Raw genomic sequence first — 40878 nt, 5'->3', positions numbered from 1 at the left:
CCTATCGAATTTCTTAATAATAGTGTCCAATATGATTGACAAACCTACATTTTGCGCCGTCAGTCTTTCTTCTCAGGGTAAGTAACAGTTATCTCTGACCCTGCTTCCTGCGACCAAACAACATAATCAAGCTTTCCTTCATCAATAAAAACAGTGAAATATGTGTCTTTAAGCTCCTCAGGAAGCTGTTCCTTTATCTTTTCTATGAACTTGTCCGTCTCTGTGGAAATGTAGTTCATGTACTCAAACTTGTAGCTCTTGTCTTTTGAAAGTTCCTTGACCGCCTTTTCTGCCGCCTCATATACCGCCTGAGCGTTAGCCTCTGCCTTTTCCGAGTTTTCGTCAGTGATTATGCCGTCAGCGTAAGCCTGTGCCTTAGAGCCTGCAAAGCAAACTTTCCAATCATTGTCCTTGTCAAGCACCATAAGAATATACTGCGATGACGTGACCTCTCCCTCAGAGCTGTCATAAGCTATGGTCACATAAAGCTCCGCCGCCTTTGAATACTCCTCCGAGATGTTCACCTTGTCAATAAAGCCGCACTTATCCTTGTCAAAGCTATATCTTACTCCGCTTATCTGCTCGTCCTCACCGTATTCATTGTCGCCGCCCATGTTCTTTTTCATATATTCATAGTCAGCGGCATAATCGTCTGTCATAAGCTTTACCATTGATTGGTCAAACTCAGCGTTTGCGGCTTTAAGATACATTGCCGCAACGTCCTTTGCCTCTTCAAGCGGGTCAGCGGCTTCTTCGCTTTCCGTATCAGTTTCCTGCGTTGTCACAGCGTTCTCACTGCCCTGAACATTTTCCGCAGGCTGAGAGCTATCTGTGCCGTCAAAGCTCAGCGAACAGCCTGTCATGATACCCGCACTCAGTATAGCCGCCGCAAAAATGATCTTTTTCATTCTTTGCTCCTTTATTCGTCGCCGTACTCCTGTTTTATGTCAGCAAGCACCTCTTTTATTATGTCGTATGAATACCCCAAACGCACAAGGGCGTTTTTTACCTTTATGTCACCCTTTTCTCCGTCAAGATATCTGAGATACTTTCGCTCCACAAGCTCATACAGCCGTTCATATGTACCCTCGCTGTATTCCTCCAGAGCTTCCTCTATTATAGGCTTTGTCAGCCCTTTCTGTCTCATCTGCTGATAAGCACGGTAATAGCCGTATTTACGCACTTCCACATAAGTCCTCGCAAGCCCCTGAGCATACCGCCTGTCATTGACCGTCCCAAGCTCCAGCATCTTATCCATTACAGCGTCGCATATCTCCTCACTGTAATTCTTTTCAAGCTTCTTATAAAGCTCCACATAGGAATAGTCCCTGTAGTCAAGGAGATACAAAGCCCTTTCCTTTGCCTTTCTGAACTCGTTGTCAAAAACTATCTTCTCCCAAGCAGACTCAGGCATATCAAGCCCTGCTCTCAGACCATAGGCAGACACTATCTCGTAGTTGAGGAAAGCCGTTTCGCCCTCCTCAAACTCTATCATGTATGTGCTGCCCTTGTATTTTGAAACGCCCGTTATTTTAAGCATTTATCAGTCACCAAGCTCGCTTATGTCAACAGGAGCGAACTCCTCGAAGTCCTCCTCAGGCTTTGCCACAACAGACTTGTCGCTTGCCGCCTTGCGTATCTTCTTCTCAGGCTTATCAACAGCCATGTCCTCATTTGCACTCTGAGCTGCCGCACCTGCGTTAGCCTTTTCTTCAAGCTTCTTGGCTTTTTTATCTTTCTGCGCCGCAAGCACAAGCTCCGCCTGATGTTCCTTTATCTTGGCTTCTATCTCGCCCATGATATCAGGATTGTTCAGCAGGAACTCCTTAGCGTTGTCACGTCCCTGACCAAGCTTCATATCGTTGTAGCTGAACCAAGCTCCGCCCTTCTTCACCACATCAAGATCGACCGCCATGTCAAGCACCTCGCCCACACGGGAGATACCCTTGCCATACATGATATCGAACTCGCACTCCTTGAACGGCGGTGCCACTTTGTTCTTTACCACCTTGCACTTTGTTCTGTTACCAATGACCTCAGAGCCGTTCTTTATCTGCTCTCCACGTCTGACCTCTATTCTTACAGAAGCGTAGAACTTCAAAGCACGTCCACCAGGAGTAGTTTCAGGGTTTCCGTACATAACGCCTATCTTCTCACGTACCTGATTGATAAATATAGCCGTTGTATTGGACTTTGCGATAACAGATGTGAGCTTTCTCATAGCCTGAGACATAAGTCTTGCAAGCTGACCAACGTGAGTGTCACCCATTTCGCCGTCTATCTCAGATTTTGTTACCATTGCCGCAACCGAGTCGATAACGATACAGTCGATAGCACCGGAACGAGCCAGAGCCTCGGCTATCTCCAAAGCCTGCTCACCACTGTCAGGCTGTGATACCAGCATATTGTCGATATCAACGCCAAGTTGACCTGCATAAACAGGGTCAAGAGCATGCTCAACGTCGATAAAAGCTACCTCGCCGCCCATTTTCTGCGTTTCTGCGATAACATGAAGTGCGACCGTTGTCTTACCTGATGACTCAGGCCCGTATATCTCGATGATCCTTCCTCTCGGCACGCCGCCAATACCAAGCGCCATATCAAGAGTCATAGAGCCTGTCGGTATAGCCTCGATATCCATAGCCTTAGCCTCGCCAAGCTTCATGATCGCACCCTTGCCGAACTGCTTTTCAATATATGCTATCGCTGTGTCAAGAGCCTTTTTCTTTTCCTCTGCGTCAGTTATTTTTACTACCGTCTTAACGGCTTCTTTTTTCTTCTTGTCTATCGCCATTTTATATGACCTCCCTATCTTATCGGTGTTTTATCCGTATCTATATCATATCACACTAACTGTCCGTTTGTCTGTACAGTAACCGCAATTTATCTATCTGTACAAATTTTCGTACTATTTCTCATAAATGCCCGAAACACATCGGTAAACATCGCACAAGTCTTTCCTGCATCTCACGTTCTTAAAGCCGTGCTGTATCATCAGCCGCATTACTTCGTCCTCCTGACCGATACCGATCTCAAAGAGCATAACGCCGCCGCTTTTAAGCTTTTTCTTCCACTTGCGAACTATCTCACGATAGAAGTCCAAGCCGTCCTCACCGCCGAAAAGAGCTTCCGCAGGCTCAAAAGTGACCTCACGCTGTAAAGCGTCCATGTCCTCTGTTGTGAGATAAGGGGGATTGCACACTATAAGGTCAGCCTCAGGCATATCCTCCACAAGCTTTTCGTCTGTAACGTCACCCATGACTATCTCAGCCCCCGAGCCGTTCAGACTTATATTCTCACGGAGATACTCTGCCGCCTTTTCAGACTTCTCCACACACACTGCCCGACCGCAGTTAAGCTTCCTTTCAAGGGTGATACCAATGCACCCCGAGCCTGAACAAAGGTCTATAACAGTGATATCCTTCTTGCCTGCAAACATCTTCAAAGCCGTGTCAACGATAGTTTCCGTGTCCTGACGTGGTATCAGTACGCCCTCGCCCACCTTGAAAGGCAGACCATAAAACTCCCACTGTCCAAGGAGATACTGCAAAGGATAGCCCTCACAGCGACGTGTGACAATGTCGCTTATACGCTTTTCCTGCTCAGGAGTGATATCCTCCCCCTCAGCCACATCTTCAAACACCCATGTGACCTCGCAGACAGCGTTCTCGCCAAGACCGCTTTCTTCAAGCAGTCCCACGCATTTATCGAACAGTTCCTTTTTTACCATTTGTCATCTTCCTTATTTTCAGGTATGCAAGCCTTTAGTGCTGCGATCGCACACTCTATCTGACTTTCATCAGGCTCACTTGTAGTTATCCTCTGTATCCACAGACCCGGTGCAGAGATTATCTTAGTGAAAATATTGTCATATCTTCCTGCAAGCCTTATAAGCTCGTAAGCAATGCCCGTAACGATAGGCAGAAGCGCTATCTTTATAACAACTCTCAGCAAAATGCTTGCCCATGATACTCTGAATATTGTGTTTACAAAAATGCTTATGAACAGCACAAGGAAAATAAAGCTCGTTCCGCAACGAGGGTGAAAACGTGTGTATTTCTTCACATTCTCAACCGTCAGCTCTTCTTCATGCTCATAGCAAGCGATAGTCTTGTGTTCAGCACCGTGATACTCATACGTCCGCCTGATATCCTTAGTAAGAGCAGTCAAAGCCGTGTAGCCAATGAAAATAGCTATCTTCAGTATTCCCTCGATAAGATTCTTTCCAAAAGCCGACAGGTCAATGAACTTGCTTATGAATTTAGACACCAGCGACGGCAGATACATAAATAGCAATATCGCCAGACCCACACCCAGCACCATAGATATCGCCGTGATAATAGGTCCGAGCTTGTCCCCAAGCTTATCGTCCAGCCACTGTTCAAACTTGGTCTGCTCCTCCTCATCGTCCTCCGTCATCTGCTTCTCGGCCGACCTTGTAAGGCACTTGTAGCCGTCTATAAGAGAAGTAAGGAAGCTGAAAATGCCCCTCACAAAAGGCGTTTTCCTGTACCAAGGCGTATCTTTTCCGCCTTTTATAGCCCACTCCTCCAGGTCTATGGTGCCGTCAGGCAGGCGGCAAGCCATAGCCGCCTTGTGGATGCCACGCATCATAACGCCCTCGATAACAGCCTGTCCACCGATCTTTGACTTGAATTTTTCCTTGCTTTGTGCTTTACTGCTCATTTTCTTTCCTTTCAAGGCGGTGTGTGCGTCTACTGCACGTTGTCGTTGTTTTCGATAGGCTCAGAAGAAATAAGCTCCACGTCTACAGTTGCCTGATTGTCAGGCTTTTTCTTCTGCTCGATACAAGGGAGCGTTATCATCACTGTTGTACCTACTCCCTGCTCACTGTTTATCTCCAGCGTACCGCCATGCCGCTGAATGATCTCGTCTGCCACCGCAAGACCTATTCCTGAACCACGTCTTGTATGGTTCGCCTTAAAGAATTTCGTCTTGACCTTTGGCAGGTCTTCCTTTGATATACCCATACCCGTGTCGGAAATGGAAATACATACCTCATTGTCCTCCTCATAAGCCTCCACCGATACAGTGTCGCCCTTGTTGGAGTATTTGATAGCGTTGTCCACAATATTTATGAACACCTGACGAAGCCTGTTCTTGTCGCCGTAAACAAACGGCAGCATTTTCGGCTCGTAGTAATTGAGTGTTATACCAAGCGCCTTGGCCCTCTCCTGATAGATAAGCACAGTTTCCCCAAGCTCCGCAAGAATATCTATAGTATCCATAATAAGCGTGAGTCTGTTGTCCTGTATCCTCGAAAAGTCAAGAAGCTCCTCGACCATTTGCGAAAGCCTCTCCGTCTCACTTGTGATGACCCTCATACCCTTCTTGAAGGTTTCCTTGTCCTCATACATACTGGTAACAGTTTCCGTCCAGCCCCTTATAGCGGTAAGCGGAGTTCTCAGCTCATGAGATACAGAGGATATGAACTCGTTCTTCATCTGTTCTGTATTAGAAAGCTCCTGCGCCATGTAGTTGATAGAGTCGCAAAGCTCGCCAAGCTCGTCATTTCGTTTCTTTTCAAGACGTTCGCTGAAATCTCCCGTAGCATACCGCCTTGTTATGCTGTTTATGCTTCTTATAGGCAAAACAATAGATTTGATAAAAAACATTCCCGAGAAAAACATGAGCATTATGACAGCCACAACGATAGCCGTGATTATCATAGACATAATAAAGATCTGATGGTCGATATTTTTCATGGAAGACAACATTCTCAGCGCCTCATATTCGCTCCCCTTCGGAGATATGACCGACGTTATCGCCATGACCTTTTCCCCTGTTGACAGCTCATATATCTGTGTGCCTATTCCCGTGTCGGACTTCTTTGCGTCCTCATAATCGGCCATGTTGTCATTCTCCGAGGGAGAGAAGCCTGATGATGTAACATCGACCTCACCGTCGGTCTTGATAGCCATAAGCTCTATCTTGTCTTTCTCGTCATAGCTTTCCACAAGGGAGCGTATCTGAGAATTATAGTTAGTCTGCTCGTCACCTGAAGCGTTCACTACCGCCGTGGTGACTATCTTCATTTTAGATGTAAGATACTGCCTTGTGGAGCTGTAGTAATAATTCCTCACCGCCACTATAAGCAGTATTTCAAGCACCACAAGTATTCCCACGACCACCCCGAGATTGTTCCTCAGCCAGTGCTGTGTGATACTGAGTCTGCCGCTTTTTCTTTTTTTTCCGCTCAACTGATAAAAACTCCGTTCATCATGTTTTCACAGCTCAGTTAGAGCCGCCTGCCCACTTGTAGCCAAAGCCCCATATAGTAAGGATATACTTAGGATTAGAAGGCTCGTCCTCTATCTTCATTCTTATTCTTCTGATATTCACGTCCACTATCTTATCGTCGCCGTAATAGCTCTCGCCCCATATGTGATTGAGTATACTTGAACGGTCAAGTGCAGTGTTCTGATTTTTGAAGAAATACTCCATTATCTGATACTCCACCTGTGTAAGGTCTATCTGCTCACCGTTCTTGAAAACAGTTCTGCTCTTAAGATTAAGCGTAAATGGACCTGAAACTATCTGTGAAGCCTCCTCAGGCTTAGAGCCTGAACGATTTACACGCCTGCAAACAGCGTCAACTCTTGCAATAAGTTCAGAAATAGAGAACGGCTTTGTGATATAATCGTCAGCACCGCTCATAAGGCATGATATCTTATCCATTTCCTGTGATTTTGCCGAAAGCATGATAATGCCGATAGTGTTGCTTTTCTCTCTTATCTTCTTGCACACCTGCATTCCGTCGATGCCGGGCATCATAATATCAAGCAGAGCAACGTCAAAGCCGCCGTCCTTTTCGTCATAGGCTTTGAGAGCGTCCTCTCCGCAGTTTACGTCAACTACCTCGTAACCGCTTCTTACAAGGTTTATGACCACAAATTCTCTAATTGAATCTTCGTCCTCGCAAACCAAAACTCTTTTCATTACATTTACTCCTCTCCAAGATCAGTTTATTATGTAAAAATTATTCTGAATTTCGTCAATAGTCGGTATGAGCTTTTCACGCCTGTCAAGAGGAAGCTTCACAAAATAATCAAGCTGACCCTTGCTGTCGATAAGCTCATATCCGTCAGAGATATGATCCTCCGAATCATTCTTTGAAGACACAGCGATACGCATTATCTCCTCGTTGCTCTCGTTTATATCTCCCGTGTATTTATAGAAAACAAGCTCGTTTGTGTCGCTGTCCTTTTTCACCGTAACAGAACTGTTCCAGCGTTTTGGGAACGTTACAAAATATCCGTCAGATATGGCATAATAGCCTGTGTATTTTGTTTTCAGATCATAAAAATCCTCGTAAACGCTCCATGTAGTCATATAGAGCATTTCGTCTGCCACAGCGTTTTCATAACCCACCATAGGCGAAGTTGACGGTATCTCCACATCACCGTCGCCGTCCATGTCCTCACTGTAGTAGCCCGCTGGTCTTGTGCATAAAGGCAGCAGCTTTTCGCTTCTAAGCTGCATAGGATTTTGAAGTCCCGAATATCTGTAGTATATTATCTCCGTCTGCAATTTTCCGTCAGCAGTCAGTCCGTCAATAAAAATAGCACGCCTGCCGCTGTCAAGCATTCCCGTCTTTGATGACACATAAGAAGTCACATTATCGCACATATCAACGTTCTCGCCGCGGGTTATCTCATTGTTTTTCATGTTGAGCATAGAAGCCTTTGCCGTCACCGCACCTGTATCATTATTGGTGCTTCTCTGAATGGTGATAAGCTCTATATAACCATCATTGTTTATATCCAAAGGCTCCAGCACCGAATAAGTATCAAGCGCCACACGCTTGAAATCTCCGTCGGTATAGCTGTATATCTCCATGGTCTTTTCATCATTAGTAAGATTTTGATATCCCACAAAAACGTCCGTCTGGTTATTACTTCCCATAGGCGAGATAATGACCTGATCTATGTCAGTGCCTGCGCCTGCAAGCTCTTTCACAGAATACCACTTGCCTTTCTCGTCCTTGTCGAGAATGTTCACCCTCAAGCCGTCCTCCTCAGATCCGTTTGAAGTGTACTCATAGAAGACCATAGCCTCGTCCGTAGGCTCATCGTCGATATTTGCGATAACATAAGCCGAGCGGTATTCACCGTTTTTAGGATATTTCAGAGTTATATTGCTGCCCACGCTCTCGATAAGCGCCTGATGTATCTCGCTTTGCTCAGAGGTAAGCTTCGGGGCGTTTATAAGTCCCTCAACAGAAAAATTCAGTGCCGAACAGCCTGTCATAGTAAGACACGAAAGACAAACAGCAGCCAATTTAAGATTTTTCAAGCGATCCCTCCTGATACACCAAACAAAAAATAGAACCGGGCATATACCCGATTCTATTATATCATATACACAAAAATATTTCAAGCCTTTTTCCGCCCATTAGGAACAGGTAAAAAATTATTTTGCTTATCTTTCGTCCAATGGGATATACTTCTTCTCACCTGAGATAGCCTTGTATGCAGGACGGATTATCCTCTTGCCTGTTACAAGCTCTTCAAATCTGTGTGCACACCAGCCTGCCATTCTTGAAACGGCAAACATAGGAGTATAAAGATCCTCAGGAATACCCAGCATACTGTAAACAAAGCCCGAGTACATATCAACATTAGCGCACATTGCCTTGTCACTGCCCTTGACCTTCTTGAACAGCTCAGGAGTAAGTCTTTCCACCGCTTCAAGAAGCTTGTATTCTCTCTCAAACTCAGTGTTCTCAGCCATTTTCTTGGCATTCTCTCTGAGTATGACAGCTCTAGGGTCAGACAATGTGTAAACAGCGTGACCCATGCCATAAACAAGACCAGTGTGGTCAAAAGCTTCCTTGTTGAGTATCTTTGTGAGGAAATCAGCGATCTCGCCCTCGTCCTCCCAGTTCTGAACGTTGTCCTTTATGCACTGGTGCATTGCCGCCACTTTCAGGTTAGCGCCACCATGACGTGGACCTTTCAGCGAACCGATAGCCGCAGAGTATGCAGAATAAGGATCCGTTCCGGAAGATGTAAGCACACGGCAGGCAAAAGTCGAGTTATTTCCTCCGCCATGTTCAGCGTGGAGCATAAGAAGCAGATCAAGTATCTTAGCCTCTTCCTCAGTGAACTGTCTGTCCGGACGCAGTGCCGACAGTATCATCTCCGCAGTAGAATGTGTAGGTATCAGAGGGTGCATGAACAAGCTTTCACCGTCATAACAGCGCTTCTTTACCTGATAAGCCGAAACCATGATGTTAGGCAATTTAGAGATTATAGAGATAGCCGTAGCCATTTCATACTCAGGAGAACGGTTCTCAGGATTATCGTCATAAGAGTAAAGAGCCAGAATTGCTCTCGCCATCTTATTCATGATGTTCTTTGACGGAGCTTTAAGTATCATGTCCTCAAAGAAGTTGTCAGGGAGAGGTCTGTTTTCAGCCATCATTTCTCTGAACGCATCAAGCTCCACCCTGTTAGGCAGATCGCCCATGAGCAGCAGATACACTATCTCCTCATAGCCGAAACGTCCCTCTTTCTGAGCGTTGGACACCAGATCATTGATGTTGTATCCACGGAAGATAAGCTGACCTTGAATAGGAGATTTCTCACCCTCGTTTACCACATATCCGTGTACGTTACAGATATTAGTAAGACCTGCCATAACACCTGTACCGTCAGAGTTTCTCAAGCCTCTTTTTACCACATATCTGTCATAAAGCTTAGGGTCAATAGTATTGTTTGCTATAAACTGTTCGCATAAAAGCGACCTTGCTGCATTATTTATCATTGAATAGATCATCTCACTTTCAAGTATATTATAAATATAAGTTATATTATACACCTTTTTCAGATTTTTGTCAAGTATTAAGATAACCTGTCAAATTAAAACCGCATATCTCCGCCATTGAAAAATTTGCAGTACAAAAATTCGCCCTGTATGAATATTTGCTACACTGCATGAATATAATATAGTACCCCAAAAAAGAAAGGACAAACCATATGAAAGACCTGATACAGATAATGGCAGTATTTGCTGTTATCCTTATAATAATACCGACCATAGTATTTCTTCGTCCAAACGAGTCCGCATCGAAACCTGCATTTGCAGAAAAAGAAAAAATAGCCGTATATTTCACCGAAAGCGGCAAGACCGAAGACTTCACCCTTGAAGAATATATGATAGGCTCAGTGCTTGCACAAATGCCTGCGGACTTTGACGAAGAAGCCCTGAAAGCGCAAGCCGTCCTCGCCCATACCTACATATGCCGCCGACAGCTCTCCGAAGCCCAGTCGCCTACTCCCGCCTTAAAAGGCGCACTCATCAGCGATGACAGCACCCTCTACCAAAGCTTTTTTACCGAAAAGGCAGCCAAAGAATACTACGGCAGCGACTATGAAAAAGCCTACAAAAAAGTTAGATCTGCCGTCAACGCCGTCAAAGACGATATCCTCACCTATGAAGGCGAACCCATAATCGTCGCCTTCCACTCCGCCTCAAGCGGTCATACCCAATCCGCCAAAAACGCATGGGGAGAGGATATCCCATATCTTCTGTCAGTAGACAGCTCCGCTGATAAAGACCTTGTCACCACAGAATGTACCCAGACGCTCACCGCCAAGGAATTTCAAGACAAGCTTCTTGACCGCTTCCCCGATATTAATTTCACTCCCCTCGCCAATGCTGATAGTTGGCTCAAAACAAAAACAGACGGCACAGGTTATGTAACGAGCCTGACCGTCTGTGGTTATGATATACAGCCCAACACCTTCTGCGATATCCTTGATATCTCCTCGCCATGTTTCGAGTTCACCTTTGCCAACACAAAATTCACTTTCACCTCTCACGGCTTCGGACACCTCGTAGGAATGAGCCAGTATGGTGCAAACGCCATGGCAGAAAAAGGCTCAGACTACAGAGCCATTTTGACCCACTATTTCACAGATACAAAACTGCAAAAATCTACTGAGCTGGCACAACTGCAATAAACACAAGGTCGCTGTCGCCGTCATTGATAAAGCTATGCTCATGACCTTCGGGGCAGTAATGGAAATCTCCTGCCGACAGTCTTTCCTCACCGCCGTCATAAAGCATTTTGCCACTGCCCTCAAGAACATATATCATCTCGCAGTTGCCCTCATGTCTGTGCAGACCGATAGAAGCCCCCGGCACGAGCCTGCCTTTCATCATCTTGTTCTTTCCGTCAGAATAAGCCCTGCTTGCAAAGCTTTTCTCGCCGCCCTTGAAATTCGGTGCAAGGCACTCTTTAATATCATCAAAAACTATACGCATAAAAAACACCTCCGCAGTTTATAGATCAATTATACCACTACCTCGATAAAAAAGCAATAAAAAAAGACCCGTCCCGAAAGACAGGTCTTTAATTATTCTAAGTAAGAATTATCTGAATTACAGATTACTTTCTCTTCTTAGTAGCAACTACAGCAGCACCAGCAAGTGCAACACCTACAGCAGCAAGAGCAGCAGCGCCTGTGCTTGGGTTTGTGTTAGATGCGTTGTTAGCAGCCTTAGAAGATGTAGCAGCAGAGTTAGTCTTAGAGTCTGAAGAATCTGTAAGAATAACCTTTGACTCGTCAGAATCTGTTGAATCAGCTGTTGACTCAGAAGAATCTGCTGGCTCAGCATCACTCTTGTTGAGAACTACAACCTTCTTAACAGCCATCTTAACAGCAGGATCTTCGCCGTCTGTACCAGCGAGGTCTGTAGCAATGTCAAAGAACATATTATTTGCGTCCATTTCAAGAGCTGAAGGGAACTTAACGATAAATGTGTATGTGCCGTCAGCGTTTACTGTAACAGCAGGGTTGTTATCAGAAGCTTCCCAATAACCAATACCGTTCTCAATACCATTTGTGAAGCATGGATAAGCTGTGAAAGCGTCAGTTACATTTGAGATATCAACTGTAACAGCAATAGCGTCAGCACCTGCAAATACGCTCCAATCATCAACAAGGTTGAAATCAGCCTTGTGTGCATCGTCACACCATGGGTGCTTAATGTTGATTCTTACCTTATTACCGTCAGATGTAGACTTACCCTCACCGTTAAGTGTAACCTCAGTCTGCTTCTTGTATTCGCTAAGGTCAACAGTGTTTCCGCCCTGTGCCTTGTCAGACTCTACAACAAGGATAGGATTGCCGTCCTTGTCAAGAAGTGTGAACGCATTGAATGTGAAGTCCTTTGTAGACCAGTTCTGGAGCCATACCTGAGCATATGTATCTGTATCAGCAAATACAGGATCTGTTCCCTTCAGAACAAAATCATAAGAACCGTCAGCAGCCTTAACGCCTGTTACGTCCTTAGCACCCTCCTGGAATGACCACTCTTTTGAAGCCCAACCAGTTGACTCAGAGTTGTAACCAAGTCCACCGCCTATCCAGTCTCCAGCCTCGATCTTTGCAGCTGAGTCTGCACCAACTGTTACATTAACATCAATACCGCAAACATCTGCAAGCTTAACGTTTGTTCCTGTAAGAACACCTGTCTTTGTAACAACACCGTCATCGTCCTTCTCATCAATGAGAGAAACAGTACCTCCAGTGAGGTCTGCCTTAACAGTAGCTGTTTCATCAGCAAATGCTGCGAGTGACATCATTGATGCAGCAAGAGCAGCAGCTGACATACCAGCGAGAATCTTAGAGATTTTCATTTGTTTTTCCTCCATCTTTGTTAATAATTTTTAGATACATATTGAGCGATATCTCCTCAACATACATCTTGACTATATTGTAACACACATTTACAAGTATTTCAATAAACGTTTTTCACAAATTAACCACATATCTTTAGCCATTTTTCACAAATCTGTATATTATTTTTGCTATATATCACCAGATATATTACCACAGTATGTACAAGCATTCTACATAACATTAATATTTTTATATTTATTCAGATTTTTATGTAATCGTATTCAGTCTTTCATGCTCTCTTTTTGAAAAGATACAACCGCAATAATCCTGCCTGTAAAGCCCATATTCTGCTGAAAGCTGAATGGAACGCTTGTAGCCCTCACGCTTTTTGAAATCCGCAGGAAGTGCCTTTACATCATATATCTCCCCAAGCTCCTCCGATATCTCGTTGAGTTTCTGAGCATTCTTGTATGGTGAAATAGACAGCGTTGTGGTAAAATAATCTGTGCCAAGCTCCCTGGCAAGCTGAGCCGTCCGTTCAAGCCTGAGCCTGTAACATCGAAAGCATCTCTCCCCGCCCTCAGGTATATCCTCAAAGCCCTTAACAGCCTGAAAAAACTCACCCTCGTCATACCCACGCTCCACGAACGTAACAGGATTTTTCATAGGCATTTGTGCAATAAGCCTTTGAAGCTCCGCCACACGCTTATCGTACTCCTCACGGGGATAAATGTTCGGATTGTAGTAAAACACCGTTATCTTAAAATACTGCGACAGATATTCAAGCACATAAGAAGAACACGGCGCACAACAGCTATGCAAAAGCAAAGTCGGCACTTCGCCCTTTTCCTCGTGTTTTTTTATAATGCCCTCCAGCATTTTCTGATAATTTACTTTCTGCATTCCTGCCGCTCCCTTTTCGCAAAAAAAATCGTACCTGACACACTCCCGTAGGGGCCGGCGTCCTAGACAGCCCATTCCCATTGTCTTTGCACCCCTACAGTATCATACTATATTATATAGTATAGCACATTTCCGAAAATTCCGCAACAGGTCAGATCTTCACCTTGAACTTATTTGCACAGTTAGGGCATTTCACAGTATGTTCACCCTTTACCTTTGGAAGCCTTAACGTCTTTTTGCATACACCGCACTTTATATAAACATGGGTCTTTCTGTCAGCGAACTTTCTCTTCCAGAATGAAAATTTCCTGCCAATTCCCCCGAAAGCCCTCTCAAACTTCATGTTCTCCTCGTATCGCTTCTGGCAGTTTCTCGACATCGCCCTCACCACCGCCAGCACCAGCACAGCGTATACCATAAGCTGTAAAATAAGCGACCTTACAAACAAATTCGCCGCACTAAGCACCACAGCCACACCGCAAATGCCGTAAAAAAGCTTGTCTATACCATATCTGCCCTGAAAAAATCTCGCTACCTTATACATAAATCCGTTCATAAGCTTTTACCTCTTTCCTTTTTTATATTATAAATAGTACACCCGAAATTTAAACTGACTATTAACTTTTATCAAATTTCACCTACCTTTCACAAAACTTTCAGCGTTCACCCTCAAACAACGAACGGCATATACTGAAGTGTATTCGTAAAAGCGTATACGGACAAGTACAGCATAAAGGAGCAACAAAAATGAAAAAGAGTCTTATAGCCATGACTTCCATAACCTATGCAATGAAAGCAAAAAACTTGCTGAACGGTTTAAAATACTATTGTGAGATACAGAGAACGCCCAAAAACCTCGGAACAGGCTGCGGCTACTCCATATCAGTCACCGCCCCCGCCGAGGAGATAACCGCAATACTTGATAACGAACGCATACCACATAAGGGTATCATATCATAGCAAAAGAGGTGAGAAAAATAAACACCCGAAGCATAATAAACTTTGACAATTCCGCCACTACCTACCCAAAGCCCCCTGCCGTGGCAAAAGCCGTCGCTCAGGCAGTGGAACGCTATGGCGGCAACCCGGGCAGAAGCGGTCACAAGCTTTCCATGCGAGTGTCTGAAAAAATATTCACCGTCAGACAGCAGGCGGCAGAAATGTTTGGTGCGCAGACCGAAAACGTGGCTTTCACCGCCAACTGTACCCACGCCCTTAACATGGCGATAAAAGGCATCATGCAGTACGGTGGCCATATGATAATCTCAGACCACGAGCATAACGCAGTAGCAAGACCCGTCTATGCCCTTTCAAAAACAAGGGGCGTAAAATATTCTATTGCCCGAACAGGTGAAACAGACAGCGAAACAGTAGAAAACTTCCGCCGCCTTATCACCCCCGAAACTAAGTGTATCTGCTGTACAGTGGCTTCAAACGTCACAGGCAGGCTCATGCCATACCGTGAATTAGCCGCCCTTTGCAAAGCCAACGGCATATGCTTTATAGCCGACGGCGCACAAGCCTGCGGTCTTGTGGAGCTTTCCCTCTCAGACGGCTTCAACTTTCTCTGTGCCGCAGGTCACAAAGCCCTCTACGGACCAACAGGCACAGGGCTTCTTATTTCAGACGGCGAATATTCTCTGTCTACCATAATCGAGGGCGGCACAGGTGCGACCTCCGCACTTCTTGAACAGACTCCTTTCCTCCCCGAAAAGCTTGAAAGCGGCACAATCAACACAGTGGGCATAATCGGTCTTGGGGAGGGACTAATGTTCGTCCGCCAAAAGACCCCTGCCGTAATAAAAGCCCACGAAGAAAAACTCTGCAAACAGCTCTGCGAACAGCTTTCAGACATAGACAAAATAAAGTTCTATGAAGCAGACCAAAAGAAAGTCCCCATACTTTCATTTAACATCGGTGATATCCCTTCCGCTGAGATCGCCTCCTATCTCAGCGAAAAAGGCTTCGCCCTCCGTGGAGGACTTCAGTGTGCCGCCGTCACCCATACCACCCTCGGCACAATAGAGCAAGGAACAGTGCGTTTCTCACCCTCTGCATTCAGTACCCCTCAGCAGGTAACAGCACTTTCACGAACGATAAAAATATTTGCCGCAAATAACTAAGCATAAGTGGCAGGTCTGATGTAAAATATCACGTCCTGCCGCTCATTCTATTGCAAAAAGCACCTTTAGGTGCTATAATAAAGCATAAGCAAACAATTTTTCACGAAAGAAAGTGGTATTATGTGGTTCGTGTTTGCGCTTCTCTCCGCTGTTTTCGCAGCGCTCACCTCTGTCCTTGCAAAGGTCGGCATTGAAGGAGTAAACTCAAATCTTGCCACCGCACTGCGCACCTGCGTTGTGCTTGCTATGGCATGGCTCATGGTGTTCATCACTCACGCACAAAGCGGCATAGGCTCTATTGGCAGAAAAAGCTGGGTATTCCTTATCCTTTCAGGACTTGCAACAGGCGCTTCGTGGCTATGCTATTATAAGGCTATCCAGATGGGCAGCGTTTCAAAAGTCGCCCCCATAGACAAGCTCAGCGTTGTCATCACCCTTATCCTTGCAGTGATATTTCTCCACGAGGACTTCACAGTAAAATCAGCCATAGGTGCGGTGCTTATCACTGCAGGCACAGTATTAATGGTACTATAAGGAGAACGCTATGACAATAAGAACAGTTACCGAGAAGGACGCTCACGAGCTTCTTGAAATATACCGTCCCTATGTTGAAGACACCGCCATAACATTCGAGTATGACGTCCCAACAGTGAGGAGTTTTCCGACCGGATCCGCCGCATATCCGCAAATTATCCCTACATAGCCGCAGTAGAAAACGGCAAAATAGCAGGCTACGCCTATGCAGGCGTATTCAAAAACAGAGCCGCCTATGATTGGTCGGTCGAAGTCACAGTTTATGTAAAAAAAGGGCTTCACCGCAAAGGCATAGGTGCAAAACTCTACTCCGCCCTTGAAAAGCTCCTTGCGGCACAGCATATAACAAACCTCTACGCCTGCGTCGCATATCCCGAAAAAGAAGACGAGTATCTCACCTTTGACAGCGTGAAGTTCCATGAAAAAATGGGCTATACCATAACAGGTACGTTCCATAGATGTGCCTTTAAGTTCAACAAGTGCTATCATATGGTTTGGCTTGAAAAAATACTCACCCAGACCGATATCACCCCTCTGCCCGTTATCCCGTTTTCCAAACTCGATAAAGCCTTAATTAACAAAATAGTTCTTGAATAAAGGCAGAAAATATGGTAAAATAATATCATTCTGTCTGTTAAGGAGCGTAAAAATGGATCTTCAGGAATTAAGAAATGAAATAAACGATATAGACAGCCAGCTTCAGGAGCTTTTCAATAAGCGTATGCAGATAAGCTTCAAGGTGGCTGAGTATAAGATAGCAAACAATATGCCTGTTTTTCAGAGCAAGCGTGAAAACGAGATACTTGACCATGTAACAGAAAGCTCACCAAAGGGCTTGGAAAGTGCGTCAAGAGTGTTCTTCCAAAACATCATGGATATTTCAAAGTGCCGTCAGTACCAGGAGTTTTTTGCAGACTCAGATAAGATAGAGTACAAAAAGTTGGACTTGACAGGTCATAAAAAAGTTGCCGTACCGGGTACCACAGGCTCATATTCACATATAGCCTGCAAGCAAATATTCAGCGACTTTGAGCCAATGTTCTTTGAAGATTTTGAGGACGTTTTTTCATCAGTTGAAAACGGCTCAGCGGATTTCGGCATACTTCCCATAGCAAATTCCACCGCAGGCTCGGTCGGTCAGACCTATGAGCTTATGAAAAAGCATGACTTCAAGATATGCGCAGCAACTAAGGTAAAGATCTCCCACTGTCTTGCCGTAAAAAAAGGCACACGCTTTGGGGATATCAAAATAATCTATTCCCACGAGCAGGCGCTCAGCCAGTGTTCTGAGTTTCTTTCTCAGAACGGACTTAAAAGCCATAAATACGCAAATACTGCCCTTGCGGCGTGCTACATAAAAGAAAGCAATGAACCGTATGCCGCTATCTGCTCAGAAGCCTGCGCACAGCAGAACGATCTTGAGATACTCAGGCATAATATAGCCAACGCCGCCGAGAATTACACAAAATTTATTCTCATTTCAAAGGAAACTCTCTGCTCGGAAAATGCTGATATCGTGTCAGTGTCCTTGGCACTGCCGCATACCTCATCTGCACTATACAGACTTCTCACCAAGTTCTCCGTGGCAGGCCTTAACCTTTCCATGATAGAGAGCCGTCCTATCGCCAACACCGATTTTGACGTTGTTTTCTATCTCGATTTTGAGGGAGCAATAACCTCTCCGGACGTGGCAAAGCTCATAAGCGAGCTTAATTCAGAACTTTCATATTTCAAATTTTTAGGCAACTACGAGGAAATATAGCAGTACAATTTTTAGGACAGGAGGAACAAAAAAATGCGTATAGGACACGGCTATGACGTTCACAGGCTCACCGAGGGCAGAAAGCTCATTCTCGGCGGCGTGGATATTCCATATGAAAAGGGACTTTTAGGACATTCCGATGCAGACGTCCTTGCCCACGCCATAATGGATTCCATACTTGGTGCATTGGCACTGGGCGATATCGGCAAGCTTTTCCCCGATAACGACCCCAACTATGAGGGTGCAGACAGTATGAAGCTCATGGAAAAAGTCATAAGCGTTATGACCGAAAAAGGCTGGAAAATAGGCAATATAGACTCCACCATCTGCGCACAGAAGCCAAAGCTTGCCCCATATATCACCTCCATGCGGGAGCGTATAGCAGAAGCCTGCGGCTGCGATATTTCACAAATATCAGTTAAAGCGACCACCGAAGAAAAACTAGGCTTCACAGGCATGGAACTAGGCATATCCGCCACAGCGGTCTGCCTGCTTGAAAAAATTTGATACAAAACCAAAAGGACTGCTGTCTTAAACCACAGCAGTCCTTTTTATTGCTATTTTGCCTTATGCGCAACTCCGTCATTGTTAATGTTATATCCGTCAACAGTAGTGTTTATGAGCATCATGCCATAATCATTGAAATAATATCGCTTTCCGCCTATCTTCTTCCAACCTGTCACAACAGTGCCGTTCTTGTTGTTGTAGAACTTCTGCCCACGCCAGCTTACCCAGCCGGACTTTAGATATCCGTCCTCACCGAAGTTGTAATACTTGTCGTCAATGTATACAGGACCTCTCAACGCAACACCATTCTGCAGGAAATATTTCTTTCCGTCAATAGTCGTCCATTCATTCTGCAAAACATGATCGCTGTCAAAATAAAACTCCGTTCCGTCTATTTCTCTCCAGCCTGAAACTGCCTTGCCATCGCCGTCAAAATAATAGGTCTTGTCGCCGGCTGTTACCCACTTGTCTTTCTGAGCGCCGTTCTTGTCAATGTAGTAAAGCCCTGAATCATCACTGAACAGCCCCTTTGAAAGCTTGCCGTCATTGTCAAAATGATACAGCTTGTCTTCAATAGTGTGCCAACCTGTAAGTGCAGCCTCGTCCTCACCAATATAGTAGGTTTCTCCCTTTGAAGTAACAAACTCCGACTTAGCCCAAGAGCCGTCCTCTTTCTTGAACTTCCATTCAGCGTCTATCTTAACGATCCCGTCTGCAAGCACGCCCTCGTTTGAGAAGGTGTATTTCTTGTCCCCGTCCTCCTCAAATTCGCCAACAGCCGCCGCACCTGTCAAACCAAAATAATATCTCTTTCCGTCAATGGTCTTCCAGCCCGTAGCTTTCTTACCCGTCTCCTCATCGAAGTAGAAGTAATAACCGTTTATTTTATGAAATCCAGTGCAAAGAGTGTGATCAGAGTAGAAATAATACTGATAGAACACCGCCCCTCCGAACTTCTCATAAACCTTTCTGTCATAAGCATTGAATGTCTTTTCGCCGAATTTGTCCGCAAGCTCCTCAAGCTTTTGGGTCTCTTTTTCGTCAGGCTTCTCGTCCTTTTTGTAATCGTCCTTCTCAAACTTCACAAGCTTTGAAACATTGGATTTGAACTCTTTTATTTTCTTTTTCTCATCATCAGTGTACTGATCCGTATTTGTCCAACCTGTCGCTGCCACATGGGTCTTTTTATCAAAATAGTAAGTATCTTCGTCAATATCCTCCCAGCCGTCAGCCACAACGCCGCCTCTGCCGAAGTAATAAACATTTCCGCCTATCTCGTTCCAGCCGGATAGGAGCCTATTTTTCTTATCAAAGTAATAATACTTGTCCTTGATCTTGGTAAAGCCCTTGCCTGCCGAGCCGTCGCCCTTGAAATAATACTTCTCAGGCGGTTCTTCATACCAGCCTTTAGTCATTTTACCGTCACCGGCAAAATGATATCTGTTCTTGTCAATTGTTATCCAGCCCTTGACCATTTCACAGCTATCATTGAAATAATAGCTCTCACCGTCTATCTCCGCAAAGCCCTGAGCGCAAGCCCCTGTAGCTTCATCAGAATAATAATACTTCTTTTCAAGCTCCATCCAGCCCTTGTGAACAGCACCGCTCTCAGAAAAATAATACTTCTTTCCGTCAATGTCCTGCCAGCCTGTGGCCATGTGACCGTCGTCATCATCAAAATAGTATATCTTGTCCTCTATCTCAACAAAGCCCTTAGCCATCTCACCGCTCTTGAGAAAATAATACTGAACATTGTTTATCTTTGCCCAGCCTGTCACACGCTTGCCGCTCTCGTCATAGTAATAACCGCCGTCGCTGTCAAAACCCGTGTCAGGGAAGCCGTGATCGTCAAAGTAGTATTCACCGCCGTTTATCTCGCAAAGACCCGTCCTGAAAATGCCCGACTCCTCAGAGAAATAGTATTCCTCTCCCTTTATTTTCAATTTTCCACGCTGAACAACGCCGTCTTTGACATAGTAAGTGTCCCCACGATACTTATGCCAGCCGTCAGCCATAGCGTTTCCCTTGTCGTCAAAAAGATAGCAGGTGTTGTCTATTATCTGATAGCCAAGCGCCTTTTCTCCCGTCTCCTTGACAATATAATAAGTCGAGCCGTCATGGGTGTGCCAGCCCGAAGCATAATAAGCGCCGTAGTATAAATATCCCCCAAAGCCTGCTCCCATAACTATAGTGCAGGCAGCAGCCGCAGCGATCATTTTTTTCTTATCGCTTTTCAGCACCTCATTATATCTGTTGCAAAAATCATTGCCCTCATTGCTGTTTATACTCATAAAGATCCTTCCTGAATTTACACAGTTCTAGTTAGTACAATTATATCACAACAAAATAATAATTTCAATACCGCCGCCCCAATTTTCACATCCCTCACACATAAAAAGCTGTACAGTCCAAATAACTGTACAGCCCGATCTGTCGCAAAAGTATCAAACCAACGGGCGACCTCAGGTCGCCCCTACATACGAATAACGCATTTACGCAAATTGTAGGGGCGAACATCGTTCGCCCCCACAGCATCAAATTTTACCCAACATCATGGCTCACCGAATCAGCCTCAGCGATAAGCCCCATTATCTCCCCTATCATCTCCTGCGGCAGCTCGTATCTTTTAGTTTCGCCGTCCTCATCGGTGAAAGAGAAATTGTGAACTTCCCTGCCGTCAGCGTCTCCCCATGAGTATTGTGAAATATCTATTATGCATATAGAATCATGTGCCTTGCCGGCCTCTACTTTTTCAGTAGAAATGCCGTAAGCGTCTGCACCGCCATATTCCAATCCCTCAATATAAGGATAATCCTCACAAACCGCCTTAGCCTTGTCTATCCACTGGTCTATAAGTTCTATAGTTTCTGGGTTCGATATCTCATTAGGCTCTTGACCATACCAGTGATAAATATAATATGGCTGAACGTCACTTTCCACAGCAGATTCACCGCTCGGATAACTATCTCCCACAGAACCGACCTTCAAGTTGCATATCATGATATCCTGAACATTGTTGTAATCAACAGGCGATTGTGCCGTGTCATAATACGCCGTATATGTTCCGTCATCATTGTCCATGATACCAAAGATCGTGTGAACAAAAGCAATGTCGCTGCCGTCCGAACCCGTCAGCTTAACAGGCTCATAGTTCTTGTCCGGGTCATAATCCTTAAACCAAGACTTTCTGTCAGCCTCATCAAATAGTATGACATCAGGGTCAAGTGCCTTTCTCAGCGTGTCAATATCCGCCTTAGAGCTAAAGGTAAAGTTCAGCCCCGATGCGTTAAAGCTGACCTCCTGTATATCCAATTCAAAAGGCTCAACACCGCAGGTGTACCAACTCGTCTTGCCATTTTCGATCGTTGTGCCTGTATACTCACCCTCGCCGTATAAGGTCAGATCAGCGGAATAATTAAGCTCATATTCCTTTTCACCAACACGAAAACTTGTGGCATAAACATCATAATGTGTATCTTCCACATATCGGTCTACCATATTGCCCTTATCATCTGTGTAAAGGAATGAACAGCTCAGAAAAGCAATAGCATGATCGCCATAGTTGTAAGCATTGCCCCACGCCGTATCATACCAATCATCTGAAAAATAATCAGGTGCGTCACGGTATGGCGAGTTAAAATCCACCGTCAGTTCTTTATCATCTGCACCCTCAAGCTCCCCGTTTTTCGGTATAAACACCACCGCCACAGTAGCAAACGGGTCATGATCTATCACTCCGGCCACACGCACATCAAAATGCTCAGTGTCATAAGCATATCCCACCGCCGTGTCAAACACCGTCAGCTGTTCACCGAGGGCACTTATGTCATAGCCCCTGTCGCTGTAAAACCTGCTGAGATAATCGTAATTTTCCTTGTATATCTCCGTCTGCTCCACCTCTGCAATAGCATTTGAACTGTCGTCTGTAGCAAGCCTCACGTCATTTGAACTTCCGTCCACCGCAGTCCCCACATCACTATCTATCCCCGACCTGAGCATAAAAGCTCCGCCGCCAATGCAAAGCACCACCACCGCAGCCACCGCCGCAAAACTTCTCTTCCTGCTGACCCTAGCCGCCTTTATCTCTTGTATCTCACTTGTCTTTTCATTAAATACATTCCGTCCTGTTTTCTCATTCATATCGTCCGCCCCCTTCAAAGCGTCAAAAATGCGTTTCTTTCCAACGTCGGAGCATTTCACAGCACTGAATTTTTCTTTTATGATATTCTCAAATTCTCTGTCAGTCATAGCTGTTCCTCCAATCGCTTTTTAAGCCTCTTTCGTCCTCTGTGAAGATATGAAAATACCGTTGACTCCCTGCACTTTAAAAGCCTCGCTATCTCAGCCCCCGAGTAGCCCTCGTAATAGTGAAGATAAATAGCCGTTTTCTCTTTTTCCGGCAGTTTTAAGATCTCCTCCATTATCCCGTCAGCCTTGTCCTCCACCATAACGTTTTCTGCCTCAGATAAGCTGACGTGTCTGCGATAAACACGCCTGAGCATACTTTTACAAACATTCTGAGCCGTCACGATGAGCCAAGCCTTTTCGTGCTCGCCGCTGTCAAATCCGCCGCCATGTTCCATGTATTTCAAAAACACCTGCTGACAAGCGTCCTCACTGTCCGCCCCGCAGCCATTCATGTATAAATAGCAAATGCGGTATACCATGTCAAAATACATCTCATAAGCCACCCCGATATTTTTCTCTTTCATCAAACCACCCCTTGCAAAGTGCCGCCAAAAGGGATAACAGCACTTTTATTTGGTTTCATATATAAAACGCATCACAGCCCCGAAACCTTGCAGCCGCCACATATTTTTTCACATCTTATAACTTTTTGTCGTAATACTCCTGCGACCCTTTAAGAAATTTCTCCGCCTGCCGCCTTGAATTAAAGCGTATCACCTTTACATGAGGGTATTTCTCAAGAAGTTTTTCAGTCCTCTCTGCATTATCATTTTCAAAGCCTGCTATAAACCTTACAAAGTCCAAATCAAATCTCTCGCTGCACCCCTCTGCCATATCAATGCGTTTCTTTCCCAATTTGCCCTTTATCAAACGTGAAAAATATCCGTATAAACAAGCTGCTGTACTGAGCCTAAATCTGAAAACGACTTGAGCCTTTTCCAAACGTTTCTCCATTGTCCTTGAATAATTTCCGTCAATTATCCAGCTATCCTTTTTAAGCACCTCGTCAAGCTGTCTGTCAAATTCATTGCGGCTGACCTCTTTCCAGCCTGCTCTCCAATTAAGCCTATCAAGGTGTGTGACTTCTATTCCTGTTATTCTCCCAAGTTCTAACGCAAAAGTTGATTTTCCCGACCCCGAGCAGCCTATTACCATTATTCTTTTCATTCTTCCTCCAATTCCTGATCTCATATAAGCAACGCAGACCTAAAGTATACCACATCTCCCCACCCCAAACAACCCCGCACCCCAAAATTTGTTACCCTGCCTAACCCCACCCCCTCCCCTTTGTCTATTCTGACAGATAAATTACTCATTTCTTACATCACAATACTTGCGTTCATACAGATAATATGTTATAATATATAATGTATATTTGTAAATCTTAAAGGAGGTTTATTTATGGATCAGCTTATAAAATTACTGAAAAACAACGCCCGTATCACAAACAGCGAGCTTGCCGTTCTTCTCGATAAGTCAGAAGAACAGGTGGCGGCGGATATCGCCAAGCTTGAAAAAGACGGCGTAATAAAGGGCTATTCCGCTATCGTTGACGAAAGTGCCTATGACCCTAATTCAGTTTTTGCTCTTATAGAACTTAAAGTCACCCCGCAGTCACAGTCAGGCTTTGACGAGATAGCAAATCAGATTGCAAGCTATGAACAGGTGGAATCTGTCCGTCTTATGTCGGGTGCATATGATATAATTGTCGCCGTGAACGGTGCAAACATCAGGGACATCTCACAGTTTGTTTCCCAAAGACTTGCAACTATCGACGCTGTCCAGTCCACCGCCACACACTTCGTGCTAAAGGTCTATAAAGACAACGGCATCATGATAAGCACAGATGATAAAGACGAAAGAGGTTTGATCTCCCCATGATAGATTATAATAAAGTGCTTTGCCCTGCCATAAAGGAAATGAAGCCCTCAGGTATCAGAAAATTTTTCGATATCGCACAGCAGCTAGAGGGCGTTATCTCCCTTGGCGTTGGCGAGCCTGACTTCAAAACTCCATGGCTCATACGTCAGGAAGCTATCTCAACTTTGGAAAAAGGCAAGACCTGCTATACCGCAAACGCAGGTCTGATCGCACTCCGTGAAGAGATAGCCAAGTATTTTCAGCGTACTATCCACACAAGCTATGACCCTAATAAGGAAATAATCGTCACTGTTGGCGGCTCTGAAGCTATCGACCTTACCATAAGATGCCTTATCCAACCCGGTGATGAAGTCCTTATAGTCGAACCGTCCTTTGTCTGTTATCATCCTATCGTCTCCCTGTGCGGCGGTGTTCCAGTGGTCATAGAAACAAAGGAAGAAAACGAGTTCCGACTTACAGCAGACGAGCTTCGTGAAAAAATAACCGACAAAACCAAGCTCCTCGTCCTGCCTTATCCTAATAACCCAACAGGTGCGATAATGCGCCATGAGGATCTCGAAGCTATCGCAAAGGTGCTTAAAGATACCAATATCATGATAGCCTCAGACGAGATATATTCCGAGCTTACATATTCAGGCAAGCATTGCTCTATCGCAGAAATAGAGGGTATGCGTGAGCGTACTATCGTCATAAACGGCTTTTCCAAAAGCTTTGCAATGACAGGCTGGCGGCTTGGCTTCCTTGGCGGACCAAAAGAGATAGTGTCCCAAATGCTCAAGCTTCATCAGTATGCTATCATGTCCTCCCCTACTGTCAGCCAGTATGCCGCTATCGTTGCCATGCACAGTTGTCAGAAGGATATAGATGCCATGCGTAACGAGTATAATATCCGCCGTCGCTTTGTGGTGGATTCTTTCAATAAGCTTGGTCTTAAATGCTTTGCACCACAAGGCGCATTCTATGTTTTCCCTTGTATCAAAAGCACAGGCATGACAAGCACCGACTTCTGCGAAAAACTTGTGTACACCAAAAAGGTAGCCGTTGTGCCGGGAGATGCTTTCGGCGAGTGCGGAGAGGGCTATGTGCGTGTCTCCTACGCCTATTCCCTTAACCACCTGAGAGAGGCTATCAAACGTATCGGAGAATTTTTAGAGGATATCAAAAATGGTAACGCGCAGTAATTTAAAAATAAAAGCCTACGGAAAAATAAATCTTGCATTGGATATCGTTGGTAAACGTGATGACGGCTACCATATGCTAAATACTGTCATGCAGTCAGTGTCCTGCTTCGACCTACTGGACTTCACACTCTCTGAGGGCGAGGGCATAGAGCTTACCTGCAAACTTGACAGTTTTCCAAAAGGCGAGGATAATATCATCACCAAAGCCTACCATGCCTTTGCCGACTTTACCCATATTGACTTCGGCTGTAAAATAACAGTGAACGTGGAGAAAAACCTCCCCTCACAAGCCGGCATGGGCGGAGGAAGTGCAGACGCCGCCGCTGCCCTTCGAGCCTTGGACTTCATGTTCGATACAAGGCTCACCGATGAACAGCTCTGCTCCATAGGCGTGGCTCTGGGTGCAGACGTGCCTTTCTGTATTACAGGCGGCACAAGGCTCTGTCAGGGCGTTGGCGAAATAATGAGCAACCTGCCCTCACCCGACTGCGCTTTCGTAATAATAAAACCCGACGTGGGTATCTCCACCCCCGAAGCTTTCAAAAAGTATGACAGCATTTCAAACCCAAAACGCTGTAGTATGGACGTCCTGCTGAGATATATCGGCGGCGGAAAGCTTTTCGGCATATGCTCAAACCTTTTCAATGTGCTGGAATATGCCGCCGACCGTGAGGAGATAGCTCATGCAGTGCATGAACTTAAAAACAGCGGAGCTCTCTCCGCACTTATGACAGGAAGCGGCTCAGCCGTTTTTGGAGTTTTCCCCGATATCGCTTCCGCACAAACAGCCGCAGAAAAGCTGTCAGGCTGGAGCTATAAGTGCGTTTGTCAGCCTGTAAAACAGGGCTGGGAATTTGTATATTAATGAGGTGAAATAATTGAGCAGAAATAAATGCAGAATTTGCGGATACCGCTTTAAAAGCGATGATGAGATAATTTGTCCAGAGTGCTTCACAGCCCGTGACGAGGATATAAGCTGTAACAGCTTTTCAGATGACCTGCACTCTCATGATCTCCGTGCCGATAACGAGCAGGACGGCTGGTTCGGTCAGTCTGAAAACGACACCTTCAAAGAAGAAAAGAACGATTTCGTTTCCGAGGAACGTAAAGAGGAAGCAAGGGACGAGAATTTCCAAAGCACCTATACCCCACCTAAAAACCCGACTCCTCCCCCGAGCTATTCAAATTCAAGAGCCGAAAAGCTTGCCGCCCTCAATAACTACAGCCAACAGCGTACAAGCTATAACCGCCCAAACAACAGCTCCTATAGCTTCAACGCCACGAACATAAACCACTCTAACAAAAAGAATGGCGGCAAAGGCTGTGCCACCGCCGTTGTGGTCATAATAATCCTTATGGCTATCCTCCCAACTATCATAGGCTTTGTCTCATCAAAAATAATTTCAAGCAAATATGATGACTATAACTATGACTACGATTATGACAATACCTATAGTGAAGCCAATGATGACTACACCGACCATTCCAACCTCTATGTAGCGCAAGACGCTGAGGACGGTACCTACAGCGTTCAGTATCAAGGCTATACCCTCACCGAACGCAAAGTAAGCGACCTGACCGATGAGGAAAGAAACTCCCTTTCAGGCGGTATTATAAGCGGTGACACAGTATGGGAAATAGACCTCGACCTTGATGTTAATATCAGCGATAGCAACAGACAGGTAAAATTCACCTTTGCCTACAACACCGCCTATGACGAAAACGATAATTCGTTTTTCTCAAACAACTTCTTCCCCGGTGAAAGCGACTACGAAGACGATATGACCTATACGATCAAGTTCCTTGTCCCTGCCGATTCAAAGCGCACCACGTTCACAGCCTGCTTCCAGAACGACGATTTGATAACAGATTCATTCCAGTTCAATATCCCGCTTGACGAAAACACAGACTCATCAGGCGACCTATCCTCTGACTCCTACACCAAAATAAGCGGAGCTGACACAGCGGCATGAACGATATCCTTAAAAGCTGTACCCTCTGCCCAAGAGAGTGCAAAGTGAACCGATACGAGCATAAAGGCTTCTGCGGTGAAACTGCCAAAGTAAGGATAGCCCGAGCCGAGCTTCATATGTGGGAAGAACCTTGTATCAGCGGCACAGAAGGCTCAGGAACAGTATTTTTCTCAGGCTGCTGTCTGAAATGCTGTTTCTGCCAAAACTACGAAATATCCGCTCAGAGCAAAGGCTTTGAGCTTACCGAACAAGAACTTGCAGACACTTTTCTGCGGCTTCGATCAATGGGCGCAAACAACATAAACCTCGTCAATCCCACCCATTTCGTTCCGCAAATAATCAAAGCACTCGACCTCTGTAAAGATAAGCTCACTATCCCCGTGGTCTATAACAGCGGCGGTTATGAAAAGCCCCAAACGCTGGAGCTTCTTCGTGGCTATGTGCAGATATTTCTACCCGACCTTAAATATTTTGATCCTACACTTTCGGATAAATATTCCAAAGCCGCAGACTATTTTGAAAACGCCGCCGCTTCCATACATAAAATGGCGGAGCTTTCAGGCAAGCCAACCTTTGACGAAAAAGGCATAATGCAGAGCGGCACAATAGTCCGCCACCTTGTCCTCCCTACCCACCGTAAAGACTCCATAAAGCTTATGGAGTGGCTGGGCAAAAATTTTGCCAAAGACGAGATAATGATAAGTCTTATGAGCCAGTTCACCCCCGTGTATAAAGCCTTTGACTACAAAGAGCTTTGCCGTAAGACATCAACTTTCGAGTATAACACCGTCATTGACGCCGTGAACAAATACGGTTTTGAGGGTTTTGTCCAAAGCCGCACATCCGCCGCCAAAGATTTTATCCCCAAATTTTATGACGAAAAATATTACTGATATGCAATTTTTTATCGGACTGCCATGCTAACGCAGACAGCCCGATATTTTTGTAATAAAATTGTTATACATTCCCTATTGACATTTTGAACAAAAAAGTTTATAATGTTAATGTAAGTTTGGTAAAACAAACTTGAATGGGGTAACTTATGGGGTAAACATTAGTCACCAACCGTAAAAAGGGCAGCAAAATTGCCGCCTGCATATAAGTTATCGAAAAGAGGTCATGCAAATGTCAAAGGCTTTCGGTTCAAGATATTCCATTGAAAATTCCGAGGAAGCAAAGGAGTATTTTGAGTTTGTAAAGGACCTGCTTGACAGCGATGTTGTAAACGAAATGAAAAATTTTCGTCATCACTATAGTACGACTTGCTATCAGCATTGCATCAATGTATCCTACTATAACTATCTCGTTTGCAGAAAATTGGGACTAAATTCAAGATCCGCAGCAAGAGCAGGTCTGCTTCACGATCTGTTTCTTTATGATTGGCGGGATCGTGAGAAGAAAAAAGGCGAAATGCCTCACGGAATGACCCACCCAAAGGTCGCACTCAACAATGCGAAACAGCATTTTGAGATAGGCAAGCGTGAGGAGGATATGATAGTCAAGCATATGTGGCCGCTGACCCTGAAATTCCCTAAATACGCTGAATCTTACGTTATCGTGTGTATCGACAAATACACCGCAATGTTGGAAATAGGCTCTTATTTGGGTCAGAAAATGAAAGAAAAAGCGAAAGCAATGCGAACAAAACAGCATTAAACCAAAGCGGACAGGCACACACCTGTCCGCTTTCAGTTTGTTGACAAATTCCTAAATAAATGTACAATTGATCGTACACTTATATAAACACAAAAAGACCGCCCCTAAGATAAGGGACGGTCTTTCCCGTTTATCAGGCAAAATAAACGGATATTGGTGTTTAGTGAATGTCGTTGTAAAGTGCAATGTAATCCTTGGCGGACTTTGTCCAACTGAAATCCTGCTTGAGCGCAGTGTTCACAAGCCTGCCCCACTTCATCTTGTCATCATAGTATGCCCTGGCTCTAACAACAGCGTCAAGCATATCATGTGCGTTATAAGACTTGAAAGTAAAGCCGTTTCCATTCTTGTCGCCTGCATCATGGATACTGTCTCTCAAACCGCCTGTCTCTCTTACAATAGGTATAGTACCATATCTCAGAGCGATCATCTGAGCCAAACCGCAAGGCTCGCTCTGCGACGGCATAAGGAACATATCCGCACCAGCGTATATCTTCTTTGACAGCTCAGGCACAAAACCAATAGTCAGACCCACTCTGTCAGGATAACGATAATGCATTTCGCTGAAAAAGTCCTCGTATATCTTCTCGCCCGAACCAAGAATAGCAAACTTGCAGCCAAGTCTGATGATGTCCTCAAACACATACTTGATAAGGTCAAGACCCTTGTGTGAAACAAATCTCGTTACGATACCGATAACAGGCTCTTTTCCATGTGCCATGCCAAGCTCGCTGAGCAAAGCGTGCTTGCAAACAGCCTTGCCCGTCTTGTCATTCAAACTATAATTCTTAGCAATAACAGGATCAGTTGCAGGATCATAGATCTTCTGATCTATACCATTAAGTATTCCGCAAAGCTTGTATTGCTTGTTCACAAGCTCCCTGTCAAGACCATGTGAATACCATGGATCAAGTATCTCCCAAGCATAGCTTGGCGAAACTGTCGTCACCTTGTCAGCCGTTTCAATAGCAGCCTTCATAAAGTTCACATCACCGTCATATGAAAGCAGATCCGTATGATAAAGCGGAATGCCCATAATATCGTTGATAAGTTCTAAGCCATATTGTCCCTGATACTGAATGTTGTGTATGGTGAATACAGTCTTGATATCCTCATAACCCTGCTGATAGCGGTAGAAAATATCATAATAAACAGGAACAAGTGCCGTTTGCCAGTCATTGGCGTTTATAACATTTGGCTTAAAGTCGATGTATCTCAGCAGCTCGAGAACTGCCCTTGAGAAGAATATAAATCTCTCAGCATCATCATAAAAGCCATATAAGCCGTTTCTCTGGAAGTAATACTCATTATCCAAAAGATAATAAGTCACTCCGTTCACAACGCCTGTAAAAACGCCGCAGTATTGATTTCTCCATGCCACCGGCACAGTGAAATTCGTAACATATGTCAGCTTGTCCTTAAGCTCCTGCCTGATAGAGCTGTAATAAGGTATCACGACTCTGCAATCGTGACCCTCGGCATTGATAGCCGCAGGCAGTGAGCCTGCAACATCAGCCAATCCACCTGAAGCAATAAAAGGCAAAGCCTCACTTGCAGTATAAAGTATGTTCATATCCGAACCCTCTTTCCTAAGTCATTGCGACCTTTTTATACAGAAGCTCCCTTTCCTACATACATAGGATACTGTGGCGAGCTTGTAAGGATATGGTTTTCACAGATAGAAACGTTCTTGTCTGTGATAAGATAGTTAAGCTCAGCATTGTCACCAACAACAGTGCCCTGCATAAGGATACAGTTCTTGACCTTTGCACCCTTGCCTACCTTAACGCCTCTGAACAGTACAGAGTTCTCTACCTCGCCCTCTATGATACAGCCGTCAGCAATAAGAGAATTTGATACCTTGCTGTCCAGATCGTACTTAACAGGAGCGTTGTCGCTTACCTTTGTGTAGATAGAACGCTTTGGAACGAACAACTTGCGTGCATTCTCAGGTTCAAGCAGAGCCATGTTTGACTTAAAGTAGCTTTCAGGGCTGTTGAGCTTGCTGAAATAGTTATCGTACTCGTAGATCTTTATCTTAAGCTCTCTGCACTTCTCCTGAAGAATATTTCTCTCAAAGCTTACATTTCCTCTAGCCATTGCGTCATTAACAGTTTCAATAAGGAAATCCATTGACATAACAAACACATTAAGGCTAGTCGTGCAAGTGCCGCTGATGTCAGGATTGATAAGAACAGAGGTCACGTTCTTGTCAGCGTCAACGTTGAATACTGTTGAAGTCTTAATATCCTCAGAGCTGTAAACGCCAGTGTGTGCAACAGCAGTAATGTCCGCACCGCTCTCTATATGAGCCGCAACGATAGGCTTGTAGTCAATGTTTGTGACAACATCGCAGTCTGAAAGGATAACATATTTAGCTCTTGAGTGCTTGATAAAGCTCATCGCACCATAAAGAGCCTCGATCCTGCCTCTGTAAAGAGTGCTTTCAACGTTGCCGAATGGAGGCAGAATGTAAAGTCCTCCCTTTTTTCTTGCCAGATCCCACTCTCTTGCAGAGCCCAGGTGATCCAGAAGTGACTGATAGTTAGATTTTGTTATAACACCGACCTCGCTTATGCCGCTGTTTACCATGTTAGACAGTGGGAAGTCGATAAGGCGGTATCTTCCGCCGAACATTACAGAACCCATAGTTCTGTTCTTTGTCATGTCGCCAAGAGTCGTGTCGTGCATATTAGCGAAAACAAGACCCAGTACGTTACCCATATTTACATCCATGTTTACTCGGTCCTTTCTTAGATATTCTCGTAAATTATTGCCTTTGGTGCAACAACACTGCCGTCAGAAACGGTCAGATTATTGCCCACTACAGCAACGCCCCATGAGTCCTTGTCCTCGATAGTTTCAGGTCTTGCACCGATCTGAGCGTTCTCACCGATAACAGTGTTCTCGCCAACGATAGCATACTCGACCTTTGCACCCTTCTTGACAACTGCGCCAGGCATAAGGATAGAATCCAGTATCTCAGCGCCTTCCTCAACAGTAACGCCGTCAGAGATCATTGAGAACTCTACAGAGCCGTCGATAACACAGCCCTCTGTTACCATAGAGTTCTGTACCTGAGCGTTCTTGCCTATGCTCTGAGGTGGCATAACAGGGTTTCTTGAGTATATCTTCCAGCTTGTGTCATAAAGATCGATAGGAATGTTAGGATTAATAAGATCCATATTTGCTTCCCAAAGAGAGTCGATAGTTCCAACGTCCTTCCAGTAGCCGTCAAAACGATAAGCCACAAGCTTCTCGCCTGCTTCTCTCATGTCAGGGATAATGTTCTTGCCGAAGTCCTTTGAAGCTTCCTTGTCGTTCTCATTAGCGATAAGATAAGCTTTCAGCTTCTTCCAAGTGAATATGTAGATACCCATTGAAGCAAGAGTTGAACGAGGGTTCTTTGGTTTCTCCTCGAAGTCGATGATGTTGTCGTCCTCGTCGGTTATCATGATGCCGAAACGTGAAGCCTCTTCCTTTGGAACGTCCAGAACAGCGATAGTAGCGTCAGCGTTCTTAGCCTTGTGATATTCAAGCATCTTGTTGTAATCCATTTTGTAGATATGGTCGCCTGAAAGAACAACAACATACTCAGGGTCATATCTGTCTACAAAAGCGATATTCTGATAAATAGCGTTTGCAGTACCCGAATACCAGTCAGCGCCTGAAGCTGTCTGATAAGGAGGAAGCACATGAACACCTCCGTGTATTCTGTCAAGATCCCAAGGCTGACCGTTTCCAATGTACTCATTGAGTACCAATGGCTGATACTGTGTCAGCACGCCCACTGTGTCGATACCTGAATTGATACAGTTCGAGAGAGGGAAATCAATGATACGATACTTAGCACCGAAAGGTACTGCCGGTTTTGCAACGCTCTGTGTCAGGGCATACAATCTGCTTCCCTGACCGCCTGCCAGCAGCATTGCAACACATTCTTTTTTGTTGAACATAATTAATTCACCCACCAATTTTTATTAAGTCTATATTACTCAGCCTTTTTAGCTGTGGACTTCTTAGTTGTTTTCGCCTTAGCGGCTTTCTTGACAGCAGTTTTCTTAGCCGCCGTCTTTGTCTTTTTCTTATTCTCTGCCTTTTTCTCAGGCACAGGTCTTTCCTCTTTCTTCACCGTGAAATACATACAGGAGAACGCAGGAATGTCGATACAAACAGACTGATCAAAGCCGTGCATCTTCTCATCAACAGCCTTTACGGTGCCGTTAGTGCAAGGGGATCCGTCAACAGAAGACGAGTTGAACACCTCTGTATAGCTGCCCCAGTAAGGAACGCCAAAGCAGTATGACTTTCTTTCCACAGGAACGAAGTTGCACACAACGATGACCTCTCCGCCGTTTTTGTCAAAACGTCTGAAGATGATGATACTCTGCTTGAAATCGTCATTTGATATCCAGCTAAAGCCCTCCCAAGAGAAATCTCTCTCCCAGAACTGAGGGTGGTCAAGATAGAAGTGATTGAGGTTCTTGGAGTAGTTCAGATAATTGCGGTGGTTCTCATATTCGTCCACCATGAACCATTCCAGACCATTCTCATAATCCCACTCTCTGAACTGAGCAAAATCAGCACCCATGAACAGAAGCTTCTTACCTGGGTGAGCCATCATATAAGCCATGAACAGCTTGCACTGCCTGAACTTATTGTCGATATCTCCACCATACATTTTATTTACCAATGAAGCTTTACCATGCACCACCTCGTCATGAGAGATAGGCAAAATAAAGTTTTCAGAGAAAGCATAGAAGAATGAGAACGTGAGCATATCATGATGAAAAGCTCTGTCAATAGGGTCAAGAGCCATATATTTGAGCATATCGTTCATCCAGCCCATGTTCCACTTGAAGTTGAAGCCAAGACCGCCGTCGCTTGCAGGCTTTGTTACCATAGGCCATGAAGTTGACTCCTCGGCTATCATAAGGGTATTAGGGTTCCTTCCGAACACAGCGGTATTGAGATCCTTGAAGAACTGAACAGCTTCAAGATTTTCCTTGCCACCGAATTTGTTAGGCGTCCACTCTCCGTCACGTCTGTCATAGTCAAGATAAAGCATAGACGCAACAGCGTCAACTCTCAGACCGTCAACGTGATATTTTTCTATCCAGTAAAGAGCGTTCGAGATAAGGAACGACTTTACCTCGCCCTTTGAATAATCGAAAACTCTCGTTCCCCAAGTGAGGTGATCTGCCTTTTTCGGGTCAGAGTATTCATATGACGGACCTCCGTCAAACTCGAACAGTCCAGCCTCGTCCCTTGGGAAATGTGCAGGCACCCAATCAAGGATAACGCCTATTCCCGCCAAATGGAAAAGGTCTATCATTTTCATGAAGTCATAAGGCGTTCCGAAACGTGAAGTCGGCGCAAAATAGCCGATACCCTGATAGCCCCAAGAGCCGTCAAAAGGATATTCCGCCAGCGGCATAAGCTCGATATGAGTATAGCCCATTTCCTTTATATAAGGGATTATAGTATCTGCAAATCTAACATATGAGAAATATTTTCCGTCAGGACAAGCCTTCCATGAATTGAGGTGTACCTCATAGATATTCATAGGACAATTGTAGATATCCTTAGACTTTTTCTCGGTCATCCACTTTTTATCGCTCCAAAGATAATCGTCTATATCGAAAACCTTTGAGCCTGTGTTCGGAGCGACCTCCATGTGTGTGCCGTACGGATCAGCCTTATAATGGGTCTTGCCGTCACAGCCGTGGATACAGTATTTATATGTATCATAAGTCTGAAGCCCTGTAACAAAAGCCTCCCACACCTCTGAGTCGTCTATCTTCTCCATTGGAGTGGCATTTTCGTCCCAGTCATTGAAATCTCCCACAACAGAAATGCCTTCAGCGTGTGCCGCCCAGACTCTGAAATAATATCCTTCTATGCCGTCTTTCTCTCCCTTATGGCAGCCAAGAAACTTATATGTTTCGCAGTTTGTGCCATTGTGGAAAAGATAGAGCGGCAGTTCATAATCCTTTGGAATAATATCTATCACAATTCAGCCTCCCTTGTCTTTTTGTGAAAACCGCTGAATAATTTCGGTGTTTCATACTTATATTTTAATCTTTTTTGAACAAATTTGCAATAGTTTTAGTAGTTATTCTCGTATTCGCACATATTTCAACAGATAGTTTTATATATTTTGCACAATAGATTTTATATAATAACATAGGAAAAGTAAAGTCAAAGTATACAAAAGTAAAAAATTGCAGGCAAAAGTCGGCCAAGTCATTTACATTCATTTTTCATTCTTGTCACGAAGGAAAATTTTTGCGGCAATAATAGTTATATCGTCACGCCTGCCTCCTGTTCGCTGAGCAAGCGCCTTTGCGCCAAGCGCCGTGACTATCTCATGAGCGTTCATTCCGTTACAGCGGAGTATCTCTCGTGCCGTAGCGTCCTCAACGCCGTCTGAGGTCATAAGCAGAACGTCACCGTCAAAGAGCTTGAGTTCGCTCACATCAGGGGTACACTCCGCAAGTATCCCAGCAGGAAAAGCCTGTCCGCCGATAGCTTTAAGACCGCCGTCACGGAAAAGAAAGCTTTGCGCCGCACCCGATTTCAGAAACTGCACTGTTCCGCCATTAAGCTCCAGCCGCATTATATCAAGAGTCGCAAAAGATTCCTCCCAGCCCTTAACTCTGAGCATGGAATTTATAAGCCTATGGGCTGTCTGCATAGACATTCCCGATCGTATGAGCCTTGTAACAAGACTTACAGAAAACAATGAATCCAGTCTTGCTCTTTTTCCTGTTCCCATGCCGTCTGAAAGGACGATATACTTTTCGTTTACGCTTGAATCAAAGACTTCAAAGCTGTCCCCTGAATATTCTCCGCTTGACGAAGCTGAAAAGCTTTTTATATCAACTGTGAATTTCGGTATTTCCGCAAAGGACATTCTGGTTATATTATCCACCTTGACTATCACAGGCATATCAAGGTCATAATCTATCATTTCTGAAAGCGTTGCTGTGAGCCTTACAAGATCACCCCTGAACTGCGCAGTTATAAAAACGTCCACACGCTGACAAAGGTTTTCGTCTATGTAAACGCAGGCTTTCACATTTGGATAGCCAAGGTTTGAGAAATGCTCCCTTACTCTTGCTGAAAGCTGAGGATCAACGCTTCTCACCTGACCTGCTCTGAACGAAAGGTCGGATAAGATATCCTCCATGGAGGAAAGCTGTTCGCTTAAAAACTCACGCATTTCACGAACTCTCATGCTGTCGGCACGTTCTGCCACAAAGTCGGTATACAATTCATTGAAGCTTTTGCAAAGAAGCGACTTTCTCACACAGCCACACAAATGCTTTTCAACGTCGTCAAGGCTGAGGTTATTATATGTACAAACTATGCTTTCAAGCTTTGAAAAGCTGTCTTCAAGCTGTACACAACGCTTACTGCACACTGAGTACATATCGCAATCGGTACAAACAACAGATCGTACACGCTTTGACAGTGTAGCTTCCTTTGAGCGTTTATCTATCGCCGCAGTGACCATTGTAAGCTGACCTCTGATACCGCCCAGAGTTCTCGAAGCCATATTGAGCTTTGAAGAAGTGGTCTGCCCTACAAGGTCAACGGAATTTTTCACTCCAACCACTTTTTTTGCCACCCTTTTTATCACAGGAACAGGCAGGGCGATAAAAAGCACAGAGCCTATAAGCAAATCAGCAAACATTGAAAATGTATCACCGTTCACGCCCATTGCCACAAGGCTCACAAGTGAAACTGCAAGGAAAACAAGCACTATCACAAGAGAGCCGAATTGCAGAAAAGCTCCGCAAATAAGTCCTGACGTGGCAAGCAAAAGCGTATTTCTAGCAAGTGACGGAGTACAAAGGAGTACACCGCAGGTGGTCAATGCGCCAACAACTGCACCGCCTATATTTCTATACTTTCTCACTGCCATAAGCATACACAAAGTGCCTGCTATCCTGCCCAAGTTCACCACATGGAGCGGTGCGGCAGTGATGGTCGAGATAAACATAATATAAAGTATAGCTGTGAAAACTCCGTTTATTCCTGTGAGGTCAAAAACACCGCTTCGGTTTCTTTGACGTTTTACGGTCAGTGCAATAAAAACAACACAGCCACACATGAGCGAGCTTATCATTCGCAGTGAAGCCGTATATGTATCCGACGGCATTGCCACCGACATTACACAACTGAAAAGAAGCATTGCTCCTGTTGTGAGGAGCGACACAAAAACGGGGTCATCCTTATGGTCGGCAGAGGGCATCACAAGCCTTACCGCCCCTATAACAAGTATCGCACAAAGCTGAACGATACCCTCTGAGAATGTTCCGCTTACAAAATATGCAAGTGCAGAGCCTAAAAAAGCAGGTATCACATTAGTTCCCGAAAGCACTGCCACCGCCACGTTCATTGATGAGGGGAAGCCTAAGATCTTTCCGAAGCTTGCCGCAAACGCTGCTGCCGCCGATAAAACAGCCATAAGTACATTCGTTTTGCCTGAGGTATGAAACTTTGCCGTATGCCGTATTTTTTCCATTGCTTATCACGTCCTATGTTTCCAAAATGTAATAATTACATTTTAGCAGGACTATCAAGCGAAAGGTGTCGCAATATGGGCTTGAAATTGAAATACTGACCAAATTTACGGACAGATCTCAAAGCCACTCCCATACATCTTTTGAAAAAACACGATCAATGTTTGCGTAATAATTTTTAATTTGAGATATCCGAAGAACGGGACGTCGGATTTCTGCAAAGCAGAAATTGCGCCGCTCCCCTACATTTAATGTGCGGATAACGCAAGCAGATGTAAATGCAGGGTTTAATTGTACAAAAATATGTACAATTAGACAAGCTTTCTAAGGGCTTCGGAAAAGGTTATGAATTGTTCCATGGAAAGAGCTTCAGGACGGACGGAGGCAGGCAGGTCGCTTTGCTCTATCGCCTGATTTACTATAGATTTATCTATGCCCATTGATGATGATACGGAATTTGAGAGGGTCTTTCTTCGCTGTGAAAATGCTCCCCTAGCGACTTTAAAAAAAAACTTTTCGTCCGTCACGCCCTCGGGGGTCTTATCACGGATATCAAACCTCACCACGCAGCTGTCAACGTTAGGCGAGGGCATGAAGCTGCCACGGGAAACGTTGAAAAGCAGTTTCGGTACAGAAAAATAATTTATTGCCACTGTGACTGCTCCCATATCTCTTGTACCCATAGGGGCACAAAGACGTGTGCCTGCTTCTTTCTGCACCATGACGGTAACAGACTTTATGGGCAGGCGTTCTTCAAGAAGCATCATTAATATGGGCGAGGTTATGTAATAAGGCAGATTTGCACAAATGGCAACGTCCATGCCCTGAAATTCCTCGGCAATAAGCTTATGGAGGTCAGTTTCCATGACGTCGGCGTTTATTATCTTCACATTGTCATATTCTGCAAGAGTTTCTGCAAGGACCGGCATAAGCCTGTCGTCAATTTCGATAGCCACCACCTTGTCGGCACGCTTGGCAAGCTCGTTTGTGAGAACGCCTATGCCTGTGCCTATCTCGATTATGCCGAAGCCTTTTTTTGCATTGCCCATTTCGGCTATCTTGGGGCAAACGGAGGGATTCACCAAGAAATTCTGACCGAGAGCCTTGGAGAAAGTGAAATCATGTCTTGCGAGAACATCTTTTATCACACTTATATTAGAAAGATTATCCATTTATTAATACACCTCAGATTAACTGATAAATCGACAAAAAATTAACAAAATAATTATATCATATTAACAAAAGATTGTCAACTGATTTGGAAAAGAATAATATTCCAATGAAGTAATGGAAGACCCAGCGGAGCGATTTTGTGGTGGTAGAACTTGCACGAATATCTGTAGGGGCTTGGCGAAATTTCTGTTCGCAAGCTCACAGAAATACGACCGCCCGTTTCGGGGGAGTTGCGAGGTTTGGATTTTTCACGAAGTTGAGTGGGGGAACGAAACGGGCGAACGCTGTTCGCCCCTACCATGCGTTGTGGGGTTATTAAGGTTTGTGGGATAAACAATAATGCGAAACGTCGAGGGGGCGGGACGTCGGATTTCTGCAAAGCAGAAATTACGCCGCTCCCCTACAGGGTTTGTGAAACGCAGTAAATTGTGCGGATAACGCAGGGTTTGACGGGCGACCAAGACGGGTGAACAGTGTTCGCCCCTACAGATTTGTTGCCGTGGGGGTCGTGTTTCAGTCGTTTTTTTATTCGATTTTCAAGCTTCAAACAAGGTGCAGGAAGTGCTTTTCTGTGCGATCAGAACCTCTCATCGTGTTCACCTAACTCACGCCCCCAGAATGTTTCCTCATACACTGCTACCTTGCAGGATATTCGATTTGGGATAATATCCTTATACTTATCCCGAAAATCACCACTTTTGTTGCATAAAAAATGCAACAATTGCAGAAATGTTGCCAAATAAAAAAATAAATCATTTGTTTGCACAAATTACGATGCGATAAATTGTGCAGTATCACATATAAGATCGTAAGGGTTTATTATTTTTATTGCCCGGGAAATAATATATGCGGAGGTGATAAAAATGAAAAATAACTCTTTTGCTCACGGGCAGGAATTGCCGCTGGGGCTGTCTATGGCTCTTGCTCAGGTGCCTGCGGCTTATGCTTACTTTGCTAAGCTGGATCCGCTTCAAAGACAGCAGATAATCGACTCGGCGCACTGTATTCGCTCCAAAGAGGAAATGCGTGATCTAGTCAACAGCTTGTCAAACGGTCAGATCACTGATACAAGTATTTTCTGAACAAAAAGTTAATGTAGACAAATTTCACAATAAATCAAAGATTAATTGATATAAATTTTATATAAATATGTGTTGAAATTTATCTATAAATATTGTACAATATTATTGTAAGGCTTTGTATGCTGTTATGGAGAAGATCAGTAAAAAAAGCTTTCGCAGACAGTTTTGCTCCGCTTTACTGTCTGGTAATATTGTGCAGTATTTTTTGTATGTATTCAGGAGAGATGTATGACTGAAATGTGCTGTTTTTCATCAATTACATATTCTTTTATGGGTAGGTCTTTAAGTATAATTGCGTCCTGCCTTGATTTTTTGCACTCTAACAATCTAATTATGCACTGACTAAAACTGCAACGCCATTGTTGCAGTTTTTTATTTGTAATTTTTTGTTTTACTTGGAGGTATAAATTTATGAAAAAAGTTGCGGTAATAATGGGTTCTGACAGCGATTTTCCTGTTGTCAGCAAGGCTGTTGCTGAACTTAAAACTTACGGTGTTCCTTACGAATGTCACGTTATGTCTGCTCACAGAACGCCTGCGCTTGCAAGCGATTTTGCTGACAAGGCTAAGGAAAACGGCTTCGGAGTTATAATCTGCGCTGCCGGAATGGCGGCTCATCTTGCGGGAGTTATTGCAGGTCACACAACGCTTCCTGTTATCGGCATCCCTTGCAAGGGTGCTAACTTCGACGGCATGGACGCTCTGCTTGCTACCGTTCAGATGCCTAGCGG

Annotated in this window: 37 protein-coding genes and 1 pseudogene (1 of these 38 running past the window's edge); 15 read left to right on the top strand and 23 right to left on the bottom strand. The window is 44.7% G+C overall.

Annotation, left to right across the window (positions count from 1 at the left end; translation table 11 throughout):
• Positions 1 to 59: 59 nt before the first annotated feature.
• From DWW81_RS03810 to DWW81_RS03770, 9 genes are all read right to left on the bottom strand, one after another.
• Positions 60 to 908, bottom strand: a complete 849-nt coding sequence (locus tag DWW81_RS03810; RefSeq protein ID WP_117896629.1) for a hypothetical protein — start codon at positions 906 to 908, stop codon at positions 60 to 62.
• A gap of 11 nt (positions 909 to 919) precedes the next feature.
• Entirely contained in the window at positions 920 to 1540 is a 621-nt protein-coding gene (locus DWW81_RS03805) for a regulatory protein RecX (protein WP_117863259.1), read from the bottom strand.
• Positions 1541 to 1543: 3 nt separating this feature from the next.
• Positions 1544 to 2794, bottom strand: coding sequence for a recombinase RecA (gene recA, locus DWW81_RS03800; RefSeq protein WP_117896630.1), 1251 nt, complete (start codon positions 2792 to 2794; stop codon positions 1544 to 1546).
• A gap of 114 nt (positions 2795 to 2908) precedes the next feature.
• Positions 2909 to 3730, bottom strand: a complete 822-nt coding sequence (prmC, locus tag DWW81_RS03795; protein ID WP_117896631.1) for a peptide chain release factor N(5)-glutamine methyltransferase — start codon at positions 3728 to 3730, stop codon at positions 2909 to 2911.
• On the bottom strand, positions 3724 to 4686 hold the full coding sequence (locus tag DWW81_RS03790; protein WP_117896632.1) for a DUF1385 domain-containing protein: 963 nt from the start codon (positions 4684 to 4686) through the stop codon (positions 3724 to 3726). Before DWW81_RS03790 ends, prmC begins: the two co-directional genes overlap by 7 nt.
• A gap of 29 nt (positions 4687 to 4715) precedes the next feature.
• Entirely contained in the window at positions 4716 to 6221 is a 1506-nt protein-coding gene (locus DWW81_RS03785; RefSeq protein WP_117896633.1) for a HAMP domain-containing sensor histidine kinase, read from the bottom strand.
• A gap of 34 nt (positions 6222 to 6255) precedes the next feature.
• Positions 6256 to 6960 carry a response regulator transcription factor gene (locus DWW81_RS03780; RefSeq protein WP_022287063.1) on the bottom strand — a complete coding sequence of 235 codons (705 nt, stop codon included), beginning with the start codon at positions 6958 to 6960 and terminating at the stop codon, positions 6256 to 6258.
• Positions 6961 to 6981: 21 nt separating this feature from the next.
• On the bottom strand, positions 6982 to 8316 hold the full coding sequence (locus tag DWW81_RS03775) for a hypothetical protein (protein ID WP_242989554.1): 1335 nt from the start codon (positions 8314 to 8316) through the stop codon (positions 6982 to 6984).
• Between the two features lie 126 nt (positions 8317 to 8442).
• Entirely contained in the window at positions 8443 to 9789 is a 1347-nt protein-coding gene (locus tag DWW81_RS03770) for a citrate/2-methylcitrate synthase (protein ID WP_117896754.1), read from the bottom strand.
• Positions 9790 to 10001: 212 nt separating this feature from the next.
• On the opposite strand from DWW81_RS03770, the gene spoIID reads away from it, so the two are divergent.
• Positions 10002 to 10988: a stage II sporulation protein D gene (gene spoIID / locus DWW81_RS03765; RefSeq protein ID WP_117896634.1), complete on the top strand. Its 987-nt coding sequence runs from the start codon at positions 10002 to 10004 to the stop codon at positions 10986 to 10988.
• Here spoIID and DWW81_RS03760 read toward each other — a convergent pair.
• The 4 genes from DWW81_RS03760 to DWW81_RS03745 all read right to left on the bottom strand — a co-directional run bounded on the left by DWW81_RS03760 (position 10963) and on the right by DWW81_RS03745 (position 14112).
• Positions 10963 to 11292, bottom strand: a complete 330-nt coding sequence (locus tag DWW81_RS03760; protein ID WP_117896635.1) for a cupin domain-containing protein — start codon at positions 11290 to 11292, stop codon at positions 10963 to 10965. The genes spoIID and DWW81_RS03760 overlap by 26 nt on opposite strands.
• Positions 11293 to 11416: 124 nt before the next feature.
• Positions 11417 to 12670 carry an NPXTG-anchored protein gene (locus tag DWW81_RS03755; protein ID WP_117896636.1) on the bottom strand — a complete coding sequence of 418 codons (1254 nt, stop codon included), beginning with the start codon at positions 12668 to 12670 and terminating at the stop codon, positions 11417 to 11419.
• A 250-nt stretch (positions 12671 to 12920) separates the two neighbouring features.
• Positions 12921 to 13556, bottom strand: coding sequence for an epoxyqueuosine reductase QueH (locus DWW81_RS03750; protein ID WP_117896637.1), 636 nt, complete (start codon positions 13554 to 13556; stop codon positions 12921 to 12923).
• Positions 13557 to 13707: 151 nt separating this feature from the next.
• Positions 13708 to 14112, bottom strand: coding sequence for a hypothetical protein (locus DWW81_RS03745; protein WP_022287070.1), 405 nt, complete (start codon positions 14110 to 14112; stop codon positions 13708 to 13710).
• Between the two features lie 191 nt (positions 14113 to 14303).
• On the opposite strand from DWW81_RS03745, the gene DWW81_RS03740 reads away from it, so the two are divergent.
• From DWW81_RS03740 to ispF, 6 genes and pseudogenes are all read left to right on the top strand, one after another.
• Positions 14304 to 14516 (top strand): DUF3343 domain-containing protein, encoded by a 213-nt coding sequence (locus DWW81_RS03740; RefSeq protein ID WP_117896638.1) that lies wholly within the window; start codon positions 14304 to 14306, stop codon positions 14514 to 14516.
• 8 nt (positions 14517 to 14524) lie between these two features.
• Positions 14525 to 15679 carry an aminotransferase class V-fold PLP-dependent enzyme gene (locus DWW81_RS03735; RefSeq protein WP_242989555.1) on the top strand — a complete coding sequence of 385 codons (1155 nt, stop codon included), beginning with the start codon at positions 14525 to 14527 and terminating at the stop codon, positions 15677 to 15679.
• Positions 15680 to 15799: 120 nt separating this feature from the next.
• Positions 15800 to 16213: an EamA family transporter gene (locus DWW81_RS03730; RefSeq protein ID WP_181979810.1), complete on the top strand. Its 414-nt coding sequence runs from the start codon at positions 15800 to 15802 to the stop codon at positions 16211 to 16213.
• Between the two features lie 135 nt (positions 16214 to 16348).
• Positions 16349 to 16651 (top strand): annotated as a pseudogene (locus DWW81_RS13735) (GNAT family N-acetyltransferase); the annotation flags it as partial.
• Between the two features lie 211 nt (positions 16652 to 16862).
• On the top strand, positions 16863 to 17975 hold the full coding sequence (locus DWW81_RS03720) for a bifunctional chorismate mutase/prephenate dehydratase (protein ID WP_117896639.1): 1113 nt from the start codon (positions 16863 to 16865) through the stop codon (positions 17973 to 17975).
• A gap of 33 nt (positions 17976 to 18008) precedes the next feature.
• On the top strand, positions 18009 to 18482 hold the full coding sequence (gene ispF / locus DWW81_RS03715; RefSeq protein WP_117896640.1) for a 2-C-methyl-D-erythritol 2,4-cyclodiphosphate synthase: 474 nt from the start codon (positions 18009 to 18011) through the stop codon (positions 18480 to 18482).
• Between the two features lie 50 nt (positions 18483 to 18532).
• On the opposite strand, the gene DWW81_RS03710 is transcribed toward ispF, so the two are convergent.
• From DWW81_RS03710 to DWW81_RS03695, 4 genes are all read right to left on the bottom strand, one after another.
• Positions 18533 to 20773, bottom strand: coding sequence for a cell wall-binding protein (locus DWW81_RS03710; protein ID WP_117896641.1), 2241 nt, complete (start codon positions 20771 to 20773; stop codon positions 18533 to 18535).
• A 250-nt stretch (positions 20774 to 21023) separates the two neighbouring features.
• Entirely contained in the window at positions 21024 to 22730 is a 1707-nt protein-coding gene (locus DWW81_RS03705) for a hypothetical protein (protein ID WP_117896642.1), read from the bottom strand.
• Entirely contained in the window at positions 22727 to 23194 is a 468-nt protein-coding gene (locus DWW81_RS03700) for an RNA polymerase sigma factor (protein ID WP_117896643.1), read from the bottom strand. Before DWW81_RS03700 ends, DWW81_RS03705 begins: the two co-directional genes overlap by 4 nt.
• A 115-nt stretch (positions 23195 to 23309) precedes the next feature.
• On the bottom strand, positions 23310 to 23837 hold the full coding sequence (locus DWW81_RS03695) for a topology modulation protein (RefSeq protein ID WP_117896644.1): 528 nt from the start codon (positions 23835 to 23837) through the stop codon (positions 23310 to 23312).
• A 234-nt stretch (positions 23838 to 24071) separates the two neighbouring features.
• On the opposite strand from DWW81_RS03695, the gene DWW81_RS03690 reads away from it, so the two are divergent.
• From DWW81_RS03690 to DWW81_RS03665, 6 genes are all read left to right on the top strand, one after another.
• On the top strand, positions 24072 to 24551 hold the full coding sequence (locus tag DWW81_RS03690) for an Lrp/AsnC family transcriptional regulator (RefSeq protein ID WP_117896645.1): 480 nt from the start codon (positions 24072 to 24074) through the stop codon (positions 24549 to 24551).
• A complete protein-coding gene (locus tag DWW81_RS03685; protein WP_181982656.1) occupies positions 24548 to 25732 on the top strand; it encodes an aminotransferase class I/II-fold pyridoxal phosphate-dependent enzyme in 1185 nt (394 codons plus the stop codon). The genes DWW81_RS03690 and DWW81_RS03685 overlap by 4 nt, the downstream gene beginning before the upstream one ends.
• Positions 25716 to 26597 (top strand): 4-(cytidine 5'-diphospho)-2-C-methyl-D-erythritol kinase, encoded by an 882-nt coding sequence (gene ispE, locus DWW81_RS03680; protein ID WP_117896646.1) that lies wholly within the window; start codon positions 25716 to 25718, stop codon positions 26595 to 26597. The genes DWW81_RS03685 and ispE overlap by 17 nt, the downstream gene beginning before the upstream one ends.
• A 13-nt stretch (positions 26598 to 26610) precedes the next feature.
• Entirely contained in the window at positions 26611 to 27705 is a 1095-nt protein-coding gene (locus tag DWW81_RS03675; RefSeq protein WP_117896647.1) for a hypothetical protein, read from the top strand.
• Positions 27702 to 28598 carry a radical SAM protein gene (locus DWW81_RS03670; protein ID WP_117896648.1) on the top strand — a complete coding sequence of 299 codons (897 nt, stop codon included), beginning with the start codon at positions 27702 to 27704 and terminating at the stop codon, positions 28596 to 28598. Before DWW81_RS03675 ends, DWW81_RS03670 begins: the two co-directional genes overlap by 4 nt.
• 232 nt (positions 28599 to 28830) lie before the next feature.
• Complete coding sequence (locus DWW81_RS03665) at positions 28831 to 29361, top strand: HDIG domain-containing metalloprotein (protein ID WP_022287950.1); 531 nt, start codon at positions 28831 to 28833, stop codon at positions 29359 to 29361.
• 160 nt (positions 29362 to 29521) lie between these two features.
• On the opposite strand, the gene DWW81_RS03660 is transcribed toward DWW81_RS03665, so the two are convergent.
• The 6 genes from DWW81_RS03660 to rsmA form a co-directional block, all read right to left on the bottom strand.
• Positions 29522 to 30934 carry a glycogen/starch synthase gene (locus DWW81_RS03660; protein WP_117856560.1) on the bottom strand — a complete coding sequence of 471 codons (1413 nt, stop codon included), beginning with the start codon at positions 30932 to 30934 and terminating at the stop codon, positions 29522 to 29524.
• 35 nt (positions 30935 to 30969) lie between these two features.
• The gene (gene glgD, locus DWW81_RS03655; protein WP_117876447.1) at positions 30970 to 32097 is read right to left on the bottom strand and encodes a glucose-1-phosphate adenylyltransferase subunit GlgD; all 1128 of its coding nucleotides are present in this window, start codon (positions 32095 to 32097) and stop codon (positions 30970 to 30972) included.
• A 17-nt stretch (positions 32098 to 32114) separates the two neighbouring features.
• The gene (locus DWW81_RS03650; protein WP_022287953.1) at positions 32115 to 33317 is read right to left on the bottom strand and encodes a glucose-1-phosphate adenylyltransferase; all 1203 of its coding nucleotides are present in this window, start codon (positions 33315 to 33317) and stop codon (positions 32115 to 32117) included.
• 35 nt (positions 33318 to 33352) lie between these two features.
• The gene (gene glgB / locus DWW81_RS03645) at positions 33353 to 35371 is read right to left on the bottom strand and encodes a 1,4-alpha-glucan branching protein GlgB (protein ID WP_181982658.1); all 2019 of its coding nucleotides are present in this window, start codon (positions 35369 to 35371) and stop codon (positions 33353 to 33355) included.
• Positions 35372 to 35617: 246 nt separating this feature from the next.
• Positions 35618 to 37894: a SpoIIE family protein phosphatase gene (locus tag DWW81_RS03640; protein ID WP_117896650.1), complete on the bottom strand. Its 2277-nt coding sequence runs from the start codon at positions 37892 to 37894 to the stop codon at positions 35618 to 35620.
• Positions 37895 to 38203: 309 nt separating this feature from the next.
• Positions 38204 to 39064: a 16S rRNA (adenine(1518)-N(6)/adenine(1519)-N(6))-dimethyltransferase RsmA gene (rsmA, locus tag DWW81_RS03635; protein ID WP_117896651.1), complete on the bottom strand. Its 861-nt coding sequence runs from the start codon at positions 39062 to 39064 to the stop codon at positions 38204 to 38206.
• 864 nt (positions 39065 to 39928) lie between these two features.
• Here rsmA and DWW81_RS03630 point away from each other — a divergent pair.
• Positions 39929 to 40147 (top strand): hypothetical protein, encoded by a 219-nt coding sequence (locus tag DWW81_RS03630; protein ID WP_181979657.1) that lies wholly within the window; start codon positions 39929 to 39931, stop codon positions 40145 to 40147.
• A 411-nt stretch (positions 40148 to 40558) separates the two neighbouring features.
• A protein-coding gene (purE, locus tag DWW81_RS03625) for a 5-(carboxyamino)imidazole ribonucleotide mutase (RefSeq protein WP_117896652.1) crosses the window boundary here: on the top strand, positions 40559 to 40878 show its 5' portion. The gene runs 178 nt beyond the window's last position; 320 of the gene's 498 nt are visible here — the first part of the coding sequence; it begins with the start codon at positions 40559 to 40561; its stop codon lies off the right edge, out of view.

It is taken from the genome of Ruminococcus sp. AF17-1AC (assembly GCF_003461385.1).
Taxonomy (GTDB): Bacteria; Bacillota; Clostridia; order Oscillospirales; family Ruminococcaceae; genus Hominimerdicola; species Hominimerdicola aceti.
The sequence above is the reverse complement of the archived record's forward strand: the minus strand, read 5'-3'. Positions and strand labels throughout refer to the sequence as shown.

Coding starts and splice junctions, on each gene's coding strand:
- DWW81_RS03700 (WP_117896643.1), bottom strand. CDS start 23,194: ATGAAAGAGAAAAATATCGGGGTGGCTTATGAGATGTATTTTGACATG.
- DWW81_RS03770 (WP_117896754.1), bottom strand. CDS start 9,789: ATGATAAATAATGCAGCAAGGTCGCTTTTATGCGAACAGTTTATAGCA.
- glgD (WP_117876447.1), bottom strand. CDS start 32,097: ATGGATGTAAATATGGGTAACGTACTGGGTCTTGTTTTCGCTAATATG.
- rsmA (WP_117896651.1), bottom strand. CDS start 39,064: ATGGATAATCTTTCTAATATAAGTGTGATAAAAGATGTTCTCGCAAGA.
- DWW81_RS03630 (WP_181979657.1), top strand. CDS start 39,929: ATGAAAAATAACTCTTTTGCTCACGGGCAGGAATTGCCGCTGGGGCTG.
- DWW81_RS03660 (WP_117856560.1), bottom strand. CDS start 30,934: ATGAACATACTTTATACTGCAAGTGAGGCTTTGCCTTTTATTGCTTCA.
- DWW81_RS03710 (WP_117896641.1), bottom strand. CDS start 20,773: ATGAGTATAAACAGCAATGAGGGCAATGATTTTTGCAACAGATATAAT.
- DWW81_RS03665 (WP_022287950.1), top strand. CDS start 28,831: ATGTCAAAGGCTTTCGGTTCAAGATATTCCATTGAAAATTCCGAGGAA.
- prmC (WP_117896631.1), bottom strand. CDS start 3,730: ATGGTAAAAAAGGAACTGTTCGATAAATGCGTGGGACTGCTTGAAGAA.
- DWW81_RS03730 (WP_181979810.1), top strand. CDS start 15,800: ATGTGGTTCGTGTTTGCGCTTCTCTCCGCTGTTTTCGCAGCGCTCACC.
- DWW81_RS03790 (WP_117896632.1), bottom strand. CDS start 4,686: ATGAGCAGTAAAGCACAAAGCAAGGAAAAATTCAAGTCAAAGATCGGT.
- DWW81_RS03740 (WP_117896638.1), top strand. CDS start 14,304: ATGAAAAAGAGTCTTATAGCCATGACTTCCATAACCTATGCAATGAAA.
- recA (WP_117896630.1), bottom strand. CDS start 2,794: ATGGCGATAGACAAGAAGAAAAAAGAAGCCGTTAAGACGGTAGTAAAA.
- ispE (WP_117896646.1), top strand. CDS start 25,716: ATGGTAACGCGCAGTAATTTAAAAATAAAAGCCTACGGAAAAATAAAT.
- DWW81_RS03695 (WP_117896644.1), bottom strand. CDS start 23,837: ATGAAAAGAATAATGGTAATAGGCTGCTCGGGGTCGGGAAAATCAACT.
- DWW81_RS03685 (WP_181982656.1), top strand. CDS start 24,548: ATGATAGATTATAATAAAGTGCTTTGCCCTGCCATAAAGGAAATGAAG.
- ispF (WP_117896640.1), top strand. CDS start 18,009: ATGCGTATAGGACACGGCTATGACGTTCACAGGCTCACCGAGGGCAGA.
- DWW81_RS03650 (WP_022287953.1), bottom strand. CDS start 33,317: ATGTTCAACAAAAAAGAATGTGTTGCAATGCTGCTGGCAGGCGGTCAG.
- DWW81_RS03705 (WP_117896642.1), bottom strand. CDS start 22,730: ATGACTGACAGAGAATTTGAGAATATCATAAAAGAAAAATTCAGTGCT.
- DWW81_RS03755 (WP_117896636.1), bottom strand. CDS start 12,670: ATGAAAATCTCTAAGATTCTCGCTGGTATGTCAGCTGCTGCTCTTGCT.
- DWW81_RS03690 (WP_117896645.1), top strand. CDS start 24,072: ATGGATCAGCTTATAAAATTACTGAAAAACAACGCCCGTATCACAAAC.
- DWW81_RS03750 (WP_117896637.1), bottom strand. CDS start 13,556: ATGCAGAAAGTAAATTATCAGAAAATGCTGGAGGGCATTATAAAAAAA.
- spoIID (WP_117896634.1), top strand. CDS start 10,002: ATGAAAGACCTGATACAGATAATGGCAGTATTTGCTGTTATCCTTATA.
- DWW81_RS03760 (WP_117896635.1), bottom strand. CDS start 11,292: ATGCGTATAGTTTTTGATGATATTAAAGAGTGCCTTGCACCGAATTTC.
- DWW81_RS03810 (WP_117896629.1), bottom strand. CDS start 908: ATGAAAAAGATCATTTTTGCGGCGGCTATACTGAGTGCGGGTATCATG.
- DWW81_RS03720 (WP_117896639.1), top strand. CDS start 16,863: ATGGATCTTCAGGAATTAAGAAATGAAATAAACGATATAGACAGCCAG.
- DWW81_RS03640 (WP_117896650.1), bottom strand. CDS start 37,894: ATGGAAAAAATACGGCATACGGCAAAGTTTCATACCTCAGGCAAAACG.
- DWW81_RS03805 (WP_117863259.1), bottom strand. CDS start 1,540: ATGCTTAAAATAACGGGCGTTTCAAAATACAAGGGCAGCACATACATG.
- DWW81_RS03745 (WP_022287070.1), bottom strand. CDS start 14,112: ATGAACGGATTTATGTATAAGGTAGCGAGATTTTTTCAGGGCAGATAT.
- DWW81_RS03670 (WP_117896648.1), top strand. CDS start 27,702: ATGAACGATATCCTTAAAAGCTGTACCCTCTGCCCAAGAGAGTGCAAA.
- DWW81_RS03780 (WP_022287063.1), bottom strand. CDS start 6,960: ATGAAAAGAGTTTTGGTTTGCGAGGACGAAGATTCAATTAGAGAATTT.